The 50,250-nt window shown below is 40.6% G+C and carries 38 protein-coding genes and 2 tRNA genes; 18 read left to right on the forward strand and 22 right to left on the reverse strand.

Annotated elements, in window-relative coordinates; translation table 11 throughout:
* The 3 genes from QZ738_RS13490 to QZ738_RS13500 all read left to right on the forward strand — a co-directional run.
* A partial coding sequence (locus tag QZ738_RS13490; protein ID WP_293788283.1) for a gliding motility-associated C-terminal domain-containing protein occupies nucleotides 1-4,185 on the forward strand: 4,185 nt, incomplete at its 5' end.
* A gap of 14 nt (nucleotides 4,186-4,199) precedes the next feature.
* Nucleotides 4,200-5,174, forward strand: coding sequence for a type IX secretion system membrane protein PorP/SprF (locus QZ738_RS13495; RefSeq protein WP_293788284.1), 975 nt, complete (start codon nucleotides 4,200-4,202; stop codon nucleotides 5,172-5,174).
* A gap of 109 nt (nucleotides 5,175-5,283) precedes the next feature.
* Nucleotides 5,284-5,931, forward strand: a complete 648-nt coding sequence (locus tag QZ738_RS13500) for a response regulator transcription factor (RefSeq protein ID WP_293788285.1) — start codon at nucleotides 5,284-5,286, stop codon at nucleotides 5,929-5,931.
* 28 nt (nucleotides 5,932-5,959) lie between these two features.
* Here the strand turns inward: QZ738_RS13500 and QZ738_RS13505 are convergent, their stop codons facing one another.
* On the reverse strand, nucleotides 5,960-6,163 hold the full coding sequence (locus QZ738_RS13505; RefSeq protein WP_293788286.1) for a hypothetical protein: 204 nt from the start codon (nucleotides 6,161-6,163) through the stop codon (nucleotides 5,960-5,962).
* A gap of 530 nt (nucleotides 6,164-6,693) precedes the next feature.
* Between QZ738_RS13505 and QZ738_RS13510 the strand changes: the two genes are divergently transcribed.
* The 4 genes from QZ738_RS13510 to QZ738_RS13525 all read left to right on the forward strand — a co-directional run bounded on the left by QZ738_RS13510 (nucleotide 6,694) and on the right by QZ738_RS13525 (nucleotide 14,048).
* Nucleotides 6,694-8,655, forward strand: a complete 1,962-nt coding sequence (locus QZ738_RS13510; RefSeq protein ID WP_293788287.1) for an OmpA family protein — start codon at nucleotides 6,694-6,696, stop codon at nucleotides 8,653-8,655.
* 478 nt (nucleotides 8,656-9,133) lie between these two features.
* Nucleotides 9,134-10,450: a DNA polymerase IV gene (gene dinB, locus QZ738_RS13515; RefSeq protein ID WP_293788288.1), complete on the forward strand. Its 1,317-nt coding sequence runs from the start codon at nucleotides 9,134-9,136 to the stop codon at nucleotides 10,448-10,450.
* A 2-nt stretch (nucleotides 10,451-10,452) separates the two neighbouring features.
* Nucleotides 10,453-13,467, forward strand: coding sequence for a DNA polymerase III subunit alpha (gene dnaE / locus QZ738_RS13520; RefSeq protein ID WP_293788289.1), 3,015 nt, complete (start codon nucleotides 10,453-10,455; stop codon nucleotides 13,465-13,467).
* A 5-nt stretch (nucleotides 13,468-13,472) separates the two neighbouring features.
* Nucleotides 13,473-14,048: a 2'-5' RNA ligase family protein gene (locus QZ738_RS13525; RefSeq protein ID WP_293788290.1), complete on the forward strand. Its 576-nt coding sequence runs from the start codon at nucleotides 13,473-13,475 to the stop codon at nucleotides 14,046-14,048.
* A 34-nt stretch (nucleotides 14,049-14,082) separates the two neighbouring features.
* On the opposite strand, the gene QZ738_RS13530 is transcribed toward QZ738_RS13525, so the two are convergent.
* Nucleotides 14,083-14,271 carry a hypothetical protein gene (locus QZ738_RS13530; protein ID WP_293788291.1) on the reverse strand — a complete coding sequence of 63 codons (189 nt, stop codon included), beginning with the start codon at nucleotides 14,269-14,271 and terminating at the stop codon, nucleotides 14,083-14,085.
* A 19-nt stretch (nucleotides 14,272-14,290) separates the two neighbouring features.
* Between QZ738_RS13530 and QZ738_RS13535 the strand changes: the two genes are divergently transcribed.
* On the forward strand, nucleotides 14,291-14,800 hold the full coding sequence (locus tag QZ738_RS13535) for a YdeI/OmpD-associated family protein (RefSeq protein WP_293788292.1): 510 nt from the start codon (nucleotides 14,291-14,293) through the stop codon (nucleotides 14,798-14,800).
* A 136-nt stretch (nucleotides 14,801-14,936) separates the two neighbouring features.
* Here QZ738_RS13535 and QZ738_RS13540 read toward each other — a convergent pair whose 3' ends face one another.
* From QZ738_RS13540 to QZ738_RS13575, 8 genes are all read right to left on the reverse strand, one after another.
* Nucleotides 14,937-15,713, reverse strand: a complete 777-nt coding sequence (locus tag QZ738_RS13540) for a polyprenol monophosphomannose synthase (RefSeq protein ID WP_293788293.1) — start codon at nucleotides 15,711-15,713, stop codon at nucleotides 14,937-14,939.
* Nucleotides 15,714-16,213: 500 nt separating this feature from the next.
* Nucleotides 16,214-17,695 (reverse strand): peptide MFS transporter, encoded by a 1,482-nt coding sequence (locus QZ738_RS13545; RefSeq protein ID WP_293788294.1) that lies wholly within the window; start codon nucleotides 17,693-17,695, stop codon nucleotides 16,214-16,216.
* A gap of 63 nt (nucleotides 17,696-17,758) precedes the next feature.
* On the reverse strand, nucleotides 17,759-19,354 hold the full coding sequence (locus QZ738_RS13550) for a peptide MFS transporter (RefSeq protein ID WP_293788295.1): 1,596 nt from the start codon (nucleotides 19,352-19,354) through the stop codon (nucleotides 17,759-17,761).
* A gap of 136 nt (nucleotides 19,355-19,490) precedes the next feature.
* Complete coding sequence (locus QZ738_RS13555; protein WP_293788296.1) at nucleotides 19,491-20,387, reverse strand: hypothetical protein; 897 nt, start codon at nucleotides 20,385-20,387, stop codon at nucleotides 19,491-19,493.
* A 30-nt stretch (nucleotides 20,388-20,417) separates the two neighbouring features.
* Nucleotides 20,418-21,593, reverse strand: coding sequence for an acetyl-CoA C-acyltransferase (locus QZ738_RS13560; RefSeq protein ID WP_293788297.1), 1,176 nt, complete (start codon nucleotides 21,591-21,593; stop codon nucleotides 20,418-20,420).
* Between the two features lie 963 nt (nucleotides 21,594-22,556).
* Nucleotides 22,557-22,724: an Arc family DNA binding domain-containing protein gene (locus QZ738_RS13565; RefSeq protein ID WP_293788298.1), complete on the reverse strand. Its 168-nt coding sequence runs from the start codon at nucleotides 22,722-22,724 to the stop codon at nucleotides 22,557-22,559.
* Between the two features lie 2 nt (nucleotides 22,725-22,726).
* The gene (locus tag QZ738_RS13570; protein ID WP_293788299.1) at nucleotides 22,727-23,248 is read right to left on the reverse strand and encodes a hypothetical protein; all 522 of its coding nucleotides are present in this window, start codon (nucleotides 23,246-23,248) and stop codon (nucleotides 22,727-22,729) included.
* A gap of 4 nt (nucleotides 23,249-23,252) precedes the next feature.
* A complete protein-coding gene (locus QZ738_RS13575; RefSeq protein ID WP_293788300.1) occupies nucleotides 23,253-24,110 on the reverse strand; it encodes an SPFH domain-containing protein in 858 nt (285 codons plus the stop codon).
* 190 nt (nucleotides 24,111-24,300) lie between these two features.
* On the opposite strand from QZ738_RS13575, the gene QZ738_RS13580 reads away from it, so the two are divergent.
* From QZ738_RS13580 to QZ738_RS13615, 8 genes are all read left to right on the forward strand, one after another.
* Nucleotides 24,301-26,307 (forward strand): HDIG domain-containing metalloprotein, encoded by a 2,007-nt coding sequence (locus QZ738_RS13580; protein WP_293788320.1) that lies wholly within the window; start codon nucleotides 24,301-24,303, stop codon nucleotides 26,305-26,307.
* A gap of 82 nt (nucleotides 26,308-26,389) precedes the next feature.
* Nucleotides 26,390-26,476, forward strand: a tRNA-Ser gene (locus QZ738_RS13585).
* Between the two features lie 103 nt (nucleotides 26,477-26,579).
* Nucleotides 26,580-26,653 (forward strand) — tRNA-Pro (locus QZ738_RS13590).
* Nucleotides 26,654-26,841: 188 nt separating this feature from the next.
* Complete coding sequence (locus tag QZ738_RS13595) at nucleotides 26,842-29,100, forward strand: GH92 family glycosyl hydrolase (protein ID WP_293788301.1); 2,259 nt, start codon at nucleotides 26,842-26,844, stop codon at nucleotides 29,098-29,100.
* A gap of 254 nt (nucleotides 29,101-29,354) precedes the next feature.
* Nucleotides 29,355-29,546 carry a hypothetical protein gene (locus QZ738_RS13600; protein ID WP_293788302.1) on the forward strand — a complete coding sequence of 64 codons (192 nt, stop codon included), beginning with the start codon at nucleotides 29,355-29,357 and terminating at the stop codon, nucleotides 29,544-29,546.
* A 68-nt stretch (nucleotides 29,547-29,614) separates the two neighbouring features.
* Complete coding sequence (locus tag QZ738_RS13605) at nucleotides 29,615-30,685, forward strand: membrane dipeptidase (RefSeq protein WP_293788303.1); 1,071 nt, start codon at nucleotides 29,615-29,617, stop codon at nucleotides 30,683-30,685.
* 11 nt (nucleotides 30,686-30,696) lie between these two features.
* Nucleotides 30,697-33,090: a glycoside hydrolase family 3 N-terminal domain-containing protein gene (locus tag QZ738_RS13610; RefSeq protein ID WP_293788304.1), complete on the forward strand. Its 2,394-nt coding sequence runs from the start codon at nucleotides 30,697-30,699 to the stop codon at nucleotides 33,088-33,090.
* A gap of 95 nt (nucleotides 33,091-33,185) precedes the next feature.
* Nucleotides 33,186-33,596, forward strand: a complete 411-nt coding sequence (locus tag QZ738_RS13615; RefSeq protein WP_293788305.1) for a VOC family protein — start codon at nucleotides 33,186-33,188, stop codon at nucleotides 33,594-33,596.
* 101 nt (nucleotides 33,597-33,697) lie between these two features.
* Here QZ738_RS13615 and QZ738_RS13620 read toward each other — a convergent pair whose 3' ends face one another.
* The 11 genes from QZ738_RS13620 to QZ738_RS13670 form a co-directional block, all read right to left on the reverse strand.
* Nucleotides 33,698-34,003, reverse strand: coding sequence for a hypothetical protein (locus QZ738_RS13620; RefSeq protein WP_293788306.1), 306 nt, complete (start codon nucleotides 34,001-34,003; stop codon nucleotides 33,698-33,700).
* A 78-nt stretch (nucleotides 34,004-34,081) separates the two neighbouring features.
* Nucleotides 34,082-34,522, reverse strand: a complete 441-nt coding sequence (locus tag QZ738_RS13625; RefSeq protein WP_293788307.1) for an Hsp20/alpha crystallin family protein — start codon at nucleotides 34,520-34,522, stop codon at nucleotides 34,082-34,084.
* 151 nt (nucleotides 34,523-34,673) lie between these two features.
* Nucleotides 34,674-35,009 carry a hypothetical protein gene (locus tag QZ738_RS13630; RefSeq protein WP_293788308.1) on the reverse strand — a complete coding sequence of 112 codons (336 nt, stop codon included), beginning with the start codon at nucleotides 35,007-35,009 and terminating at the stop codon, nucleotides 34,674-34,676.
* 255 nt (nucleotides 35,010-35,264) lie between these two features.
* On the reverse strand, nucleotides 35,265-35,819 hold the full coding sequence (locus QZ738_RS13635) for a hypothetical protein (protein ID WP_293788309.1): 555 nt from the start codon (nucleotides 35,817-35,819) through the stop codon (nucleotides 35,265-35,267).
* 42 nt (nucleotides 35,820-35,861) lie between these two features.
* Nucleotides 35,862-36,131, reverse strand: a complete 270-nt coding sequence (locus QZ738_RS13640) for a hypothetical protein (RefSeq protein ID WP_293788310.1) — start codon at nucleotides 36,129-36,131, stop codon at nucleotides 35,862-35,864.
* 401 nt (nucleotides 36,132-36,532) lie between these two features.
* On the reverse strand, nucleotides 36,533-38,743 hold the full coding sequence (locus tag QZ738_RS13645) for an alpha-N-acetylglucosaminidase (protein ID WP_293788311.1): 2,211 nt from the start codon (nucleotides 38,741-38,743) through the stop codon (nucleotides 36,533-36,535).
* Between the two features lies 1 nt (nucleotide 38,744).
* A complete protein-coding gene (locus QZ738_RS13650) occupies nucleotides 38,745-39,971 on the reverse strand; it encodes a DUF5009 domain-containing protein (RefSeq protein ID WP_293788312.1) in 1,227 nt (408 codons plus the stop codon).
* Nucleotides 39,972-39,978: 7 nt separating this feature from the next.
* Nucleotides 39,979-40,959, reverse strand: coding sequence for a tartrate-resistant acid phosphatase type 5 family protein (locus tag QZ738_RS13655; protein WP_293788313.1), 981 nt, complete (start codon nucleotides 40,957-40,959; stop codon nucleotides 39,979-39,981).
* 92 nt (nucleotides 40,960-41,051) lie between these two features.
* A complete protein-coding gene (locus QZ738_RS13660; RefSeq protein WP_293788314.1) occupies nucleotides 41,052-42,650 on the reverse strand; it encodes a RagB/SusD family nutrient uptake outer membrane protein in 1,599 nt (532 codons plus the stop codon).
* An 11-nt stretch (nucleotides 42,651-42,661) separates the two neighbouring features.
* Nucleotides 42,662-45,706: a TonB-dependent receptor gene (locus QZ738_RS13665; RefSeq protein WP_293788315.1), complete on the reverse strand. Its 3,045-nt coding sequence runs from the start codon at nucleotides 45,704-45,706 to the stop codon at nucleotides 42,662-42,664.
* Nucleotides 45,707-45,765: 59 nt separating this feature from the next.
* Nucleotides 45,766-46,653, reverse strand: a complete 888-nt coding sequence (locus QZ738_RS13670) for an inositol oxygenase family protein (protein ID WP_293788316.1) — start codon at nucleotides 46,651-46,653, stop codon at nucleotides 45,766-45,768.
* Between the two features lie 479 nt (nucleotides 46,654-47,132).
* On the opposite strand from QZ738_RS13670, the gene QZ738_RS13675 reads away from it, so the two are divergent.
* Nucleotides 47,133-48,140 (forward strand): LacI family DNA-binding transcriptional regulator, encoded by a 1,008-nt coding sequence (locus QZ738_RS13675; RefSeq protein ID WP_293788317.1) that lies wholly within the window; start codon nucleotides 47,133-47,135, stop codon nucleotides 48,138-48,140.
* Between the two features lie 156 nt (nucleotides 48,141-48,296).
* On the forward strand, nucleotides 48,297-49,715 hold the full coding sequence (locus QZ738_RS13680; RefSeq protein WP_293788318.1) for a glycoside hydrolase family 28 protein: 1,419 nt from the start codon (nucleotides 48,297-48,299) through the stop codon (nucleotides 49,713-49,715).
* A gap of 66 nt (nucleotides 49,716-49,781) precedes the next feature.
* Here QZ738_RS13680 and QZ738_RS13685 read toward each other — a convergent pair whose 3' ends face one another.
* Nucleotides 49,782-50,051: a hypothetical protein gene (locus QZ738_RS13685; protein ID WP_293788319.1), complete on the reverse strand. Its 270-nt coding sequence runs from the start codon at nucleotides 50,049-50,051 to the stop codon at nucleotides 49,782-49,784.
* Nucleotides 50,052-50,250: the final 199 nt, after the last annotated feature.

Here is a 50,250-nt window from a genome sequence, read left to right on the forward strand (position 1 = left end):
GTTGCGCCGAACACCCCGGCAGGAACGTATACGCTGGTTTACCAGATAGAAGACAAACTGAACCCAGGTCAGACCAAAACGGCTAACGTAACTGTCACAGTTGGCGCGCCTGCCTTGGTTGTTACCAACGATTCAGGAAACGCAAACGGCTTTACGGGTGGAACGGCAGTGACCAATGTATTGGACAACGATACCTACAACGGAAGCCCTGTAACGCTTAATGAGGTAAACCTTTCACAGGTATCGACCACCAGCTCTAATGTTACGCTAGATTTAACTACCGGCAAGGTAAACGTTGCGCCGAACACCCCGGCAGGAACGTATACGCTGGTTTACCAGATAGAAGATAAACTGAACCCAGGTCAGACCAAAACGGCTAACGTAACTATCACAGTTGGTGCGCCTGCATTGGTTGTCACCAACGATTCAGGAAATGCAAATGGCTTTACGGGTGGAACGGCAGTTACCAATGTATTGGACAACGATACCTACAACGGAAGCCCTGTAACGCTTAATGAGGTAAACCTTTCACAGGTATCAACCACCAATCCAAATGTTACGCTAGATGTAACTACCGGCAAGGTAAATGTTGCACCGAACACTCCGGCAGGAACATATACACTGGTTTACCAGATAGAAGACAAACTGAACCCAGGTCAGACTAAGACCGCTACAATAACCATCACAGTTGGTACAAATACAATTTTGGCTAAAGATGATACCGGAACCGCAAATGGTTTTACCGGTGGTGTAGCTGTCGATAATATGCTTGTTAATGATAAGTATAATGATGTTTCAACCGCAACACTAGCTACTGTGATAATCAATCAGGTTTCAACTTCGAATCCGAAAATAAATGTTGATGCAGCAACAGGAAAGGTAAATGTTGCAGCAGGAACGCTTCCGGGAGTTTATACATTGACCTATCAAATTACCGATAAATTGAATTTGGCGAACACGTCGACAGCAATTGTTACCGTGAATATCCCGAATTGGATCACTGATCTGCAGGTAAGTAAAACTGCCAATGTAACGGGCGTTGAAAACAATGGCAATATCAGCTATACCATCACCATCAAAAACAACGGACCTGCTACAGTATTAAGCGGAGAGTCTATAGGACTGATAGAAAATCTACCGGCAGGATTAGATAATGTGAGTTACAGTGCAATCGGCGGAAACTATAGTTCAACAGGAAAAACCTTCACACTTACCACTGATTTACTGGCTGGTGAACAGGTTAGTCTGATTGTTAATGCCCGCGTTGCTGCAACTTATACAGGGGCTGGACTGGTAAATAGTGTAGCATTAAATTCAACTGCTACATCAACAGATCCAGACAATACCAATAATCAATCAACTGTTACGACACAATTGTTAAAAGGAAAGATTGCTCTTGTTAAAACAAGTGTTTTAAGTGCTGATGGCAATAGTATCACTTATTCTTTCAAGGTTACAAATATTGGCGATGTAGCATTAAATAGCATTGTATTAACAGATGCCAAGTTGGGGTTGAATCAAACTTTCCCTAATGTATTGGCGGTAGGTACAAACTTTACTTATAGTCAGGTTTATGTCTTAACCCAAAGTGATAAAGATGCTGGTTTAGTTACGAATACGGCTTCTGTAACTGCCAAAACTCCAGCTGGAAATACTGTTACAGATGTTTCGGGAACTGATTATTCAAATGATAATCCTACCGTAACACAATTAAGTTTGTCGCCTGGTTTTACCTTAACCAAATCGGCCAACAACAGTGCAACTAAGGTTGGCGACGTGATCAGTTACAACATTACATTCAAAAATACCGGGAATGTGACTTTAACCGATATCGCATTGGTTGATGCAAATGCAGATGCCGGCAGTTTAACACCATCAAATATCGCTTCTGTATTGCCAGGTGCTACGGTAAATATCACGGCTAAGCATACGGTAAAACAAAGTGAGATAAATGCTGGTGGCTTTAGCAATCAGGTAAGTGCAAGCGCAAAAGACCCTAAAGGAAATACGATTGCCAAAGTATCTGATGATCCGTCAACTCCTGCGCCAGATGACGCAACCTTTAGCCAGATCGTGGCCAATCCATCATTAAGATTTACTAAGGTATTTGCTAATGCTGTAGGTGTGGTTAAAGTAATCGAATACAGCATTCAGGTTACCAATACTGGTAATGTAACGTTGACCGATATTGTGGTAACCGATGAGGGCGCTGACGCGGGAAGTATAAAACCTGCTATGATCAGTAAATTGGAACCTTCCGAAACTGCTCTGATTATAGCCAGACATACTTTAACGCAACCAGAAATTGACAATGGCAGGTTTGTGAATCAGGCTAGTTTGGTTGCCAGATATTCAGGTTCAAACAAATTAAATAAACTTTCAGACGATCCGAGAACTTTGGCTCCTGATGATGCGACTGTCTTCCTGATTAAAGAAACACCAGGTCTTACTTTGGTAAAAACAGGTATTTTAAGTGCTGATGGTAATTCGATTACCTATACTTTTACAGCAAAAAATACAGGTAATGTTACTTTGAACAATTTCAATTTGCTTGATCCAAAAATTTCATCAACGCTTACTTTCTCACCAGCAAGTATTGCACCTGATGAAACTGCAGTGGCCACGGCAGTTTACACTATTACACAGGCAGAGAAAAATGCAAGTTCTGTAAGAAACACGGCGACACTAACGGCTAAAACGCCGGGCGGAACCTTAGTTTCTGATATTTCCGGTACTGAGGAAGATAATGACTATCCGACCGTTCTGGAACTGCCTAAAATTGTAAGTTCCAAAACAGTTGCCGATGCCAATAACAATGGAAAGGCCGAGTCAAATGAGATTTTAACCTATAGTATAACGGTTAACAATAATGGAAATACAGCTAGGAAAGGGGTAAAGATTATTGATGCAATTCCGGTTAATACCACTTATCTCAATGCAAGTGCCGACCAAGGCGGAGTACTGGCGGGCAATACATTAAATTGGAATAATTTAACTATTCCGGCTAACGGCCAGGTAAAGGTTAGCTTTAAAGTAACGGTTAATGCTGTTATTCCTTCAGGTGTCTTAAGTATTAATAATACCGCCACTGTAACTGATCCTGCAAATATTTTAACTCCATTAAATCCATCTGTATCCATTCCAACTGAAGGAATGTTAGAAGGTAGTAAATCAGTTAATGATAATAAGGGCAATAAAGACGGCAAGGCACAGGCCAACGAAATTTTAACTTATTCGCTTCAGGTTAAAAACACAGGTGGCTCAGCACTAAATGGGGTAACCATCACTGACGAACTGCCTGCAGGCTTAACCTATATTCCGAATTCAGTTTCAGGTTATGGCACCGTTACAGGCAATACTTTGAAATGGAAGATTAACATGCAGGCCAACTCAAGTACAGTATTTACTTTTGATGTGAAAGTTGCACCTGATGTAAACAGCTACAATACGATAAAAAATGTGGCCGTAATGACGAGTCCAACAGGAACAACGATTATGCCAGAGGCACTTATCAGTGTAGATAAATCAGCTGATTTAGTTGTTACAAAAGAGTTGCTAACCAAAACCGATATTAAAACCGGTGATGATGTAACCTACAAAATTACGGTAACCAATAAAGGACAAAATAGGGCAACAGGAATTATCGTTACAGATAACCTTTCCACCATTATTGATGCTCCTAAAGAAATTACGGTTACCATAGGTACAACAAGTTATACAACTACCAGCAGAGATTTAGTGTGGTTGATTGAAGGCTTAGATTTAAATCAGAGCGCAACACTAACCTTTAAGTCGAGAACCTTGGCTTCGGGGGCATTAAATAATACTGCAACTGTAAAAGCAGATCAGCCAGATCCGGTATCCAATAATAACATGGTAAAGGCGGATGCAGCTGTTATCACAGGTAGCGATTTATTGATTCCAAACCTGTTTACACCAAATGGTGATGGCATAAATGACACGTTCGAGATTAATGGCCTCGCCCAGTTTGCAGAGAACGACATTACCATTGTAAACAGATGGGGTAATGAGGTGTTCCGTGCTAAAGGTTACCAGAATAACTGGACGGGTGAAGGTTTAAATGAGGGAACGTATTATTACTTATTACGCGCCAGAAAGGGTGGAAGTAATGAATGGAAAGTATTTAAAGGTTATATTACCCTAATCAGGGCATTTAAAAATTAATGGTGAAGAAAGGTATGTTGAAGAAACTAATCGTATTACTGGCAGGTTCATTTTTATTGCTTAGCCATTCGGCATCCGCCCAGCAGGATGCACAGTATAGCCAATACATGTTCAACGGAATATACATCAATCCCGCTTATGCCGGTTATAAAGAAGTACTGAACGTACATAGCTTTTACCGGAGCCAGTGGACAGGCATTACCGGTGCGCCGAGAAGCATGTCGCTGGCCGTTGATGCCATTGCCAACAGCGGCAATGTAGGCTTAGCCCTTCAGGTGGCAAGCGATAAACTGGGTGCGCAGACGAACCTGAGCATTTACGGCAACTATGCTTACCGGATCAGGATGAATGATGACGGGAGTTCGAGGTTGGCACTGGGGCTAGGTGTGGGGATGGTACAGCTGGGCATAGATGGCTCGCTGCTCAATCCGAACAACCCCGAACCGAACCAGCCAGTAGGCATGCAGAGTACCATCGTTCCCGATGCCAGGGCTGGGATATATTTTGCCAACGATAATTATTATGCTGGTTTCTCGGCCGATAACCTGATTGCCACCTATATCAATATCGACCGTTATGCATTTATTCCACAGCCCAAGCCGCATTACTACCTTACCGCTGGGGCATTGTTCCCGCTTTCTGAAGATTTTCAGGTGAAGCCCTCTTTTCTGTTGAAAGACGACCGTGGGGGACCAACGAGTTTGGATCTGAATGCCTTTTTAATGATCAAAGATTTTATCTGGGTGGGTGGTTCGTACCGAACCGGAATAAAATTGTATGATAAAAGCTATCTGCAGCGCGATCTAACGCCGCGTAATTCTGCCGTAGCCGCCATACAGATTTTCCCATCCGAAAGGCTGCGTATCGGTTATGGCTATGATTTTTCAATCGGCCCGTTACAGGGCTACAGCGGCGGTACGCACGAGATTTCTATCGCTTATTCGTTTATAAAACAAAATATAAGATTGGCAACGCCGAGGGTGTTTTAACAGAATTTTTATTTTGTGTATAATAATATTTACACTTTTTAGCGAAAAATTAACTACAATTGCGTAGAAAAAGTAACTTTTTATTAACTTGCATAATATCCTTAATATAATGAAAACAAAAAATACTGTAAGCACTTTTACAGTGCTCATTGCTGATGATCACGAGATCATTCGACGTGGTTTAAAAGGTTTAATATCAGACTTTTGGCCGGGTGTTGAAATCATTCATGCATCCACTTTAGAGCAAGCACTTGTGGAGGTAGAAAAATCACCGAGTTTAATTATCATTGATGTAAACTTGCCGGGAGGTAACAACCTTAAGGTAATCGATCAGATTAAATTGGTTCAGCCCAATGCCAAAATTCTTGTATTTTCTTCTTTAAATGAAAATATCTACGCCGTACCTTATCTAAAATCTGGTGCTTCCGGTTACTTAACCAAAAATGCCGAAGAATCAGAAATTGTAACTGCTATAACTACAATTCTTGCCGGCAGCCGCTATTCGAGCAGAAACGTTAAAGAAAATATGTTCAACAGTATTTTGGGCAATGATGCAGATAATCCTTTTACCAAACTTTCTGGAAGAGAACTTGAAGTAGCAGAGCTATTGACAAAAGGTATCGGTGTATTGGAAATTTCCAATCAGTTAAATCTTCAAATGGGTACCGTAAGTACATATAAACTGAGACTTTTTCAAAAGCTCAAAATAAAAAGTATTATAGAACTGGCTGAAAAGATGAGTATCTACGAAAGATAAAAAGAGTGTAATACTCTTTTTATCTTTTCTACGCTTTTTCGTTTTTATTTATAGTGCCAGGTCCACTTTCTCCAGATTCATTTGGGGACGAGCCAGCCTGGCCAAATTTATCTGAAGCACCCGCTCCGTTTTGATCAAAAGAGGCTTTTCCTTTTGAACTTCCCTTTTCTTCCTGGCTTTCCTTCTCTTGGTGCACTTTTTTAGCTGCGTTTTTTTTGTCTTTAGTTTTCATAATGATGATGTCCTTAATTAAGGAACATTTTCAAAAGGGCAAAGTTTTATTTAATTCGATAAACTCAAATTGTCATCCCAAATAAACAACAATAACTAATGCATCACGTATACAACTTTATTTTCACAGTTTCGATTTGGAAATAAATGACGATAGGTTATATTTATTTAACACCATATTAAAATGTTAACACTTGATCTGTTACCATTCTGATAAGTGTAATCCGGCGCCAGATCAGTTTGCGTTCTCATCAGGATCAATTCTGCATTACAATTTTTAACTTTTTGAAGAGCGAATACTTTTTTTGACAGGTTTTTTTTAATGCGATAGCCATACAAATTTTTTTTCTGAACGGCGGCAGATTTGCTGAAGTTAAGAGTTTTCAATTGGCCCGCTACAGGGGTAAAGTGGCGAAACTCATTAGATTTTCATCGCTTATTCATTTATAAACAAAATACAATATTGGCAACGCTAACGATGTTTTAGTTAACTATATTTCGTATTTTTGAGCCAACTATCCAAACAACGCAATGAAGAAAATTTTAATGATAATTTGCCTGTCTGCATATTGTTTATGTGGACTCATTTTTTCGGCAAATGCACAGTATGTACTAAAAGAGGCTGATAAGGAATACGAATTGTTTAATTACAGCAAGGCAATAGACTTATACGAGCAAGCCTATAAAAAGAAAGAGACTTTACATACCGCAGAGCGTTTAGCAAATGCTTATGCACTTGTTTATAATTATAAACAGGCAGAAAGCTGGTATGCCATTGCTACTAAAATGAATGGCAGTAGCACAGAGAATATTTTAGGCTATGCTAAAGCTTTGCAACAGAACTCAAAGTACAGTGAAGCAAAAAATCAGTACTTAAATTACATTGATAAAAAGAAGAATGTATCAGAAAAGCAGCAGGCCATTTGGATTGCTTCTTGCGATTCGGCTTTGAAATGGATCAAAAACCCGAAGAAAATTGAACTCATCAATCAAAAAACGTTAAATAGTCCGCAATCAGATTGGGGTGCTGTTCCATACGAAGGAGGAGTGACGTTTACCTCAGATAGGTCAGACAGCAAACTAAACGTTTCAGAAAACAGACCTTTTTTAAAATTCGACGGATCAAAAGAACCCGATAAAAAAGTATACGGTTGGACGGGCAACGGATATCTGAAACTATACTTCAAGCCATCACCAAAAGATAGCCTGCAATTGTTTCCCATTAAAACAGGCACCAGGTATCACGTTGGCTCTGCAAGCTTTACGGCCGATGGCAAAACCATGTATTTTACCTTAACCCGTATTACCGATGAGCTGGAACGCTTGAAAAAACAACCAACAACTGTTAATGTAGAAATTTTTAGCTGTACAAGAGGGGCCGATGGCGTTTGGGGCGAGCCGGTTTCATTTGCTTATAATAATGTAAACGCTTATTCTGTTGGCGATCCTTTCGTTACTACAGATGGAAACAGCCTTTATTTCGCCTCTAATATGCCAGGAGGCTTAGGTGGTACAGATATCTATGTTTGCCTGAAAACAGACGCCGGTGAGTGGGGTAAACCTATCAATCTGAAAGAAGTAAATACCGAAGGCAATGAGCGTAGTCCGTTTTTTGATGAAAAGGACAACTTTTACTTTTCCAGCGATGGCAGAGTAGGTATGGGAGGATTAGATGTATATCAGGCTTTAAGAGAAGCTAATAAGATCGGTCAGATTGAAAATATGGGTTACCCCTTTAATTCCCCACAAGACGATTTTAGCTTCAATTTAAATAAAAAAGGCGGTACCATTTATCTTGCTTCTAACCGCGACGGTGGTTTGGGTAGCGATGATATTTACGCCATTGATCAGAAAATGATACTGGCTTTCAAATTAGTAGGTAGGGTGTTTGATAAAGACAGCAATCAGCCTATAGCAGGTGCATTGGTAACGCTGGCAAAGGTTAATGGTGGTACTTTAAAAACTGAAACTGATGAAAATGGAGCATATCAGTTTAATTTATCAAAAGAATCTGAATACAACGTTTCGGCGGAAAAAACAAACTACAGGTCTGATGTAGAAAATCTGGCAACCATTGGTTTAACAACCTCGGGTGTACTCACCCAAAACCTATATTTAGAAGGAATTGTAATCAACAAGGCCATTAAACTCGAAAATATTTATTACGATTTCGACAAATGGAATATCCGCCCGGATGCTGCTGTAGAATTAGATAAACTGGTCAAAATCATGACCGATAATCCGACCATCTGGATCGAACTAGGGTCGCATACCGATAGCCGTGGAAAGGATGCTTACAACCTGAATCTTTCACAAAAAAGAGCCGAATCCGCTGTCGAATACATCATTTCGAGGGGTATCAGTAAAAACCGCATTACCGCTAAAGGTTATGGCGAAACGCAGTTGTTAAATAAATGCAGTAACGGGGTAGTGTGTAGTGAAGAAGAGCATCAGTTAAACAGAAGAACGGAATTCAAAATTGTAAAACAGTAAACAAGGTTGAAGATTTAGCATATACTTTAATCTTTAGTATTTGCCTCCGATGAAAATCGGGGGCATTTTTTTTTGGATTATAGAATCACCACTTTCTGTCGTTCTGAATGCAATGAAGAATTCTGATCTCTTATAGCTGTTTTGCATCAGCATCTATTTTGCATAGACTACCCTAGCCGATGTTTACCTTTCTGTATTGAAGTGTTTAAACCATAGCGAATTACGAATAAACGGCGCTATGACTAAAGATTGGTCAGTCACCGAACAAAACCCTCTTTCGTGATTGTTCGTATGCATCAATCTCAATCCTTCAAACTGATTAAGGTATGGTTAAAAAAATGGGTTATTCTACATTACGCCACAACTGAAGTGAAAAAAACTAAAATAATTAGTATAAATTACAACTAACATCTCTAATTCTTGTATATAAACTAAAAATATTAGTATTTTTGGTTTCAATCATCCTTGTTATAAAAGAATGGGTAAAGACAGGCAGATTATTCATATGGATCAGGATGCATTTTTTGTATCTGTAGAAACCAGAAAAAACCCAAAATTATTGGGTAAACCGGTAATTATTGGTGGCGGAAGCGATAGAGGTGTGGTGGCTTCCTGTAGTTACGAAGCACGACAGTATGGTATACATTCTGCAATGCCCGGCAGGACGGCAAAATTACTATGCCCCCAGGCTATATTTTTAAAGGGCGATATGGAAGAATATTCCAGGGCATCGCATGAGATTACTGAGATTATTGCCGATAAGGTTCCGCTTTTCGAAAAAGCCAGTATTGACGAACATTATATCGATATGACGGGTATGGATCGCTTTTTTGGCTGTATGAAGTTCGCATCAGAACTCAGGCAAACCATTATCAGAGAAATGAAATTACCCATTTCCTTCGGTTTATCGGTTAACAAAACGGTAGCGAAAATAGCTACCAACGAATCTAAGCCTGATGGTGAAAAGCAGGTTACCTTTCGTGAGTTAAGGCCCTTTCTCGATCCTTTGGCCATCCATAAAATTCCGGGCATTGGACATGCTACCTATAAAAAGTTAAGCGAAATGGGGGTTCGGAATATCCTAACGCTTACACAGATCCCACAACAGCTGATGTTTAAAATTTTAGGGCAGCATGGTTTAAGTTTATGGCAAAAAGCAAATGGGATCGATCTTTCGCCCGTGGTACCTTACCGGGAAAGAAAATCAATTGGTACACAGGCTACCTTCGAAAGCGATACCATGGACATGGCAAAATTAAAGGCCATTTTAACCGGGATGGTTAGTGGTTTAACCTTTCAGTTACGTAATCAAAAAAAACTAACCGCCTGTATTACCGTAACTGTTCGTTACACCAATTTCGAAACGGTTACCCAGCAGGAACGGATTCCTTATACTTCGCTCGATTCATTTCTGATCAGCAAAGCACATCGCCTGTTCGAAAAAGTATATTCGAAACGGATGCTGTTGCGCCTGGTAGGTGTAAAATTTTCACATCTGGTAAGTGGCTATGAACAGATTGGTCTGTATAATATTGCTGAAGAAGAATATAGTCTTTGTCAGGCCATGGATAAGGTACGGAATAGCTTTGGCGCAGAAGCGGTGGTAAAAGCCTGTATTGTTACCCAGCCGCTACGCGATGAAAAAGGAAAGGTGATTAAATACAACCCGCGAAAAAAGAAAATATTGATCGAAGATACAGGAGAAGCAGAAAAAGATGCCGAAGGCGGTAAACGCTCAAAAATCAGAAGTTTTATCAGTGAAAGAGGAACAACCGGTAGCAAATCTTATGAATAATTATGTTTTTGAATGTTCATTCTTCGTATAGCCTCAAATATGGTACCCTCAGTATTGAACAACTGATTGCTCAGGCGAGGCGTTTGGGTATTCACCAGATGGTACTTACTGATATCAATAACTCAACCGGAGCGGTAGAGTTTATCCGTGAATGTTACAAACAAGGCGTTGCCAAAGAGGCGGATGATATACATAAAGGCAATATTCCCTACCGGATTAAACCTGTGGCCGGCATCGAGTTCAGAAAAGATAACCAATTGTTGTATGTAGGTATTGCCCGCAATAAAGAAGGAATGCGCGAGCTGAACGAGTTTTTAAGCCATCACAATATTTACAACATTTCCTTACCTGAAGTTCCTCCCCAAATGGAAAACGTATACATCGTTTACCCGTTCCAGAAATCGTTTAACCCGGCATTAAGCGCAAATGAATACATAGGTATCCATTCCAAACAGCTCAATCATTTATATAAACATCCGCTTTTAACCCAAAAGGAAAAGCTCTTGGTTTGGCATCCTGTTACTGTAAACGATAAAATTACTTATCGCCTGCACGAATATTTAAGGGCAATAGAACAGAATACCCTTTTGAGCAAGGTAGCCGATAAAGATAAATGTGATCCGGATGATATCCTGATTCCGGAGGAAGAGCTTACACAGCAGTTTGCGGAATATCCCTTCATTGTTCAAAACACGCAGCAATTATTGGATAATTGCGATCTGAGCATATATTTTGAAAATACCCCTGTACCTTCATCTAAAAATAAGTTTTACTATACAGGCACTTTAGAAGGTGATAAGCAAATGCTGTATCAGCTGGCCGAAAGCGGCCTGAAGTATCGCTACGGAGAAAATAATCCCGAAGCCGTTGCCCGCTTGCAAAAAGAACTACGGATTATTGAACTCAAAAATTTCTGTGCTTATTTCCTCATTACCTATGATATTATAGATTATGCCATGAATACCTGTGGTTTTTATCACGTGGGACGCGGTTCGGGGGCCAACAGCATTGTAGCTTATTGTTTGCGGATTACCGATGTAGATCCGATTGATCTCGATCTGTATTTTGAAAGGTTCTTACATGAAAAAAGAACGAGTCCACCAGATTTTGATATTGATTTTTCGTGGGATGAAAGAGAAATCATACAAAAATATGTTTTTAGTCGCTATCCCAAATGGCACGTTGCTTTTTTAGGCACCATGAGCACTTTCAAAGACCGCGCAATTATCAGGGAAATTGGTAAGGTTTTAGGATTGGCAAAGGGCGAGATCGATAGTTTTACCGACCCTGCCAAAGAACGTGAAAATTTACGGGATGCGACTTATCAAAAGTTATTGGCTGTGCATGCCTACATGAAAAATATGCCTAATCAGCGCTCCATCCATGCCGGAGGAATTTTGATTTCAGAAGAGCCGATTACTTATTACACCGCATTGGATATGCCACCAAAAGGTTTTCCAACCGTGCAATGGGATATGTATGAAGCAGAAGCCATAGGTTATGAAAAATTTGATATTTTAAGTCAGCGGGGCATTGGGCATATCCGCGAGGCTGTCCAGCTCATTAAAAAAAATAAGGGTGCAGATATTGATATCCACGACTTTAAGACCTTTAAAGAAGATCGAAAATTAAATAGTATTTTGAAAGAAGGACAGCCGATCGGTTGTTTTTACATCGAATCGCCGGCCATGAGGCAGTTGCTCAAAAAACTCAAGTGTGACAACTATCTTACCCTGGTAGCCGCCAGCTCTATTATCCGGCCAGGGGTAGCCAGCTCAGGTATGATGAAGTCCTATATCGAGCGTTATCACGCCCCTGAAAAAGTGGTTTACCTGTGCGAGGTGATGAAAGAGCGGCTTAGCGAAACCTACGGGGTCATGGTTTATCAGGAAGATGTGATTAAGGTATGCCATTATTTTGCAGGTTTGGACCTCGCCGATGCTGATGTTCTCCGCAAAGCCATGAGCGGAAAATACCGGTCAAAACTGGCTTTTGACGAACTGGTGAATAAATTTTTTGCTTCAGCCAGAAAACAAGGGCACGCAGAAGAACTCATTACCGAAGTGTGGCGACAAATTTCATCTTTTGCTGGTTACAGTTTTTCTAAAGCACATTCGGCTTCCTTTGCGGTCGAAAGTTACCAGAGTCTTTACCTCAAAACCTATTACCCGATGGAGTTTATGGTCGCCGTATTGAACAATTATGGCGGTTTCTACAGTCGCTGGGTTTATGTGCACGAACTGCAAAAAACGGGCGCGAGAGTACATTTGCCTTGTGTGAACCACAGTGACGAAGTGGTGAATATAAAGGGAGAAGATGCCTATCTCGGTTTTATTGCCATCCAGGGTTTGGAAGAAAAAATCATTAAAATGATTCCACAGGAACGTGCCGCAAATGGCTTGTATCTCCATCTCGAAGATTTTGTAAAACGGACCTGTATATCATTAGAGCAGGCCATTATATTAATCAGGCTTGGTGCATTGCGCTTTACCGGCAAAGATCGTAAAACCTTGCTTTGGGATGTACACAATTACCTGGGATTTAAACAGAAAAAAGTAAACCATGCCGAACTTTTTAAATTAAGCTATAAAACCTACCAGCTTCCTGCGCTGGCAGATTCTGAGCTGGAAAATGCTTACACAGAATTGGAACTGTTGGGGTATCCGCTCCACTACAAAATGTTCGATTTCCTGAAAACCTCTTATCGTGGCGATATTATGGCCGCAGATATGCGCAAGTATCTGGGTAAAACAGTTAGGATGGTAGGTAATTATGTATGTGAAAAAACCGTGCACACCATTAAACATACCAAAATGTGGTTCGGTACTTTTTTAGATGCCAATGGCGACTTTTTTGATACCACCCATTTTCCCAATACTACCCCCATGTATCCTTTTAAAGGAAAAGGCTGTTACCTCATTTTAGGTAAGGTAGTAGAAGATTTCGGCTTCCAAAGTATAGAAGTATTAAAGTTCGCCAAATTAGATATTCAGATGAATCCGGTAGCAATTCATTAAATAATATGCAGCCACAATTATATAGAGATTGGTATTCAATAGTTGTTTACCCTCACAGCGAAGCGATTAATGATGTTAAAGTTTTGAAAGATACACTGTGGTCTAAAATCGGTTGGTATGCAAGCAGAAATTCAGAGGCGCATATTACGGTTATTGAGTTTTCAGCTGATCAATATGAGCTTGACTTTTATGTCAGACACCTCGAGAAATTTTGTTACTCTCAAAAACAGCAGGAAGTGATTTTCGATCAGCTAAGTTTATCGAAATTTAGCCATGCAATTGTTTTGCTCCCAAATAATTCTTCCAAGCCCTATTTAAACGATTTGTTGGTGAGGCTGAGGAAGCAACTGAAAACAAGTGACACAATAAATGGTTCTGGTGCACACATTTCAATAGGGCGAAAGCTGACTTCGGATCAAATTGACCGGGCAGAAAATTTATATGATTATGTTAACGTTAAGTTCACTTGCGACACCATTGCCATACGCAGGTTCTGTGAAATTAATAGACAGTTCGAAATAATCAAAACTTTTAAGTTTCCAGAAAATCCATGCGATAATACTCAATATTTATTGTTTTAATTGACATTTTAAAACCGTGAGCCGAATGAATTCGCTAATCGGCTGATGATTTAGCTTTTTTATGAGCCGAATAATATTTTTTAATTGTTAATATGATGCTTTCTACCCAAGTTTTGAAGTAGAAATAGTTATTTCTATCTCTCCTGTATTTCCGCTTGCGCGCGTTTCCAACGCGTGCGTAATAGCTAAACGATTGTATCGTTAATGGCTTTTTCTTCAACATAATTTCTATATTTAAACTCATGATCCATTTCAAAGCAGCAATAGAACGTTTCGGTACCATGGGCGAAAAAACCGGTTGGAGTTATGTATTTATTCCGGCGGCTTTAGCCAATGAAGTTAAACCCGGTTGTAAAAAGAGCTTCAGGGTAAAGGGAAAAATAGATGAGCTAGAGATTACTGGTATGGCGGCCATACCAATGGGAGAGGGCGATTTTATTATAGCCTTGAAAAGTGAAGTGCGTAAAAAAATAAAAAAAGAAGCCGGAGCAGGGGTAGAACTTTGTTTAGAGGAAGATCAAAATTTTAAAATCGAAATGCCTGAAGATCTTGAAATATGCCTGTCAGAAGAGGAGCACCTCATCCAAAACTTTTTAAAACAACCTAAATCACACCAAAATTATTATATCAATTGGATTAACCAGGCTAAAACAGAACCCACCCGTACCAAACGACTTGTAATGACCGTTAAGGCAATGGATAAAGGACAGGATTTTGGAGCAATGATAAGGGAATCGCAGGGAAAATCTTGATTTATAGTTCTAAGGCTTTAGTCCTAAGTCTGTAGTCAATATAAAGATGCCATTTGAATTGAGACTCTGAACTTCAGACTCCCGACTTCGGACTTCCTTTTATAATCCTGTGGTTAATAGCGCCAGAAAATTTGAATCAAGACTCTGAACTTCGGATTCCCGACTTCGGACTGCGGACTTCGGACTCCCTTTTATAATTCCTGAACCAGCTGGTCACTTTCATCTGGATTACACCTAAAAATGCTTCCCTGAAGATACGGGTACTCATTTTTGAAGTGCCTTCAGTACGATCGGTAAAGATAATGGGAACTTCAACCACCTTAAAACCAAATTTAATGGCAGTAAATTTCATTTCAATCTGAAACGCGTAGCCCACAAACTTAATTTTATTCAGGGGAATGGTTTCCAGCACAATTCTGCGGTAGCATTTAAAGCCTGCGGTCGCATCCTGGATCTTGATCCGGGTAATGATGCGTACATACATTGAGGCAAAATACGACATTAAAACCCTGCCCATTGGCCAGTTTACAACATTTACTCCCTTAACATATCTGGAACCAATAGCGACATCTGCACCATTTACACAGGCCTCACGCAAGCGCAGTAAATCGTCAGGGTTGTGTGAGAAATCGGCATCCATCTCAAAAATATAAGCATAGTGGTGCTGTAACGCCCAATTGAAACCATAAATGTAAGCGGTACCCAGGCCTTGTTTGCCCGCACGCTCTTCAATGAATAAATGCCCTTCGTATTCCTTTTGCAAAGATTTTACAATTTCAGCAGTTCCATCAGGAGAACCATCATCAATAATTAAAACATGAAAAGGCTGCGTTAAAGAAAAAACCTTTCTAATGATTTTTTCAATGTTTTCCTTTTCGTTATAGGTGGGAATGATGACTAAACTATCTGACACGTTTATTGTGGTTATTAAATAAAATAAGCTTTCGGCCTCTGTTTGGTTTGCTGTGTATTAGCTTTTCATGTGCGAAAGTAAATATTTAATATGAAACCTTTATGAATTTTCATGAATTCGGGATGATTCGTCATCCTGAACTTGTTTCAGGATCTTTTTAGAAACAATACTTAATGCTGGTCCGGATTTGTAATCCGGATCGTTGTTTCAGCAGCTTGCAAGGATTAAAAATTCCAAGCTCTTAACACTGGATTGCAAAATCCCGACTAGCTTTAAGTTTACATCATTCTGTTTAGCTTTTGTATTTACTTCTGGTATTACAGCACAACCCCTTTTATCTAAACCCGATCGGTGTGTAAAGCCCGGAGCCTGAAGAATAAGGGCGAGGACTTGAAACAAAGAGCGGGAATGCAGGCCGCCAGGAGCGGATGTCCTTTCATTTCCAAATCTTACTAAAATGCTTCCTTATAACAATCTCAATCTAAGCGTAGCCGAAACTTTTACCTCACCTCCTGCATCAGCTTTTTAACCAGCTGCGAAAAAATAATCAAGGCCAAACCCGCAATGAGCGAATATAACGCCAATGCTTTATAACCTTCGGTATAGGCCATCAGTTTGGTTGTTAACGAAGCATTATCGATACTCGACATTTCTGCACCGAGTTTACCGGCAGCCAATTGCCCGAAAGCGCTTGATAAAAACCAAAGACCCATCATCATGCCGAACATTTTTTTTGGTGATAGTTTGGTGATGATTGACATCCCGATCGGACCCAAACAAAGTTCGCCTAGCGTGAGCAATAAATAGGCAAAGGTAAATACATTTAATGAGCTGATGCCCTGAGTATTGGCAAAGAACCTGGTGGCATAAAAAACATAAAAACTCAAAGCCAACAGGAGAAAACCCAATCCGAATTTAACTACCGTATTGGGTTCAATTTTGCGTTTGTACAAGCCGAGCCATAAAATGCCCACAATCGGACTAAAAACGATCACAAAAAAGGAGTTAACGCTATTGTTCACCACATTCGGATCGATGTTAAAGAAGAGGATTTTATGATCCAGATTATCTTTTGCAAATAAAGATAGCGAACCGCCGCTTTGCTCAGATATCGCCATAAAAATGAAGTAACAGAAAATAAAAACAAAGGCGGCCAGTAATTTATACTGCGCTTTTTTATCTTTTATTTTAAAGGTTTCATACAAGAAATAAACCATGGCGATAATGCCGATCGTATACATGAAATAATCGGTAAAGTCGGTATTTTTTACCATGATGTAAATTAACGGAATACACAATATAGAACCTGCGTAAACCGCTATTTCATATAGCTGCTGTTTTGATTTTTTAAGGTGCAGCAATGGAGAACTGCCGATTGGCCCGAGGTATTTTTTTGTAAAAATGAATGTACCTAAACCGAACATCATCACCAATGCGGCCGATAAGAAGCATAAATGCCAATTGTAATATTTACCTAGGTAAATACACATGGCACCGCCCAGTAAGCCACCTACATTAATACCGGCATAAAAAAGGCCGTAGCCTGCGTCTCTGCGATTGTCTGTCTCGTGATATAATTCGCCTACCATTGATGAAACATTGGGTTTGAAGAAACCAGTCCCGATAATGGATAAGGTAATGCCTACATAAAACAGATCATGTGGTGAGAAAGCCAGGATCAGGTTGCCGATAATCATTAAAGTGCCGCCCCAGAACAGTGATTTTTTAAAGCCTAAAATCTTATCGGCAAAAATGCCACCAATAAAGGTAAACGCATAAACAAAGGCCTGTATCGCGCCATACTGCAGATTAGATTTTTGGTCGCTTAAACCCAGTTGCTCTACCATAAAGAAAGCCAATACGCCGCGCATTCCATAAAAGCAGAAACGCTCCCACATTTCAACCAATGATAAATGCCAGAGCTGTTTTGGGTATTTACCTTCAAAATTTTGAATTTCCTCTATTGTAACTGTTTTTTCCATTAAATAGGTTTAAAAATGAAAAGCCCGATGAAGATCGGGCTTTTGGGTAAAAGTCTTTTTTGATTAGTGGACACCGTGCATCCATTTGCGTAACAACGGACTAATCGCAAACATGATAAAGCCCGCTACAATAGGGATGATGGTGAATATTAAAAAGAAAGTGGAAATCGAATAAGTAGAACTGATTTTATCGATCAGCGATCCGGTAGCTCCTGCAAGATAGTTACCAATAGCGGTACAGGTGAAAAATACACCAAACATTAAACCGACTAAATTAGCCGGAGCCAGTTTACTTACATATGATAAGCCAACCGGAGAAATGCAAAGCTCGCCAACAGTGTGAAAAAAATAAGCGAAAACAAGCCAGAATAAACTTACTTCTGCTGAAGTAGCTCCCCGCGGAATTGCCGAGCCTCCATAAGCCAGCCCAGCAAAGCCAATACCTACAAAGATAAGTCCAAATCCGAATTTTACCGGACCACTAGGGTTAAATTTGGTTTCCCATATCTTTGAAACAATTGGAGCCAATGATACGATAAAAAATGAATTAAGTACACTGAACCATGATGCAGGCACTTCGGTGCTCACAGAACCCAGTTCCCGGTCAACTTTCCAGATGGCTAATACCCAAATAATAGCGAAGCTTAATAAAGTAAATAAAATGGTTGCCGGATATTTTTTAAAGATTTTTCTGGCTAAAGAGAACAATACGAAAGTTACGGCTACCAGCGGGAATATAGTAAGAATACTGTCTACCCATTTAAAAGTTGTTGCTGCGCTGCCAGTTAAATTTCTGAGCGTATAATCTTTCGCAAAAATAGTCATCGAACCACCTGCCTGTTCAAATACCATCCAGAAGAAAATGGTGAAAATAGATAAGATAGCGATAACCCATAAACGCTGGTTTCTCACTTTTCTCGGAATTTCTTCTACTGTTGGATCTGCTTTTTCAACTGCTTTGGTTTTATCTACAGAGGCGCCTATTACACCAAAAATTTTCTGACCAAAATAGAACTGCAGCATACCGAAAAGCATAAAAACACCGGCCAGACCGAAACCGTAGTGCCAGCCTACTTTTTCGCCAATATAACCGCACATTAACATTCCGATGAAGGCACCAGAATTAATACCCATGTAGAAAATGGCATAGGCACTATCTTTTTTATCGCTGATAGGAGGGTAAAGTTTACCTACAATAGAAGAAATGTTTGGTTTAAAAAAGCCGTTACCTACAATCAATAGTAGTAAACCTAAATAGAAAAAGTTGTTGCTAAAGCCTTCAAGCGCCATGGCTGCATGGCCGAGGGTCATAATAAATGCACCGATGATGACCGCTTTCCTATAGCCTGTAAATCTATCGGCAATTAAACCACCCAGTATGGGTGTAAAATATACCAAACCGGTATAAATGGCATAAAGCTGTAAGGCTTCGGGCCGGGGCCAGCCCCAGCCGTTTTTGCTCAGATCGCTAATCAGGAAAAGAACCAAAATGGCCCGCATGCCGTAATAACTGAATCTTTCCCACATTTCGGTAAAAAAGAGTACAAACAGGCCTACAGGATGGCTAAATAATTTTTCAGGAGAAACTCCTTGACTGGTTAAGTGGAGGTTTAGTTCCTTATCATGATCAATACTAATGGTTTCATTAGATGTTTGCATAAAACATTTGTTGGTTTTGGTTTATGAATTCAGAATTTGTGTGTTGTTTAAGCTAGTTAGCAGGGCGCAATATAGTGAGCGATTGGCAAACTCACAAATTTTTAAGCCAGGAGCATGGTAAATGATTTGTTAAAAATCAAAACTTCCTGGTAGGTTTAATGTTTTTCTTTGGGTCTGCATAAAGCGCATCATTTGCGTTTGGATCATTATTAAGCGTAATATCTTCCTGGAGTTTTAATCGTCCGCCTATAATTTTGAAGCCATCGAAAGTACCGTCTGATCCATAATATTCAAATTTCCCTTTAATTTCCGGATCAAATGAAGCCAAATGGTCAAATATGATCATGCCTGCTTTCAGATCTGTTTTCAAAGTCATGGCATTCGATTTGGCATACTCAAATATTACCCTGTTTTTTCCTTTTAGTTCTTTGCCATCAAAAACAGGAGCTCCAAAGGTGAGCTTCTCCTGATCAAAAGAAAGAATATCGATTACCTTTTTAGTGGTCAATTGTGTATTACCTTTCCAGCCCAGAAGGACATAATAAGGCAATCGGCTTCCACTGGTAACCGGAATAATTTCATAATACCTCGCGCCGAACCATTTCTGATTATTGGTAATCACATTAGGGTCGCTAAAATGATCAGTCTGATCAATTAAAGGATAAAGTTTCAGCTGGCCACTTTTGGTATTCATCTGCACGGCCCCATAATAGCGGTAGGTACCATTTTCGAGCAGTACATACCAGCTTAAAATCCTGAAAGCCTGATCGGGTGATTGAATTACCGATACATTTTTTAGCGAATCAAAAGGGTAAGAAAAAGAATTAGGCATTTTTAAAGCCTCCACTAATGTTTTTACAAAAATACCGTTGATCTCTAATTTTTGCGCATCGGCCTGCGCAGCAACAACTCTTGCCGATATTTTGATCAGTGTATCCTGAAAAACATTTAATGTACCTGGTCTTTGTTGTGCCCTTAAGCCCAGGCTTAGCGTTCCAAAGACGAAAAGAATATAAAACCGGATAACTTTCATATCATAAAATGCACAAAAACGACCTAAAGATTATAGTTTTCCAATAACAATAGCACTTGCGCCGCCACCACCGTTACAGATTCCGGCCACACCAATTTTACCGTTATTTTGCGCCAATACCGAAAGTAAGGTCACTACAATCCGGGCTCCAGATGCCCCAAGCGGGTGACCTAAGGAAACAGCGCCACCATTCACATTAACCTGGTTATCATTTAATTCCAATAGCTGGTTATTGGCAATGGAAACCACCGAAAAAGCTTCGTTGATTTCGAAATAATCTACGTCTTTTATATCAATATTGGCTTTGTGCAAAGCTAAGGGAATAGCCTTTGAAGGTGCCGTGGTAAACCATTCTGGTGCTTGTTGTGCATCGGCATAACCCAAAATTTTAGCCAAAGGCGTTAAACCCAGTTCCTTTGCCTTGTCAGCGCTCATTAAAACCAATGCTGCAGCACCATCGTTTAATGTAGAGGCATTTGCTGCGGTTACCGTTCCGTCTTTTTTAAAAACCGGTTTCAATGAAGGTATTTTATCAAATTTAACCGCTGTGGGTTCTTCATCAGCCTCGATCAAGGTTACCGCTCCTTTGCGGTCTTTAACTTCAATGGCTACAATTTCATCGGTAAATTTACCTGAACTTTGTGCAGCTTGCGCCCGTTTGTACGATTCGATGGCAAAGTCATCCTGCGCCTCGCGACCGATTTGGCATTCAGTAGCGCAAAGCTCGGCTGCAGATCCCATGTGGTAATCATTGTATACATCCCAAAGACCATCTTTTACCAGGCCGTCTGTAACTTGCCCATGGCCTAAGCGATAGCCGTTTCTTGCCTTATCCAGGTAGTAGGGAACATTACTCATGCTTTCCATGCCGCCTGCTATAATGATTTCGTTATCGCCGCCTGCAATACTTTGTGAGGCCAGCATAATGGCTTTGGTGCCCGAAGCACATACTTTATTGATCGTGGTGGAAGGTAAATCTGGTAAACCGGCAAATTTTGCAGCTTGTGTAGCCGGCGCCTGCCCTAAATTGGCCGACAGTACATTGCCCATGTATATTTCCTGAACCTGTTCCGGTTTTAATCCGGCTTTTTCAATAGCGGCTTTAATGGCAAAGCCACCAAGCTGCGTAGCAGAAAATTGAGCCAGCGAGCCTCCAAAACTGCCAATAGGTGTTCTTACAGCTGATACAATTACAACTTCTTTCATGTATGATAAATTTTATGAATTTTTGGTTAGGCTGCTAAGTTAGTCAAACCTTGCAGGTTTCCAAAGTCTGTATAGGTTAAAATAACGTTTAGAAAGTGGTTTTAGCGCTTTAGAAACATACCAGGATTTAGAGGTTATGTGATGTTGATTTAATCAGGGGCTGTCTTTCTGGCACCGGTTCACTCTGTAGTCCTGCTGTTCGCTTTAGCCCTCATACTTCGGGGCTGCCGCTGTCATCAGGTTTATTTGCCTGGGTTAATGCTGCTTAGGGTTTCTGAATTCCAGGACCAGTTTACTCACCTCCTTATCAGAGAGTGAGTGCCCGCAGAGTGGGGTGGTTGATATGTTTAGCTATATTGATGCTTTGTCTGCTCTTGATGTGGTGGCGTTGGTTTAATCAATTAAGTTTTTTGGAAATGAACGTTTAGTGCTTTTCGCACAGTGTAGTCTTGCTGTTCGCTGTAGTCCCGACGTGAAGTCGGGAGCTGCCGCTGCCACCAGGTTTATTTACCTGGGCTGGTGCTGCTTAGGTTTCTGAATTCCAGGACCAATTTACTCACCTTCTTATCAGGGAGGGGGTGTCCGCAGAGCGGGGTGGTTGATATGTTTAGCTATATTGATGCTTTGTCTGCTCTTAATGTGGTGGCGTTGGTTTAATCAATTAAGTTTTTTGGAAATGAACGTTTAGTGCTTTTCGCATAGTGTAGTCCTGCTGTTCGCTGTAGCCCTCATACTTCGGGGCTGCCGCTGCCATCAGGTTTATTTACCTGGGTTGGTGCTGCTTAGGGTTTCTGAATTCCAGGACCAGTTTACTGTGAAAAACTACCGTGCCTCCGCGGCATAGAGCGGGAGAAAAATATTATAATTAATTGTGGCCACACGGTAGGATTTTTTCATCGGGATTGGGAAACGCCCAAATCAGTTAGCAGTTTACAGTATTCAATTTCCAGCTAGCCTTCTAAGTTATTCCGCTTTCTTCTTTCCTTTCTTTCGCGATTTTAAAGCCTGCGTAAGCAAAAACTCAATATGCCCGTTCGTACTTCTGAATTCATCGGCGGCCCAGTTTTCAAGTTCTTTTAACAAAGCAGCATTAATTCTTAATACAAACGCTTTTTTATCTTTCTCCGCCATTCTTATTGTACTGCTTGTATATTATACCTCGTTTTTAAATTGATCAGAAACATTTCCATTTCATCGATCCTGTTTGAGCTGAAAAGCCGTTTTTGGCCGTTCTTGAGTTCCCGTCGCAAACCCTTGTCCTTATCGTTTAAGAGATACGCTCTGTCATCAAATTTAAACCAAAGTCGGTTTTTAACCCCATAACCACCATAATCACCAAAGGCATCATACTTTGTGATGTAAGCCTTGGCTATTTCGTCCCATTGAAGGTGTTTCAATTTTACTTTGAATGGAGAGTAACGGTAAAAAACGCCTTCGTTACTGACTCGCAATGTTAAAACAGTTTTCTGGAGAAGGAAAATAATGGCAAAAGGTAAAACTACGGCCCACAATGGCACGAAATAAACGGCTTTTAAGTCTGTAAAACTCATGCCGCCTTTGTCAAAAAGCACTATACTCAATACAATTATGGCATCGATACCTAATAGAAGGTATAGCCACCACAATTTTAAATGCTGTTTTTCCTCAAATTCCATTTGTTTAATTATATAAGGTACCCGTATTTACTACAGGTTGCACATGACGGTCGCCACAAAGCACAACCAGTAAATTACTCACCATAGCTGCTTTACGCTCTTCATCCAGGTCAACGATGCCCTTTTGCGATAATTTTTCCAACGCCATTTCTACCATACCCACCGCGCCTTCAACAATTAATTTACGGGCGGCAATCACCGCTGTAGCCTGTTGGCGCTGTAACATAGCGCTCGCAATTTCTGGTGCATAGGCTAAATGCGAAATCCTGGCCTCTAAAACTTCTATGCCCGCCCGTGATAAACGTTCGTTGAGCTCATTCTCCAAAAGTTCACTTACTTTTTCGGCACCATCTTTTAAGGTGATGCTGGCTTCGTCTCCTTCAGCATGGTCATATGGGAAAATGTTTGCCAGATGCCTTACAGCAGCTTCACTCTGGATGTTTACATATTGCATGTAATTTTCTACGGAGAAAACGGCTTTGGCAGTTTCGTTTACTTTCCAAACCACCACAGCCGCAATTTCGATCGGATTGCCCAGTTTGTCGTTCACTTTTAACTGCTGCCCGTTTAAATTATTTGCTTTTAACGATACCCGTCTTTTTGCCGTTAAAGGGTTTACCCAGAAAAAGCCGTCTGCTTTCACCGTACCCAGATATTTTCCGAACAGCGTGAGTACCATCGACTGGTTGGGATTGATAATTAAGAAACCCGGAAAGATTAAAAATACATCTATGGCTAATAAAACACCTCCCCAAAGAAAACTTTGCGAAGCAAAACAAAAGATAGAAGCGCCCAATAATGCTAAGCTCAATGCGAAAGTTAGATAGCCAGATGGCGGACTGATAATTTTTTCTTGATACATAATTGATATTAATTTGATATCATAAAGTAAAATATAAAATCGGTTAATTGCAAACAAAACACCTAAAATATATATTAGATAAAAATGTTATTTTTGACAATACAATAAAGACATCGTTTTGGCCAAGATCAAGAGAAATTCCCACAAGATCCTTTACCGGAAGTATTCATCAAACCTGAAGTATGTGATGATGATATTTACCGTTTTCATTATTACACTATTCCTGCCTAAACAGCCCCGGTTTAGGTATGAGTTTGAAAAAAATGCAGTATGGAAAAACAAGGATCTGATTGCGCCTTTCAGTTTTGCAATTTTAAAAACAAATCCACAGGTCAATGCAGATAAAAAAAACGCTTTAAAAGATATCTTACCGGTTTATCAGCTGGATAGGAGCATTACAACCAATGCTTTGGAAGAGTTTGTCAACGAATTTGATGTAAAATGGAAATCGAAACAACTTAGCGAGAAAGACCGCGACACGTATAAAGGTGCCGCTTACAAATTGCTGCAGCGTATTTATCAAAAAGGGATTATTGGTCTGAATGTGAAACACCAGGCCGGTGGTAAAAACTATGATTTTTCGCTGATTGAAAATAATGTGGCACAGGAGAAAAATACACAGGATGTTTTTACGGCCGAATCGGCCCTGATTTTTTTTAAGGATAATTTTAAGGCCCCCAACCAGGTAATGGGCGATCTGGTTGCCAACCTTGCTATTGATCATATCACTCCAAATATTGTGTTTGATGAACGGCTGACGCAAACCATACAGGATAATACGGTGAACAATATCTCTACTACTAAAGGGATGGTGCAAAAAGGCGAGCTTATAGTTGCTAAGAATGATGTGATTGATGAAGAAATTTATCAAAAACTGGAATCTTATAAGGCTACCTATGATGCGCAAACCAAAACCATTGGCAGCAGGGCACTGGTTTACCTGGGGCAGGTGGTATTGGTTGGTTTTATTATCACGATATTAATGTCGTTCCTTTTTCTATTCCGCAAGGATATTTTTGCCGATAACCGTCAGCTTTCACTGATCCTCATTGTCACTACGGGAATGCTGTTAGCTTTAACCTGGGCCATCAAGATGGAGATCCCGAGTTTGTATTACATTCCTTTTTGCGTGGTGCCTATCATCATCAGGATCTTGTTTGATACCCGTTTGGCACTTTACCTTCATATGCTGGTGATTTTAATTGCCGGGTTCTTTGTGGCCAATAGTTTCGAATTTGTGTTTTATCAGGTTACAGCGGGTATGGTGGCCATATTCAGTATTAAAAATTTTGTGAAGCGTGAGCGGTTTCTGGTTTCGGCATTACTGATCCTGCTGGCCTATTTTGTTTCTTTTGTGGGGATTGCCTTACTCCGTGAAGGTTCTTTTCGCGAAATTGAATGGGTAAATTTTGTCCCTTTTGTTTTTAGCGTATTATTATCGCTCCTGGCGTATCCGTTAATTTACCTGTTCGAGCGTATTTTCGGCATCACTTCGGATGTAGCGTTGATTGAGCTGACCAATACCAATAATAAACTGTTAAGGGAACTGGCTTTTAAAGCGCCTGGAACCTTTCAGCACTCGTTGCAGGTGGCTAACCTCGCTGAAGCGGCAATATTTAAAATTGGCGGTAATTCTGTGCTGGTTAGGGCAGGGGCCTTATATCACGATATTGGCAAGGTAGACAATCCGCAGTATTTTATCGAAAACCAGAATACGGCCGTGAGTCCGCATGATAAATTGCCTTACGAGCAAAGTGCGCAGATTATTATTCAGCATGTGCACAAAGGGATTGAAATTTTGAGAAAGAACCAGATTCCTGAAGCCATCATCGATTTTATCAGAACACACCATGGAAATACCCGGGTCGATTATTTTTATCAATCTTTTTTGAAGAATACACCTGAAAAATTTGTCGACGAAAATATTTTTCGCTATCCCGGACCCATACCTTTTAGCAAAGAAACCGGGGTGTTAATGCTTGCCGATTCGGTAGAGGCAGCATCAAGAAGTCTGAAAAATCCCGATGCACAGAACATAAATGACATTGTGGAACGTATTATTAACTATAAATTGGAGCAAAATCAGTTAGATGACTGTGATTTGACGTTAAAAGATATTGAGACTATCAAATTGATATTCAAGACAATGCTCATGAGTATCTATCATGTGCGGATAGATTATCAACAAAATTTGTAATTTTTTTTTGTTCGATAACTTGTTTTACTATATTTGCAGACCTCAAAACAACGCCGGTAGGGCGGAAGAAAGGAGGTTTAAAGGTGAGGTGCCTGAGAGGCCGAAAGGAACAGTTTGCTAAACTGTCGTACTGGTAACGGTACCGCGGGTTCGAATCCCGCCCTCACCGCTGAAATAAAAAAATGTTGGTAAATAAATGGAAAAACCCAATAAAATCCATATCTTTGCCATCCCTTAGAAATAAGGTTAACAAAAAGATCGATACCAAAGTTCGGGATGTAGCGTAGCCCGGTATCGCGCCACATTTGGGATGTGGAGGTCGTAGGTTCGAATCCTGCCATCCCGACATAAAAAACAATAAGCCTTTAGATCGTGAGATTTAAAGGCTTTTTTGTATTGAGGGTAATTTGCACAGTGCCGGTTACCGGGGAGTATTCTCGCTTACAAAAAATAAAGAAGTAGTTATTTTATAATTGAAATCTGTTATTTTAGGCAATTCTGAAAACGCCCCGGATCCTGATCATAATTGTAAAGATGCTAAAGAAAATATTTATCCTGTATATTACTGGTTTGATGATATCATCCACAGTGTATGCACAGAAAAAATCCTTAACAAGTTACGTAAACCCTTTTATTGGCTCTGAAGATCATGGCCATGTTTTTGTTGGAGCAAATGTACCCTTTGGCGCAGTACAGCTTGGTCCTTCGCAAATTGGCCGTAGCTGGGATAAATTTAACGGTTGGGACTGGTGTTCCGGTTATAATTACCTAAGTGAGGAAATTCTGGGATTTACCCATACACACTTAAGCGGAACGGGTATAGGCGACCTGAACGACATTATGGTTGTACCGGCGAATGGAGCGCTACAACTGTATCCCATGAAGTTCAATAAGCCTGAAACCGGTTATGGTTCGCTGTTTAGCAAAAAAACAGAGGTATGCCACCCGGGCTATTACGCCGTTCACTTAGACAAATATAATGTAGACGCCAAACTTACAGCTACAGAACGTGTGGGTATTCACCAATATCACTACAATAAAACAGACAATGCCCACCTTTTGATTGATCTTGGATTTTCCATGAACTGGGATAGACCTGTGAAAACTTTTATTAAAAAGGTAAACGACTCGACCTATACGGGCTATAGGTTCTCTAAAGGATGGGCCAGCGATCAGCGCCTGTATTTTGCCTTGAGAACCTCACAGCCAATTATTAAATCTGCTTTTTATGCGGATAGTACACTTCAGCAATCACAGCAGGTAGAGGGTATACATTCCAAAGTGGCCTTGTTCTTCGACGCCGCTAAAAATCCTGACCTGACGGTAAAAGTTGCCTTATCGCCCGTAAGCGAGGGGAATGCACTTGCCAATATGAAGGCAGAGGCAGCGTCAGGCAGTTTCAGCAAATACCGCCAACAGTCAGATCGGGCTTGGGAAAAGATCCTTTCTAAAATTATGGTATCGGATAAAAGCGAGCGGAATAAAGAGATCTTTTATACTGCACTTTTCCATATGTATTACGGACCCACCTTGTTTAACGATGCCAATGGCGATTACAGGGGAACGGATAAGAAAGTTTATCAGCGGGCACCGTTCCGTAACCTGACAACGATGTCGATCTGGGACATTTACCGCGGATGGAGCCCGTTTATGACTATTGTGCAGCCCGATTTAATTAAAGACATTGTAAAATCGATGCTGGCGATCCACCAGCAACAGGGCAGGCTTCCGGTTTGGCCTTTGGTGGGCAGTGAAACCGACTGTATGGTTGGTAATCCTGCCATCATTATCCTGGCTGATGCTTTTGGGAAAGGTCTGATCGAGGAGGCTCAGAAAGAAAAAATCTATCAGGCGATGAAACATACAGCCACGCGCGATTCAATGGGTCTTCAATACCTGAATAAACTGACCTATATCCCTTCTGACAAGATGCACGAATCGGTAGCCTGGGCGATGGAATATGCCATTGCTGATGCAGGCATTGCAAAAGTGGCGCGTTTATTGAAAAAGCAGGATGATGCGGTATATTTTACCAAAAGAAGCCAGCTATACAAACTGTATTTCGACAAGGCTACAGGTTTTTTCAACGGTCGTTTGGCCGATGGTTCATTCAAACACCCACTTGATCCCGTATATGCTAAACCCGAAACTTCCGATTTTACCGAAGGCAATGCCTGGCAGTATTTGTTTTTCGTACCACAAGATGTACATAGTCTGGTGACGCTTTTAGGGGGGGAGGCCAGTTTTAAAAAACGCCTGGATAATTTGTTTACCATGTCTTCCAGGCAACATGAAAGTGCTGCGCCGGATATTTCAGGGTTAATCGGACAATATGCTCACGGCAATGAACCGAGTCATCATATTACTTATCTATATAACTACATTGGGCAGCCATCCAGAACCGCTGAGCTTATTCGTGAAGTAATGGAAAAATTTTACACCACAAAGCCTGATGGTTTGAGTGGAAATGAAGATGTAGGGCAGATGAGTGCCTGGTATGCCTTTAGCGCCCTTGGGATGTATGCGGTTAATCCTCTGGAGGGGAAGTATGTGTTTGGTTCGCCGTTGTTTCAAAGTGCAAAAATCAATCTCGGCAATCAAAAAACTTTTGAGATCATTTCGGTCCATAACAGCATTCAAAACAAGTATATCCAGAAAGTGGAACTGAATGGAAAACCTTATCCTTATTCCTATATTCTGCATAAAGACGTGTTGAGCGGTGGTAAGCTCGTATTTTATATGGGGGCTAAGCCCGGCACTGTGTATGGGAAGGGTACAAAAGCGAGGCCATAATTTATTGATGTATCTCCTTTAACGGTAAAGATGCGTAGAATATCATGATATTCTGATTGTAATTTCCAAAATTGATATGATTTGGCCTGTGTAATTCTATATGTTTCATCGAAACGTCTGCCTTTGGATACTCGGGATAAGTATCCAAAGCTGAAATGATAAAAAGCAAACATTCAATCCAGTAAATGAACTTATTTATCAATAAATTCCTTTCGTAGCTTAATTTTACTAAGTTAGTAAAACGAATAATCCTTATGCCGTTAAAAAAGGTTCAAGTTAATGAAGCCACTACGTCCGAATGGAATGCCTTTAAAGGAGGGGATTGGAACGCTTACAGACAATTGTACAACACCCATTTAAAGGCACTTAATAATTACGGGCACGAATTCACCAGGGATGTGAGCCTGATCGAGGATGCGGTACACGATTTATTTGTGAATTTATAGGCCAGGCGGGCGCAACTAGGTAATCCCGTATTTCCCGAAAAAGAAAAATAACCATTTAATAATTCAGCATGTTTACGATAGACGCCCATTTGGATTTAAGCATGAACGCCCTGGAATGGAACCGTGATTTAACGAAGGAGGTTTCAGCCATCAATCAGCGTGAAGCAGGATTAACCGACAAACCGGACCGTGCTCTGGCAACTGTGTCGCTACCAGAGCTGCGTAAAGGAAATATTGGTTTGGTAGTGGCCACACAAATTGCGAGATACGTGGCGCCTGATAATCAATTGCCTGGCTGGCATTCGCCTGAACAGGCCTGGGCACAAACCCAGGGGCAGCTGGCCTGGTATAAAGCTATGGAAGATGCCGGTGAAATGTTTCAGGTTCATAACCTCGAAACAATGGAAAAACACGTCACCTTATGGCAAAATGATCAGCCATCGGGTGAAAAGCCTGTCGGTTATATCCTCAGTCTGGAAGGTGCAGATTCATTTGTTACGCCACAACATCTCGAACGGGCATGGCACAACGGTTTACGGGCGGTTGGCCCTGCGCATTATGGTCCGGGCCGCTATGCACAGGGAACGGATGCGACAGGTAAAATGACTGCATTAGGGCATCAATTGTTAAAGGAAATGGAGCGGTTAAAAGTCATTCTAGACGCTACGCATTTATGTGATGATAGTTTTTGGGATGCCCTGGGCCGTTTCAACGGACACATCTGGGCTTCGCACAATAATTGTCGCAGTTTGGTAAACCATAACAGACAGTATAGCGATGAGCAGATTAAGGCGCTTATTGAGCGCGGCGCCGTTATCGGGGCAGCATTAGATGCCTGGATGATGGTGCCTAACTGGCAACGTGGAGTTTCGCAACCTAAGGCGATGAATTGCAAACTTGAAGTGATGATTGATCATATTGACCACATTTGTCAGCTTGCAGGCAATGCATTACATGTGGGGATTGGTTCAGATCTGGATGGTGCCTTCGGCAAAGAACAGTGTCCTTACGATCTCGAAACCATTGCTGATTTACAGAAAGTACCTGATTTATTTATAAAAAGGGGCTATACCGATACGGATGTCGAAAACCTGATGCACGGAAACTGGTTACGTTTTCTGAGAAAGGCCTGGGCATAATTTGAATAGATATGAATAAAAAAATACAAATGGCCTTAGGCCTGCTTTTAACATTTTTAAATTTATGTACTGCAGCTTTTGCACAAAACAAAAGCACAACTCCGTTATATAAAAATGCTAAAGCACCTATAGAAAATCGAATCAAGGATTTGCTTTCGCGGATGACGGTGGAGGAAAAAGTAGGGCAGATTTCCATGCCATTGGGCTGGCCTATGTACAACAAAAGCGGTAACGAGGTTGAGGTAAGTGAGGCCTTTAAGAAATCACTAAAGGAATCTTATACCGGCATGTTGTGGGCCACACTCCGCGCTGATCCCTGGACGAAAAAGACCCTGGCAAATGGGTTAAATCCTGAAATGGCCGCGAAGGCGACGAATGCCATCCAGAAGTATGCGATCGAAAATACGCGTTTGGGGATCCCGGTATTGCTTTCTGAAGAAGCACCGCATGGACATATGGCTATCGGTACTACTGTTTTTCCAACTTCAATAGGGCAGAGCAGTACATTTAATCCGGAGTTGATTGAGCGGATGGCTAAAGCAATTGCCGAAGAAACCCGCGTGCAGGGCGGACATGTTGGTTATGGCCCGGTGCTAGACCTCGCGCGCGAACCCAGGTGGTCGAGAGTGGAAGAAACCTACGGAGAGGACCATGTACTGATCAGCAGAATGGGCGAAGCAATGGTGAAAGGTTTACAGGGAAAATCGATTAATAGTGGTGTAAATGTAGTGGCCACCCTGAAACATCTGGCTGCCTATGGTGCACCGGAGGGCGGACATAACGGAAGCAGTATTAACCTGGGACTGCGCACTTTGCATCAGTTTTACCTTCCACAGTTTAAAGCTGCAGTTAAAGCCGGGGTTTTATCGGTGATGACTTCATACAATTCTATTGATGGCATTCCCTGCTCATCAAATGAAATGTTGCTTAAAGATGTACTGATTAAAGATTGGGGTTTTAAGGGCTTTGTGGTTTCTGATCTGAACAGCATTTCGGGATTGAAATCGAACCATCGCGTTGCCGAAACAGCGGCAGATGCAGCTGCATTGGCTATTAATGCTGGTTTAGATGCCGATTTGAGTGGGGTAGGTTACGGAAAGGCTTTGCTTGATGCAATTAATCAAGGAAAAGTTTCTGCAAAGGTACTGGATACCGCCGTGAGCAGGGTGCTGCGGATAAAGTTTCGGATGGGTTTATTCGAAAACCCTTATGTTGATCCACAGGTGGCTAAGCAAAAAGTGAGAAATGCAGAAAAAGTTGACCTGGCACGTGAGGTGGCCCGGGAATCTGTTATTTTATTGAAAAATCAGAACCAGTTGCTTCCACTAAGTAAAAAACTGAAAAGTATTGCCGTTATAGGCCCAAATGCCGATAATGTTTACAACCAGTTAGGTGATTACACGGCGCCTCAGGCAGCAGGTAATGTCATCACGGTTTTACAGGGGATTAAAAACAAACTCGGCGAAACAACCAGGATCAATTATGTAAAAGGTTGTGCCATCCGCGATACGCTTTCGAGCGAGATTGATGACGCAGTTACGGCAGCCAAAAAATCTGATGCGGTGATAATCGTGTTAGGTGGCTCGAGCGCCCGTGATTTTAAAACGGAGTATATTGAAACGGGTGCGGCTAAAGTGAATGCAAAAGCAGAAATTCTTAGCGATATGGAAAGCGGTGAAGGATATGATAGAGCAACACTTGATTTGATGGGCGACCAGATGAAGTTGCTAAAGGCAGTAATGAAAACAGGGAAACCCGTTGTACTGGTGTTGATTAAGGGAAGGCCTTTAAATTTAAACTGGGCTGCAGAAAATGTTCCGGCTATGCTGGATGCCTGGTACCCGGGACAGGAAGGTGGTAACGCAATTGCTGATGTGCTCTTTGGAGATTATAACCCTGCAGGAAGGTTGAGCATTTCAGTTCCTAAATCTGTTGGCCAGTTGCCCGTTTACTATAATGCAAGTTATCCGGAAAAGCATGATTATATAGAAATGGATGCTAAGCCTTTATACCCTTTCGGGTATGGGTTAAGTTATACCACCTTTGCTTACCAGAATCTTCAGGTAGAGTCTCGTCCCGGTCAAAAAACAGTAACGGTTAAAATAGACTTGAAAAATACAGGGACAACAGATGGTGAGGAAGTGGTACAGCTTTATCTGCGGCATCAAAAATCATCGGTGGTAATGCCGGTTAAACAACTCATCAAGTTTAAAAGGGTGGTCTTGAAAGCGGGAGAACAAAAAAACATCACTTTTAGTATAGCGCCATCAGATCTTGAAATTTATAACCAGAAGATGCAATGGCAAGTAGAACCAGGAACTTATCATTTAATGGTGGGTAGTTCATCAGAAGATATTAAACTTGAAAAGGATTTCGTGGTATATCAATCGGGTATATTTCGTTAGGGGTATTCGGAAATCCTGAAAAAAATATAACCTCTGACAAACCGTTGTCAGCAGGCTCCCGGAAATTTGTCTAAAATAAATTAAAAAGACAAGTTATGAATCTCCTTTCAATCAGAATCATTACCAATGATGTAAGTAAATTATTGGAATTTTATGAGCAAATCACTCAACTAAAAGGTGTTCGTTATACGGAAGACTTTGCAGAACTTCAAACGGCAAATGCAACGCTCGCCATTGGGAGCACCAGAACTTTACAGTTTTTTGGCGGGAAGGAAGTTGCCAAAGCAGCCGAAAACCACTCGGCCATCATCGAATTCATTACAGATGATGTAGACCGGATCTACCGGGAGCAATCCGCTTTTCTGGCCTCCTATTTATTGCAGGAACCAAAAAACATGCCTTGGGGGAACCGTTCGCTTCTGTTCCGTGATCCCGATGGAAATCTGGTCAATTTTTTTACTCCGGTTAGCACCGATGCAATCCAAAAATTTGAGGGTAAGATTTAAGACCAGTAAAATCACTTAAAGTAATTGTGTAAAAGCACGCTTTAAATATGTATTAGAAGGGGATAGGGCACGATCTGATCCCCTTTTCCCAAAAATATTAATTATTCAGCATCAATATTTCCATTCTCCAAATGGGCAATACGGAATATTTCTTTCGAAACAATCGCAATGTTTTCTTTTAGTTGATCCAGGTTACAATTTTTAGTGCCAATGAGAATGGGCAGTTCCATGATTTCTTCCATAAATTCCATTTTTAATGAACATCCTGGTGCATCTTCTGCGCTGCCTTTTAACTGGGAGAAAATTTGGTCGGCTTCTTTTTTATCTTTGCCAAGCGACAATCTTCCATAGGTAATTTTACCAGCCGGGCCTTGAAGGCTGATGTAAATGGTGAAACGGGTTTCCATAATTAAACTGTTATTTCTTCAAATGGATATTGGTACTTGCTCAAATAAAAAGTGCCGCGTTTCGCGGCACTTGAAAAGTTATTGTATTTCGATCTGTCTGGAAACCGCTTTGGCTTCTTCCTTTTTAGGAATGTTAAGATGAAGTATTCCATCTGTATAAGAGGCCTGGATCCTTTCAGCATCAGCACTTTCTGGAAGGGTAAATGCTCTGGTAAATGCCGAATAACTGTATTCCCTTCTGTTATAGGTTTTGCCTTCGTTATTGTTTTCGGTATGCTGTTGGGTAGAAATGTTCAGCATATCCTTTTCAATGGATACTTTGAAATCATCTTTTTTTAGTCCCGGTGCAGCCAGTTCAATGTGGTATTCCTCATTCGTTTCGGAAATATTAACTGCTGGCACGCTGCTTAAGCGACGATCGGTGAAAAAAGTATCACCTAACACGGATTCGAAGATATCATTAAAGCCTGGCAATAATGAACTGTTCTTTTTTTCTGGATTGAATTTAACCAATGTCATAGTTTTTTCTCCTTTTAATGTTTTACTAATAAATGGACTATAAATCAATTAATTTATCACTTCAACCTTTTTAAAGGTTACGTTTACTGTATATCAAGTGCTGTGCCAAGGCCATTTTGAATAATATGAGACTGTTTTCACTGCAAAATTTTCATAAAAAATGAAAATTTTGCAGTGCAAATGCTGAAATTTTTTCAGTTAACAGGCACTCATTAGGGGCTCTTTTTCCAGGAATGGTGATGTGTTCATCTGCTGCTACAAAATATTCTAAATCTTGCAATCCGTTTTTTACCGTTTCCAGTTTTCCGGGAGAGATTGTAAATTTTAGCTTTGTGTCTATTTTCTGTGTTCCGTCGGTAGTAACCCTTACTCTCGCTTGACTGCTATGGTGGCCTTGTAGTGCAAATGTAATTTTACCGCTGCTTCTTCTGATACCATGCATCGGTGCATCACAGAATATTAAAAACGATTCTGATCTGAAAAACAAAAAATGGTTAGCAGGACTTTAATTTATCTGCAAAGAATGGAAATACTGTATCCAATTCTTTGGGATGATATGCTATAAAACAAGGTGAGTGAAGCAATGGTTTTAATCTTCATCTCCATTGCTACCTTAGGTGATGTAGTTTCAGGCAATGATTACTTCAGATTGATGTAACCTTAAATTTAACTGAAAAAGTTCCTAATCTTTTTTTGAAATATCCATTAAACCCTTAATTAGTCATTGCATCCTAAATAAGATTTACTGTATACGTTCGAAATAGATGATATGATGATCGAAGATGCCCTGATAAGGATTCCCTTCCGCCCGGAAACCATTGGCTAAAAGAAATCGCTGACTGGTAGGCGTAGCAGATGTAGAAAAAATAATGCCCTGGTGATTACTGATTTTTTTAAGCAACAACCCTTTTAAGGCACTGCTAATTCCTTTTTTACGAACCGACTCAAGCGTAAACGAATGACCGATTTCTAAAAAGGGTTTTTCTATTTCGCTCGTAATCCCTGCTTTTTTATGCACCTCTTGTAGGTAAGATAACGTAGGTCTTTTGATGGCCGAAATGCCAACCAATTTTTTGTTATAATAGCAAAATGCGAGAAATGCTGCATTAAAAATCTTTGCAGGAAGGTCGATTTTCGAAACTTTATTTCCTCTTTTTAATAATAAATAGAAGTGATGGAGCTCGAGCATCGAACAATCGTAAGGCCTTTTGATTTCAAAATGGCAGTTGATGAGAAAATTCAATTGATCATGAGGGTCCCGGTAAAATACCAGGCCGGTAGCAATATTTTGGTTCATCAGATAAGTTTAGGTCAGTGTAAAAATGCCGGTTAAAGCAGCCTATCTGTTCTTGCTATTTAATGACGTGCGTAGAGGACCTGATAAGGCGAGCATTTCACAAACTTTATCGTTCCAATCAATCAATGCATCCTCTGGCGAGGTACCAATGCCCGAAACATCATGTTCTTCTTCGAAAGATAATACTGCGTAAAAGCAATCACCATCCTGATATACGGAGGGTTTAAACTGCATCACAAATGTGGGTAACCTATATCTGTTATAATCAAAATCTACCAGTTTCCCTGGGATCGTTCGGACCTGCGGTTTCATAGCCTAACGTTTTATTTAAACATTGTTGTTTACCAGTTTTTACGGATGGTAAACAAGCGTAGCTGTAAGTTAGATAAGCCATGTTTCCTTAAGGTTAGCAGGTTATTGTTTATTTGTTAAATATCGGTTATATGATGGCCAATAAAGATAAATTTTCTGCCGTATTAATCTTTTTACTACAAATATCGTCGAACCAATATGGTACCCACAATGAAGCTCGAAAAGAAAAAATCAAATCCATCAGATAAAACCGATGATGAGCCGAATAAAAGCATTCCGGTAAGCATGATTGTTTTTATCCTTTTGCTTAGTGCCTTATTAACGATCTTGATATTATGCAGATCCTGATAAAGCCTGGCTCATTTTGAATATAGTTACCAATAACATTCTAATCGCTGAAATTACTGATGCGCCAGCGCTATGGTTTTACGGTATTTCTGATACATTTTAAGCGATAAATTTACAGGGTTACCAATGGTTTGTGTTGGATAGTCTTTCCGCTGGTTTACCCATTTCCATTCCCATTTGCTCACCTCATCGTTAAACTTAGTGATGTTGAGTTCAGTTTTATCCGAAATAGATTGTTCCATTCGGCTAAAAAACATTTCCCATCGTGGTTTATAAAAATCACTCATCAATCCGCTCCACTGTCTACATGCATATTCGTGTAATGGATTTTTGGCATCGCCCCACAAAGTAATTAGATCCTTTGCATTCATTTCGTACAAGGCTTTTTCCTGTTCGTTGGTTCCCTGGTTACGGGCATCATTTATCCATGGACCTAACATGAAATCTTTTCGCGTAGCCAACAATTTGTCCATGTCTTCAATCAAGGTGATAAACTTTTTGCGTGCAAGTTGAAAAGCATTTAGATTTTTACTCCGGTAGGCTTCCACAACTTCCCTTTGTAAGGGAAGTGCGTAATTGGCCAGTACCTGTCTGGTCACATCAACAAGGTCATATTGGTAACCATCACTTTGCTTGCAAACTGCTGCTGCATTAATCAGTTCATCCCAGGCGGGCAATAAATCACGTTCGTTATAGTTTAAGGTTGTTCTGGCCCAGCGGGTCATGGAATCAAGTGTCGGCCGGCCCTGTATAATAGACTCGGCCCCATCACGCACATATTTATCTGCGGGTACACTATAAACGGTTTTTCGAAGTATTTTCCAGGCTTTTAACGCATTTGCATTTTTTTTGCCATAGCGGTTAAAAACATATTGGGGTAACCATGTTTCAAGGTCAATTGGTGTGCTGCGCCAAACATTTTCCATCATCAACTCGTACATGACCGGATTTTGTTCTATGCCTTCCATAGTCAAACCGATACCGTGCATTTTGCCACTTTTAGGGTCTTTTAAGGCCTGTGCAGGAGCTGTGGCGACCACATCTATTCTTCCAAATAAATTGGTGTTCCCACCAAAGTTGTTCAGCATATTCCAAATCCATGGCTTTCCATAAAAACCTTCCGTGCGTTTCCAAACCGGTTCAATTTCTGTAGCTAAATCCAACAAAATCATCTTATCATTTGGAACAGCCTTTAACAGGGCTTCAGTTTGTGCCTCTTTCCAGAATTTTCTATCACTGTAAAATAACCAGCCCTGCATCACCCAAATGGCTTTAGGATCAGCTTGCGACATGCCATCATAAATCCTGGCACTTAACCTACTTAAAAATTCAGGCGCTGAAGATGGTGGTTCGTTTTCATTAAAGGTATCAGCAGAATACAGATGGTCTGTACCCAGCATTTCCGTTTGCTTCTGTAAAAACTTCTTCCCGATTTCGGCAAACATCGGGTCTTCCGAATCAAGTATGTAGGTATCTGCAAAACCATTGGTCCAGTTGGTCGCTTTCAGTTTTGCATTCGGAAATTTATTTTTAAATGCTGCGGGTACATGTCCCGTAAACGCCGGGAGTACGGGTTTCATGCCCAATGCCCGTTCACGGTTCAAAATTTTCTTTTGCAATTCGAAGTGGCTTTTCATCCAGCTTACCGGAAGCGGGCCGCCCCAGCCATCGATATTGCCCATCCAAAACCACGAGAAATAAGCAGGTCCGGTAAAAAAACCTTTCAATTCATCATCCGAAAAGCCCATTTCTTTGTATAGAAGGTACCAGGTATATTCTTCGCCGGTAATGGCAAGTGGCATGTTAATGCCATGTAAAGCCATCCAGTCTATTTCTTTCTCCCAACGCGCCCAATCCCACCAGCTCATGCTGTAGTTAAACGTACAATAATTAAGATAATATCGATATTCATACGGTGTTTCTTTTCTTATTTTTGTTTTTACCACGGGAAGCGTAGCAGGTAAATTTAAGTTAGTGCCATTCCAGGTAATCTGGCAATGCGCATACTCAGTTATATAATGATAAAAAGCCGACGCTATGGCGACACCATTGTTTCCTCTAAGAATGATTTTGTTATTTTTTGATTCGATCTCGAAGACATCTTTTCCCTTAACAGCAGGCAGGTTCTCTATTGCAAACGATCTTGCGTGTTTGGGTAATACCCGTTCTATGAGTTGGTTTGAAGTATTTAAAAAATCCTGAGCAAGTGCCTTGTTAACGAACAAGGAAACAAGTGCAACTGAAAAATATAATTTTAATTTCATATCAAATTTTTAAGAACCACTTTTTATCGTAGAAGAACTTTAATAAAAACAATTGAATCAATAATACCCCTGTCCATAAAGCGGCTTCATGCCATAGTGGGGGGATGAGTTTTATGAAACCACCAAACAAAAAAGCAGATGATGACTCGAAGTTGAAAAGTCCGTGTGCACAAACGTAAATCAAAATACTGTTTGTACCAAACCATACAAACGGAATACTCCACCTGGAATAAGAATATACATCAATAATGTAATAAAATACAGTGAACAATATGATACTCCAGCCTCCGGCAAACAAAACGAATGAGCTGGTCCACATGGTTTTATTAATCGGGAAGATGAAGCTCCATAACAAACCAAGTCCGATGCACAGCAATCCGCTGCTGAGCAACGCGATAACCTTTTGATTGGGTGTATAGGTAAATCTGGTTGATTTAATAAACGTTCCGGTGAAAATGCCGAGCATTGCCGAGCAAATCGCGGGGATTGTGCTCAATAGTCCTTCAGGATCGTAAATGGTACGATGAAGTTTACCGGGTAGAAACATTCTGTCGACATAAGCCGACAGGTTTCCGTCTGGCGTAAAAACGCCGGATCCGAAGCGGGGAACGGGCACAAATGCCATCAACAGGTAATATCCAATCAGGATGGCCACGAACCAGGAAATCATTCCCCGAAGCGAACAATTTAAATAGATAATGGCCGCGAAAAAAGTGGCTAAAGCGATCCGACCCAGTACACTGGCAAAACGTGTATTTTCATATCCGTTCCATTTTAATAATCCATTCACAATGAAGCCTAAAATGATCAGTATGATGGTTCGTTTGATTAGCGGAAAATATATTTTTAGTGATGAATGCTTGTTTTTTTCTCTTTCCGCAAAGTATTTCTGGTAGGAGTAAGGCATGGATACTCCGGAAATAAATATGAACAAAGGAAAAATCAGATCATAAAAAGTAAAACCATTCCACGGAGAATGATGCAGTTGATTGCTAATTCCAATAAAAAGTCTTTCCAAGAAGGATAAGCTATCACTGGTGGAGATAGTCCAGTCAATAGGGTTCCTTTTTAATGCATGCTTATTCATGATTCCGGTGGCAATGCCATGGAATATACCTTCGCCACTTACAATCCAGAACATGTCGAAACCCCGTAAAGCATCCAGCGAAATTAACCTTTTGGGCTTTTCTACCTTTTCGCCGGTATTTTCTGTTTTAATGGTGATCATTACAGGCTTACTTCTTGATTAAAGTTCGATATAGAACATTACCTTCCTCATTAATTACCTGTACGCGTAACTGGTCTTTGTTTACCGAAAATAACATGAAGCCATATTCTGAGGCGACCATCTCTGCTTCTGGTATTAGTTTAACAGGCGTTTTTTCTGAGGCTCCGCCGGAAATAAAATGATGGGTTTTACCTGCTGGTTTAAGATATTGTAAACTGTGTTCGTGGCCTGTTAAGTAAATATCAACACCGTATTTATCAAGTATCGGTTTTAATGTGCTTCTGATTGCTTTAGTGTCATAACCATCGGTACGGCTACCGCCGGTAAACATAGGGTGGTGACCCACTACAATTTTCCACTTAATGGAAGGATCTTGATCAGCAAGGGTTTTAACCAGCCACTTTTTTTGTCTGGTAGTATCTTGTCCCTTAACGTTTGGTCCGTACTCTGCGTTTTTATAAAATTCAGGGATCAGTGGATTGGTATCAATAAATGCGATCAATACCTGTTGATTTACATCGCCGTTAATGGCAATTTTTTTTGAATAATAACGGGCAGGCATTTTCCATCTTCTGCTAATTTTCGAATAGGCTACCTGTGCATCAGGATTGGATTTGTAATCATGGTTCCCTAAAACCACGTACCAGTCCCACTGTAACGAGAAATCGGTATAGATATCTTCAAAAGAGTACTTAAATGACGGATCTTGTGGGCTGATTACGCCGCTTGGGTAGAAATTATCGCCTGTAGAGATGATAAACTGTGCCTTTACATCAGCCGCCGTAATGCCCATTTGTTTGGCAACTGGTTTCTGGTGATCAGCGCCATTTCGGCCCCAATCGCCTAATGCTAGAAACTGCAATGCTCCAGGATCTTTGACTAGAGTTTTACCGGCCGCGACAGCTTCAGTTTGATTTTTAATAATGATTTGGGCATATATCGTATGAACATAGAGAAGCGGAATAAGGAAAAGTAGTCGTTTGATCATCGTTTCGAATATAGTTGCAAATAAAGACAATGAAGCGTTAAAATAAAAATTTCTCCAGACCACCAGTCTGGAGAAATTCAAATAATGCTAAATTAGTTATAGCCAGGGTTTTGTTTCAATTTTGGATTAAGAATCAGCGCCGAAGCTGGAATCGGCATAAGTCTGTGAAATGTCTGTGCATCCGTTTTAAAGCCCCATGTTCCTTCATATTTGCCAAAGCGGATCATATCGTTACGGTGCCAGCATTCCCATGAAAATTCTCTGCAACGCTCTTTGTATAAGTCTTCCAGCGTAACTGAGGTCCATGCAGGTGAGGTAGTACGCACTGCTCTTAACTGATTCACCAATGATAAGGCCGTTTGTCCCTGGGTAGGTGTAGCTCCGCGAAGAATTGCTTCGGCTTTCATCAATAAAATATCCGAATACCTGAAAACAGGTACGTCATTATTTTGGTTTCTGCTTGATGAGGTACTATCACAGTAAAACTTATTGTTTCTGTAGCCCATGTTCCAGGCAATTTCATCGTTTCCTGCGTCAAAAGGTCTGGATGCATCTCTCAAGGTAACGTTTGGCGTAATATCAACCTGATAAGTAAGTGCAGCTGAACCATCAGAACCTGCGTAAAACTGGTCGTATCCTTTCTTGGTTGTACTTACGGTAACAGGCGATCCATCATAATAAGTCTGCAATCCTTTTATCCACTGTGCATTTCTTTTATCGTTTGGATCGTTAAAATTAGCATAATATTCTGGCAAGGTACTCATTGGTGCACTTGGTGTGAATTTTAGGCTGTATTTTTTCTGCAACGAACGTGGTAAAGAGTAGCGCGAATAAATCATGGTACCATTGCTGAAACCTGGATCGAAAGGAATAGCGAAAATGAATTCCTTGATTTGTGGTCCGTTATCAATGAAAAACATCTTTCTGAAATCGCTTTCCAAACTATAAGGAGAGCCTGAGGCACCAATAATGGCATCACATGCGGCCACGGCATCGTTATAACGTTGGGTACCGGTATATACTTCAGCATTTAAGTACATCTTCGCCAAAATAGCATAGGCGGTATATTTATTTGGGCGGCCATAAGTTGCCGTTCCGGTAGCGCTGCTTAAGTTTGGCAATACTTCTTTAAGTTCTGCTTCTATAAAATTGAAAACTTCCAGGCGCGATTTGGTTTCAGGAGGGGTGGTCTGTCCGAAAGTGGTCACAATAGGAACGTTTCCCCATAAATCCATCATCATGAAGAATGCCAGGGCCCTGGTTGCCCTAACTTCGGCTACTGCCACTGTTTTTCCCGCAGATTCCGGCGCATCTTTCAATAAGAATAAACTTTGGTTGGCTTTACTGATCGTAGCAGATAACCATCCCCATCCACTGCTTACGTGACCGTTATCTTTTGTCCAGGTATGCTTGTGGTGATTTTCAAATACGCCACCATCATACCAGTTACCGCCACGGGCAGGCATAATCGCCTCATCTGTACTCAACGATTGCATAAAGAAATAATCCGTACTCCAGTTTTGACGGAGCTGTACATATACCTGACCCGTTAGCTGTATAAAGTGCTGGTCTGTTTGGGGAAATGTTTCCGGAGTTAGCTGTGTTTCCACTTTTAAATCCAGTTTATGGCAGGAAGTTAATACGCCTAGCGATAAAGCTGTTCCTGCAATATATTTGATAAGATTTTTCATCTTCTTAAATTTTAATTAAATGATACGTTTAAACCAAATAAGAAAGTTCTGGTTTTAGGATAAAAGTTGTTGGTATCTACACCCGGAGCAGTACCACCCTGGTTAATCTCAGGGTCTATTCCTTTGTAACCGGTAATCACAAACAGGTTATTTGCTGTGGTATATAAGCGAAGAGAATTTATACCAGGAATAAGTCCCTTTTTGAAAGTGTAGCCCAGCGTAGCATTGTCTAAACGCAGGTAACTGGCATTCTCTAAAAATCTGCTCGAATATTTATAGGAGTTGAAATCGGCTACCGATTCATTCTCAACTTCTACCGGTATATTGGTAAATTGTGCCGTACTCGGACGGAATAAATCTGCACGGGTAACATTCATAATTTTCAGGCCTAAAGTAGCTCTCATAAATACACTTAAATCGAAATTTTTGTATCTGATGTTATTTGACCAGCCCAGCAATGCTTTTGGTTGAGCATTTCCAAGGATGTAATAATCGGTTTTATTAAGCAGTCCCTGTGTTTTAATGTTACCGGCAGCATCATAATATTGCGATACGCCATTTGCATCTTTACCAGCATATTTAAAGGTAAAAAAAGTACCAATTGGTTCTCCCGGTTTAAGAATTTGCAATGTTGCGCCACTCTGTCCGGCTCCATCAGGAGAAACGGTAAGGCGGTCTTCAATATTAAATCTGCTGTCATCTGACAGGCTGATTACTTTATTGCGGTTATGTGCCAGGTTAAACCCGGTTGTCCAGCTAAAGTTCTCTGTGCTAACCGGCGTACCGTTTAAAACCAGTTCGATACCCTTATTGCTCAAACTACCAACGTTCGCTGTATAGGCACCTGCTGGATAAAGATTGTTATCTACGCCAAATGTCAGAATCAGGTCGGTTGTTTTTTTATCGTACAGGTCAACAGAACCAGATAACCTGCCATTGAAAAGTCCGAAATCTAAACCAATATTGGTTGTAGCTGTCTTTTCCCATCTTAAATCAGGGTTTTCATTCTGGATGGCACCGTATGCACCTTCTCTTGGCGAGCCGTTATAATAAAACTGACCAACCTGACCATAAATAAGTTTGGTGGTTAATGGGGCAAAGCCGAGTGAGTTACCCGCTATACCATAACTTCCCCTTAATTTAAGGGTTTTGATTACGCCAACATTTTTAAAGAAGTTTTCCTGATCAATGTTCCAGGCTGCACCAACAGATGGGAAAAAGCCCCATTTTTCGTTACTTCCGAAAACGTTAGAACCATCTCTTCTGATTGATCCCTGCAAAAGATATTTGTTTTTGTAATTGTAGTTTACCCTTGCAAAATCAGAAATCATCAAAATTTCCTGATACGTTACGCCCGGGTTAAAATCAACCCTGAAATCGGTTACGGCATAAGGATTTCCTAAGCTTAAATTGTTATAACTTACCTGGTTAATCGGGAAATTGGTCGAAGTAGCCTGAAAACCGTCATTATTTAACGATTGCTGATATGAATAACCCACAACGGCATTGATATCGTGATCTCCAAATTTTTTATTCCAGGTTAGGTAGGTTTCAATAATTTTATTCGTGTTTTGATAAGCATTTCTTACCGCCAAACCATCTTTACCAACCAGAGTCACAAAACTAGGTGTTGCCGGTGGCTCTGGTGTATTACGCACGTTGTTATACCTCGAAGTATAAATGCTGTTGTAAAATGCACCGTAAACATTCTGGCTATTTTGATATGATGCAGAAACATCGTAAGAGAAACCGAATGGTAATTTCAGGTTAACGGTTAAGTTTCCTAAAATATTTTTATTCTTCAGGTTCTCTGTACCATTTTCGAGCATCGAAACCGGGTTATAGTAGCTGGTTTGAATTAAGTTGTCAAAATAAGAACCATCTGGATTTTTTACCGGCGATGTCGGCAGGTAAGTAAGCATTTGCGCCAGTACCGTATTACGGTAAGGTACCAGATTAGCATTGGTTACCGAGTTGCTGATGTTTAAGCCGATCTTTAACTTGTCGTTTAAGGCTTTCTGTTCAATTCCGATCCGACCGATAAATCTATCTAAATCACTTGTTTTGATGATACCATCTTGTTTGAAATAGTTTAAGCTTGCATTATAGGTCGTTTTTTCGGTACCGCCGCTAAGTGAAACGTTATGGTTGTATGATAAAGCGTCGCTACGTTGTACCTCGTTCTGCCAGTTGGTATTGGCGCCTTTATCATTCGCTGGTGTAAGGGCAGAATTGGTTTTTGCTAAAAATGCCTTTAACTGATCTGCATCCATCATATTATACCGGTTTGATACATTTTCTACGCCAAAATAGCCGTTATAGGTAATTTGTGTTGCACCTGTTACGCCGCGTTTGGTGGTCACCATAATTACGCCGTTGGCAGCCCTGTTACCATAAATGGACGCAGCAGCAGCATCTTTTAATACATCTATGGAAGCAATATCATCCGGTGCCAGAATCGAAATATCGGCACCAACAACACCATCAATTACGAAAAGTGGGGATTGTGCACCATCACGTAGGGTAGAGGCACCACGCAAAATGATGGCTGCATTACGGTTTGGGTCGCCACTTCTGGTAATGTTTAGTCCTGGTACCTTACCCTGTAGCATCTGGCCAACATCGCTAATGGCTCCTTTGTTCAGATCATCGCCTTTAACCGTAGAGATAGAACTGGTTAATGCTTTTCTCGAACTTTTTCCGTAACCTACCACTACAACATCAGTAAGTGCTGAGCTTGCCTCGCTGATCACAACCTGATAAGTTGATGCATTGGTAACAGTAAGCTCTTTGGTTTGATAGCCTAAAAAGCTAAAGAGGATTTTATCTCCTGTTTTGGCCGAGATACTAAATGAACCACCAGCACCTGTTGAGGTCACTTTTGTTGTGCCTTTTACCGTTACAGAAGCCCCTACAATAGGCAGTTTTGCATCATCAACTAAATTTCCGGTAATTTTTTTTTCCGTTTGCGCATAAGCGGTGTTGAACGCCTGGCTGATGAGTAAAAGCAGCATCAACAGGCTACTATACTTTAAGCGTGTACATGTAAATCTCATGATTTTTGTAAAATTAGATTCATAAATGGTTTATTGGTTAAAAATTTTCTGAGATAGATTTAAAATTTAATGTGAGCTGGTAAGTATTTAGCCACTAAAGCTTTATAATAAGGTTCCAGCTCTGCCCAGCTTTTTTGATTGGGGTTTTTAGAATAGAGATCGTAAGGATTAAACAGATTCACCCATTTAAACATTTCATGATCTTTCTCATTCATTAAATGATCGTATGCATTTTCCCGATGCTGCGAATAAAAAGAATGGTAGCGGAGCATATATAAACCCGGCTCTGGCAGATAGGGTTTCATCATATGGTACACATATTCGTCATGGCCCCATGACATATTTACCTTATCCAGCCCGCAATTTTCGGTATAAACACCTAGTTTGGTTTGGTAAATCTCATTTGTGTAATCAGGATTCTGACTAAAAAATTCCGGGTACACAATTTTATCAGAATAGGCACAACCTACGGGAAAAGTATCACCTACAACAGCCCATTGTGGCTCTCCGAATAAACAGAGTACCTTACCCATGTCATGAATTAAACCGACTAAAACCATCCAATCAGGGTGACCGTCGTTTCTAATGGCTTCAGATGTTTGCAACAGGTGCTGCATTTGATCTAAATCAGTATCAGGATCAGAGTCATCCACCAACTTATTTAAAAAATCGAACGCACTCCAGATGGGCATCTCTTGTTTGTTGAACCTTAGGTAATCAGCTTTCTTCTGCTTTACAAAATCGTAGGTTTGATAAGTGTGGTTAAGCCTGTAAAATTCTTTTACACTATCTTTTTCCGTTTCTTCATAATTTCTGAACTGCTCCTCTTTTTTGTCAGCATTGATATTTTTGGGATCCGGATAGCGGGTAAGGATATCCTCTTCCCATTGATCGAGATTTTGCAATGGATTTTGGTGATCCTTCGAAGATGCACTTTGGTTTCTCATAAGGCTAGAAATTGATTTCTATGAACTTTTTGTTGGTTGTTGGGTTAAAGTTGAGTTTTTGCCAGCTGAAAATTTTATGTTCGACCAACTTTATTTACTTAAACGATTACGTAAAATCTTGATAAGAATTGAGAAAATAGGATTAAAGTGCTTAATTTTAGGGAGTTAAGGTTTTAGCCTTTTGCCGAATGCTTCAACGTCTGGGAATTCCGTAAATAAACTGGCAAAAGAAAAAAAATAAAGGCTGATCTTACGATTATTTTATATTTTCGTTCGCTGCCTAATATGATCGCTAACGCGAAGATATTGGGTAGCCAATCGGCTAACTTATTCAAAACATCCAATTCCACGGGTACATCGTATACCCATTGAGGCTGCTTTTTTGATATGCTGCTGACGAAGAAAAGGAAATTGTTGTCCCGTCACAATTCTGGATAAGGCTGCAGAAACCTTAAAAACTAACAAAACAAATTAAAAACATGGCAGAAGCAGTTAATATTAAGCGGTTGGCTCAAGAATTGAACATCTCTATTGCAACCGTTTCTAAGGCCCTCAACGATAGCTATGAAATTAGTTTAAAAACCAAAAACAGGGTATGGGATTTGGCCAAAGAACTGAATTATACCCCAAATCCTGCGGCGAGTAACCTCCGCAGTAATAAAACCAAAACGATAGCGGTCGTTATCCCCTGCGTAGCCAATAATTTTTTCTCCTTATCCATAATGGGAATTGAAGAAATTGCCAGGCAGTATGGTTACCATGTGCTTATTTATCAAACTCATGAAAATATAGAAGCTGAAAAAGCATTTACCAATAGCTTGTTGAATGGTAGGGTAGATGGTATTCTTACTTCAGTATCCAGCAGTGAATATAACAGTGAATATTATGCCAATTTGGTCAAGAAAATTCCTTTGGTATTTTTCGATCGCGTTTACCAGGACCTGGATGCGGTTAAAGTAACTACTGATGATTACGAAATTGCTTATCAGGCAACAGAACATCTGATTGATTGTGGTTGTACCAAAATTGCCTATTTGTTTGGCCTCGAAAACCTTCCGGCGGGTAAGGCGAGGTTTTCGGGTTATCTCGATGCACTGAGAACGCATGGGCTGGCTGCTTCAGACCACCTTATTGTTAAATATCATGAAGACGAAGAATTTAACCTGCAGCAGATAGAAGAATTGCTTGAAAAGTATAAACCCGATGCGCTTTTTTCTTCTATTGAAGAATTCATCATTCCTGCTTATTGTGCTTGCAGAGAGTCGGGTCTACAGATTCCGGATGAAATTAAAATACTGAGTTTTTCTAATCTGAGTACAGCAAAACTTTTAAGCCCTGCCCTGACAACAATTTCGCAGCCTGCCTTCGAAATCGGGCGTGAAGCGGCAAAATGCCTGTTCAAAATTCTGAATAACAAACAGCTTGATGACGAGCAGAATATTATCCTCAAATCAGTACTTGTCAAGCGTGAATCTACAGGTTGTTAAAGCCAAGATTTAAATTTTTACCGGTTGTTTCGCGAAAACGTTTACGTAATTAAACAGGTAAATTACGCTTCAAACCGGAGATTTTTTGTGATTTTTAAATCGTTTTTGGTCATTCGACTCAGTTAAATACAACCGAAAATTGATAACGATCTGAATATGAAAATTAGAATTTTACTTTTTTTTACACTGCTGATTCCATTGAGCGGGATGGCCCGGGATGAAATATATAATATTAAAAACTATGGTGCGGTAGGTGATGGTAAAACCAACGATGCTGCTGCTATTCAGAAAGCCATTGATGCCTGTTCTGCTGCGGGCGGCGGGCAGGTTATTGTACCTGCGGGGAGCGTGTTTTTAGCGGGGCCTTTTAAGTTAAAGTCTTTTGTTGATTTACGAGTGGAAGGTGGGGCAAAACTCCTGGCCAGCCCTGATGAAAAATTATATACCGAAAGTGCTTTTAGGGAAAATAAAGGTGAAGGTACCATCTGGATTGGCGGCGAAAAACTGGAGCAGGTGAGCATTACCGGAAAAGGTGTAATTGATGGGAACGGGATTTCGTTTATGGGGGAGGAGCTGAGCGACTCGTATGTTTTAAAACCATTTAATTTGATCGATCCGAGGCCACATTTGCTTACGCTCATTGGCTGCACTAAATTAAATATCGATGGGGTAACGTTTCAAAATTCTGCTTACTGGACTGTTCATCTGGTAGGTTGTAATGATGTTTCCATATCCAATATTACCTTACTGAACAGTATAAAAATCCGGAATAGCGATGGTATAGATCTGGATCACAGTAAAAATGTGCGGATTACCAATTGTTTTATCGAATCAGGTGATGATTGTATCTGTTTAAAAAACAGACGTGAGTTCGAAGAATATGGGGCATGCGAAAATATTGTGATCAGTAACTGTACCATGACGTCCAGCTCATGCGCGATTAAGATCGGCTCTGAAAATATGGACCGGATCAGTAGTGTACTCATCAATAATTGCAATATCCGAAAGAGCAACCGCGGTATTGGGATTCAGAACCGGGATGAGGGGACCGTGGACAATGTGATTTTCTCTAACTTGTTTATTGAGTCTAAACTGTTTTCAGATGTATGGTGGGGAAAGGCAGAGCCAATTTATATTACCGCTTACCCCAGAGCAACGAGCAATAATAAAGACGCAGGCTGGCGTTTACCAAAGGGCCAGACCAAAGGTAAAGTAGGTGCGGTTAAAAATATCTATTTTAGTAACATCAGGTGCACGGGCGAAAGTGGTGTTTACATCAGCGGCGAAAATCAGGATAAAGTTTCCGGAATCTATTTCGATCAGGTCAGTGTTCATCTTGATAAAACAACAAACGAAGCAGGCGGAGTTTATGATCGCAGACCCAGCAATGTTGAGGGGCTGGTTAAAAGTGCGGTTGCCGGATTTTATTTCGAAAATACCGGATACATCAGTTTGCAGAACAGTAATGTGGTATGGGGTAAAAATAAACCGGCCTACGCAGGTAAGGCCCTGGAGAAAAAGAATGTAGGCAAGCTCAAAACGGTTAACTTCAGCGAAACTACAGCAGCGCAATAAGGAATTATAAAATGCGCTGGTGGCGTTAGTTCCAATCAGATAATAAGGTATGCATTGATCTTTTTCTTATCGCTCGCTGTTCACCACAATTTCAGTCAGGGCAGTGTTAATCTCGTTGATGGTTTTTACACTGAAAACATGCCTTCCGGTTAACCACCTTTTAATTTCATCAGGATTAATATCCAATATGAAGGCCAGGTGGTTTTCCGTCGAACCTTTTGCAGCAAGTATTGCTGTGGTTCTTTGGGCTGCATCAAGGTTCAGCTGCGTTAATTTTTCAATTGCAGGATTTCCGGTTTCTTCGAGCCAGACCGACACAAAATCATTTTCTTCCATTTTATTCTTCTAAATTAGAACATCAGCTTGCCTTAAACAGTGATATTCGTTTGGGCGGCAAATTTAGGGATTAAGCAAAAAAGTTGGGGGGATTTTAAGCATATATTTTTGATAGCCTGAACATAAAGAATTCAACATTTCTTACTCCCCTGAACTGGGCCCTTAGCGCCTTGATCTTAGCATTAAAGGATTCGGCGGA

Origin of the sequence: uncultured Pedobacter sp., from assembly GCF_913776295.1 — a bacterium.
GTDB lineage: Bacteria > Bacteroidota > Bacteroidia > Sphingobacteriales > Sphingobacteriaceae > Pedobacter.

What these genes read in the sequence shown, in the direction of transcription:
- QZ738_RS13495 (WP_293788284.1), top strand. Translation starts at nt 4,200, where the DNA reads ATGTTGAAGAAACTAATCGTATTACTGGCAGGTTCATTTTTATTGCTT.
- QZ738_RS13500 (WP_293788285.1), top strand. Translation starts at nt 5,284, where the DNA reads ATGAAAACAAAAAATACTGTAAGCACTTTTACAGTGCTCATTGCTGAT.
- QZ738_RS13505 (WP_293788286.1), bottom strand. Translation starts at nt 6,163, where the DNA reads ATGAAAACTAAAGACAAAAAAAACGCAGCTAAAAAAGTGCACCAAGAG.
- QZ738_RS13510 (WP_293788287.1), top strand. Translation starts at nt 6,694, where the DNA reads ATGAAGAAAATTTTAATGATAATTTGCCTGTCTGCATATTGTTTATGT.
- dinB (WP_293788288.1), top strand. Translation starts at nt 9,134, where the DNA reads ATGGGTAAAGACAGGCAGATTATTCATATGGATCAGGATGCATTTTTT.
- dnaE (WP_293788289.1), top strand. Translation starts at nt 10,453, where the DNA reads ATGTTTTTGAATGTTCATTCTTCGTATAGCCTCAAATATGGTACCCTC.
- QZ738_RS13525 (WP_293788290.1), top strand. Translation starts at nt 13,473, where the DNA reads ATGCAGCCACAATTATATAGAGATTGGTATTCAATAGTTGTTTACCCT.
- QZ738_RS13530 (WP_293788291.1), bottom strand. Translation starts at nt 14,271, where the DNA reads ATGTTGAAGAAAAAGCCATTAACGATACAATCGTTTAGCTATTACGCA.
- QZ738_RS13535 (WP_293788292.1), top strand. Translation starts at nt 14,291, where the DNA reads ATGATCCATTTCAAAGCAGCAATAGAACGTTTCGGTACCATGGGCGAA.
- QZ738_RS13545 (WP_293788294.1), bottom strand. Translation starts at nt 17,695, where the DNA reads ATGGAAAAAACAGTTACAATAGAGGAAATTCAAAATTTTGAAGGTAAA.
- QZ738_RS13550 (WP_293788295.1), bottom strand. Translation starts at nt 19,354, where the DNA reads ATGCAAACATCTAATGAAACCATTAGTATTGATCATGATAAGGAACTA.
- QZ738_RS13555 (WP_293788296.1), bottom strand. Translation starts at nt 20,387, where the DNA reads ATGAAAGTTATCCGGTTTTATATTCTTTTCGTCTTTGGAACGCTAAGC.
- QZ738_RS13560 (WP_293788297.1), bottom strand. Translation starts at nt 21,593, where the DNA reads ATGAAAGAAGTTGTAATTGTATCAGCTGTAAGAACACCTATTGGCAGT.
- QZ738_RS13565 (WP_293788298.1), bottom strand. Translation starts at nt 22,724, where the DNA reads ATGGCGGAGAAAGATAAAAAAGCGTTTGTATTAAGAATTAATGCTGCT.
- QZ738_RS13570 (WP_293788299.1), bottom strand. Translation starts at nt 23,248, where the DNA reads ATGGAATTTGAGGAAAAACAGCATTTAAAATTGTGGTGGCTATACCTT.
- QZ738_RS13575 (WP_293788300.1), bottom strand. Translation starts at nt 24,110, where the DNA reads ATGTATCAAGAAAAAATTATCAGTCCGCCATCTGGCTATCTAACTTTC.
- QZ738_RS13580 (WP_293788320.1), top strand. Translation starts at nt 24,301, where the DNA reads ATGATATTTACCGTTTTCATTATTACACTATTCCTGCCTAAACAGCCC.
- QZ738_RS13595 (WP_293788301.1), top strand. Translation starts at nt 26,842, where the DNA reads ATGCTAAAGAAAATATTTATCCTGTATATTACTGGTTTGATGATATCA.
- QZ738_RS13600 (WP_293788302.1), top strand. Translation starts at nt 29,355, where the DNA reads ATGCCGTTAAAAAAGGTTCAAGTTAATGAAGCCACTACGTCCGAATGG.
- QZ738_RS13605 (WP_293788303.1), top strand. Translation starts at nt 29,615, where the DNA reads ATGTTTACGATAGACGCCCATTTGGATTTAAGCATGAACGCCCTGGAA.
- QZ738_RS13610 (WP_293788304.1), top strand. Translation starts at nt 30,697, where the DNA reads ATGAATAAAAAAATACAAATGGCCTTAGGCCTGCTTTTAACATTTTTA.
- QZ738_RS13615 (WP_293788305.1), top strand. Translation starts at nt 33,186, where the DNA reads ATGAATCTCCTTTCAATCAGAATCATTACCAATGATGTAAGTAAATTA.
- QZ738_RS13620 (WP_293788306.1), bottom strand. Translation starts at nt 34,003, where the DNA reads ATGGAAACCCGTTTCACCATTTACATCAGCCTTCAAGGCCCGGCTGGT.
- QZ738_RS13625 (WP_293788307.1), bottom strand. Translation starts at nt 34,522, where the DNA reads ATGACATTGGTTAAATTCAATCCAGAAAAAAAGAACAGTTCATTATTG.
- QZ738_RS13635 (WP_293788309.1), bottom strand. Translation starts at nt 35,819, where the DNA reads ATGAACCAAAATATTGCTACCGGCCTGGTATTTTACCGGGACCCTCAT.
- QZ738_RS13640 (WP_293788310.1), bottom strand. Translation starts at nt 36,131, where the DNA reads ATGAAACCGCAGGTCCGAACGATCCCAGGGAAACTGGTAGATTTTGAT.
- QZ738_RS13645 (WP_293788311.1), bottom strand. Translation starts at nt 38,743, where the DNA reads ATGAAATTAAAATTATATTTTTCAGTTGCACTTGTTTCCTTGTTCGTT.
- QZ738_RS13650 (WP_293788312.1), bottom strand. Translation starts at nt 39,971, where the DNA reads ATGATCACCATTAAAACAGAAAATACCGGCGAAAAGGTAGAAAAGCCC.
- QZ738_RS13655 (WP_293788313.1), bottom strand. Translation starts at nt 40,959, where the DNA reads ATGATCAAACGACTACTTTTCCTTATTCCGCTTCTCTATGTTCATACG.
- QZ738_RS13660 (WP_293788314.1), bottom strand. Translation starts at nt 42,650, where the DNA reads ATGAAAAATCTTATCAAATATATTGCAGGAACAGCTTTATCGCTAGGC.
- QZ738_RS13665 (WP_293788315.1), bottom strand. Translation starts at nt 45,706, where the DNA reads ATGAGATTTACATGTACACGCTTAAAGTATAGTAGCCTGTTGATGCTG.
- QZ738_RS13670 (WP_293788316.1), bottom strand. Translation starts at nt 46,653, where the DNA reads ATGAGAAACCAAAGTGCATCTTCGAAGGATCACCAAAATCCATTGCAA.
- QZ738_RS13675 (WP_293788317.1), top strand. Translation starts at nt 47,133, where the DNA reads ATGGCAGAAGCAGTTAATATTAAGCGGTTGGCTCAAGAATTGAACATC.
- QZ738_RS13680 (WP_293788318.1), top strand. Translation starts at nt 48,297, where the DNA reads ATGAAAATTAGAATTTTACTTTTTTTTACACTGCTGATTCCATTGAGC.
- QZ738_RS13685 (WP_293788319.1), bottom strand. Translation starts at nt 50,051, where the DNA reads ATGGAAGAAAATGATTTTGTGTCGGTCTGGCTCGAAGAAACCGGAAAT.